The 43109-nt window shown below is 42.4% G+C and carries 43 protein-coding genes and 2 pseudogenes; 8 read left to right on the forward strand and 37 right to left on the reverse strand.

Going from position 1 to position 43109, the window contains the following annotated elements:
- Positions 1-28: 28 nt before the first annotated feature.
- Entirely contained in the window at positions 29-682 is a 654-nt protein-coding gene (locus SST111_RS02005; protein WP_257211349.1) for a hypothetical protein, read from the reverse strand.
- Positions 682-1131, reverse strand: a pseudogene (gene folE, locus SST111_RS02010) (GTP cyclohydrolase I FolE); the annotation flags it as partial. The gene SST111_RS02005 and the pseudogene folE, both read right to left, overlap by 1 nt.
- Before the next feature lie 166 nt (positions 1132-1297).
- On the opposite strand from folE, the gene SST111_RS02015 reads away from it, so the two are divergent.
- Positions 1298-1780, forward strand: a complete 483-nt coding sequence (locus SST111_RS02015) for an NUDIX hydrolase (protein WP_099809839.1) — start codon at positions 1298-1300, stop codon at positions 1778-1780.
- 311 nt (positions 1781-2091) lie between these two features.
- Here SST111_RS02015 and SST111_RS02025 read toward each other — a convergent pair whose 3' ends face one another.
- On the reverse strand, positions 2092-2769 hold the full coding sequence (locus SST111_RS02025) for a DUF4956 domain-containing protein (protein ID WP_099809840.1): 678 nt from the start codon (positions 2767-2769) through the stop codon (positions 2092-2094).
- The gene (locus SST111_RS02030) at positions 2756-3499 is read right to left on the reverse strand and encodes a polyphosphate polymerase domain-containing protein (RefSeq protein ID WP_099809841.1); all 744 of its coding nucleotides are present in this window, start codon (positions 3497-3499) and stop codon (positions 2756-2758) included. Before SST111_RS02030 ends, SST111_RS02025 begins: the two co-directional genes overlap by 14 nt.
- A 194-nt stretch (positions 3500-3693) precedes the next feature.
- Here SST111_RS02030 and SST111_RS02035 point away from each other — a divergent pair, with 194 nt between their 5' ends.
- Positions 3694-3996, forward strand: coding sequence for a hypothetical protein (locus SST111_RS02035; RefSeq protein ID WP_099809842.1), 303 nt, complete (start codon positions 3694-3696; stop codon positions 3994-3996).
- A gap of 20 nt (positions 3997-4016) precedes the next feature.
- Here the strand turns inward: SST111_RS02035 and SST111_RS02040 are convergent.
- The 29 genes and pseudogenes from SST111_RS02040 to ligA form a co-directional block, all read right to left on the reverse strand.
- Positions 4017-4190, reverse strand: a pseudogene (locus tag SST111_RS02040) (DUF2087 domain-containing protein); the annotation flags it as partial.
- A 199-nt stretch (positions 4191-4389) separates the two neighbouring features.
- Positions 4390-6789, reverse strand: coding sequence for a phenylalanine--tRNA ligase subunit beta (pheT, locus tag SST111_RS02045; RefSeq protein ID WP_099809843.1), 2400 nt, complete (start codon positions 6787-6789; stop codon positions 4390-4392).
- A gap of 1 nt (position 6790) precedes the next feature.
- A complete protein-coding gene (locus tag SST111_RS02050) occupies positions 6791-7312 on the reverse strand; it encodes a GNAT family N-acetyltransferase (RefSeq protein ID WP_099809864.1) in 522 nt (173 codons plus the stop codon).
- Between the two features lie 291 nt (positions 7313-7603).
- Positions 7604-8647: a phenylalanine--tRNA ligase subunit alpha gene (pheS, locus tag SST111_RS02055; RefSeq protein WP_099809844.1), complete on the reverse strand. Its 1044-nt coding sequence runs from the start codon at positions 8645-8647 to the stop codon at positions 7604-7606.
- A gap of 292 nt (positions 8648-8939) precedes the next feature.
- Entirely contained in the window at positions 8940-10664 is a 1725-nt protein-coding gene (locus SST111_RS02060; protein ID WP_099809845.1) for a glycoside hydrolase family 3 protein, read from the reverse strand.
- A gap of 10 nt (positions 10665-10674) precedes the next feature.
- Positions 10675-12465, reverse strand: coding sequence for a glycoside hydrolase family 3 protein (locus tag SST111_RS02065; protein WP_099809846.1), 1791 nt, complete (start codon positions 12463-12465; stop codon positions 10675-10677).
- Between the two features lie 46 nt (positions 12466-12511).
- Positions 12512-13312, reverse strand: a complete 801-nt coding sequence (locus SST111_RS02070; protein WP_099809847.1) for an HAD family hydrolase — start codon at positions 13310-13312, stop codon at positions 12512-12514.
- A complete protein-coding gene (locus SST111_RS02075; RefSeq protein ID WP_099809848.1) occupies positions 13312-14151 on the reverse strand; it encodes an SDR family oxidoreductase in 840 nt (279 codons plus the stop codon). The genes SST111_RS02070 and SST111_RS02075 overlap by 1 nt, the downstream gene beginning before the upstream one ends.
- 1 nt (position 14152) lies before the next feature.
- A complete protein-coding gene (locus tag SST111_RS02080; RefSeq protein WP_029188531.1) occupies positions 14153-15253 on the reverse strand; it encodes a mannonate dehydratase in 1101 nt (366 codons plus the stop codon).
- Positions 15254-15266: 13 nt separating this feature from the next.
- A complete protein-coding gene (uxaC, locus tag SST111_RS02085; RefSeq protein ID WP_099809849.1) occupies positions 15267-16667 on the reverse strand; it encodes a glucuronate isomerase in 1401 nt (466 codons plus the stop codon).
- Between the two features lies 1 nt (position 16668).
- Positions 16669-17289: a bifunctional 4-hydroxy-2-oxoglutarate aldolase/2-dehydro-3-deoxy-phosphogluconate aldolase gene (locus SST111_RS02090; protein ID WP_099809850.1), complete on the reverse strand. Its 621-nt coding sequence runs from the start codon at positions 17287-17289 to the stop codon at positions 16669-16671.
- A gap of 122 nt (positions 17290-17411) precedes the next feature.
- A complete protein-coding gene (locus tag SST111_RS02095; RefSeq protein ID WP_099778707.1) occupies positions 17412-18128 on the reverse strand; it encodes a FadR/GntR family transcriptional regulator in 717 nt (238 codons plus the stop codon).
- A gap of 45 nt (positions 18129-18173) precedes the next feature.
- Positions 18174-19973, reverse strand: coding sequence for a beta-glucuronidase (gene uidA / locus SST111_RS02100; protein ID WP_099809851.1), 1800 nt, complete (start codon positions 19971-19973; stop codon positions 18174-18176).
- Positions 19974-19988: 15 nt separating this feature from the next.
- Positions 19989-21017, reverse strand: coding sequence for a sugar kinase (locus SST111_RS02105; RefSeq protein ID WP_099778705.1), 1029 nt, complete (start codon positions 21015-21017; stop codon positions 19989-19991).
- A gap of 62 nt (positions 21018-21079) precedes the next feature.
- Entirely contained in the window at positions 21080-22630 is a 1551-nt protein-coding gene (locus SST111_RS02110) for an MFS transporter (RefSeq protein WP_099809852.1), read from the reverse strand.
- A gap of 186 nt (positions 22631-22816) precedes the next feature.
- Positions 22817-23656: a DNA/RNA non-specific endonuclease gene (locus SST111_RS02115; RefSeq protein WP_099809853.1), complete on the reverse strand. Its 840-nt coding sequence runs from the start codon at positions 23654-23656 to the stop codon at positions 22817-22819.
- A gap of 29 nt (positions 23657-23685) precedes the next feature.
- The gene (locus SST111_RS02120; protein WP_012775177.1) at positions 23686-23877 is read right to left on the reverse strand and encodes a DNA-directed RNA polymerase subunit beta; all 192 of its coding nucleotides are present in this window, start codon (positions 23875-23877) and stop codon (positions 23686-23688) included.
- A complete protein-coding gene (gene murA, locus SST111_RS02125; RefSeq protein ID WP_029172381.1) occupies positions 23870-25153 on the reverse strand; it encodes a UDP-N-acetylglucosamine 1-carboxyvinyltransferase in 1284 nt (427 codons plus the stop codon). Before murA ends, SST111_RS02120 begins: the two co-directional genes overlap by 8 nt.
- 23 nt (positions 25154-25176) lie before the next feature.
- On the reverse strand, positions 25177-25401 hold the full coding sequence (locus tag SST111_RS02130; protein ID WP_012775178.1) for a DUF1146 family protein: 225 nt from the start codon (positions 25399-25401) through the stop codon (positions 25177-25179).
- Between the two features lie 59 nt (positions 25402-25460).
- Entirely contained in the window at positions 25461-25877 is a 417-nt protein-coding gene (locus tag SST111_RS02135; RefSeq protein WP_002936007.1) for a F0F1 ATP synthase subunit epsilon, read from the reverse strand.
- Positions 25878-25886: 9 nt separating this feature from the next.
- Complete coding sequence (atpD, locus tag SST111_RS02140; RefSeq protein ID WP_024377276.1) at positions 25887-27293, reverse strand: F0F1 ATP synthase subunit beta; 1407 nt, start codon at positions 27291-27293, stop codon at positions 25887-25889.
- A 19-nt stretch (positions 27294-27312) separates the two neighbouring features.
- Positions 27313-28191: a F0F1 ATP synthase subunit gamma gene (locus tag SST111_RS02145; protein WP_002936012.1), complete on the reverse strand. Its 879-nt coding sequence runs from the start codon at positions 28189-28191 to the stop codon at positions 27313-27315.
- 11 nt (positions 28192-28202) lie between these two features.
- A complete protein-coding gene (gene atpA / locus SST111_RS02150; protein ID WP_044761584.1) occupies positions 28203-29723 on the reverse strand; it encodes a F0F1 ATP synthase subunit alpha in 1521 nt (506 codons plus the stop codon).
- Positions 29724-29726: 3 nt separating this feature from the next.
- Entirely contained in the window at positions 29727-30260 is a 534-nt protein-coding gene (locus tag SST111_RS02155; RefSeq protein ID WP_099809854.1) for a F0F1 ATP synthase subunit delta, read from the reverse strand.
- Positions 30261-30767, reverse strand: coding sequence for a F0F1 ATP synthase subunit B (gene atpF / locus SST111_RS02160; RefSeq protein WP_024407434.1), 507 nt, complete (start codon positions 30765-30767; stop codon positions 30261-30263).
- A 17-nt stretch (positions 30768-30784) separates the two neighbouring features.
- A complete protein-coding gene (gene atpB, locus SST111_RS02165; protein ID WP_099809855.1) occupies positions 30785-31501 on the reverse strand; it encodes a F0F1 ATP synthase subunit A in 717 nt (238 codons plus the stop codon).
- A gap of 36 nt (positions 31502-31537) precedes the next feature.
- The gene (locus tag SST111_RS02170; RefSeq protein ID WP_002936021.1) at positions 31538-31738 is read right to left on the reverse strand and encodes a F0F1 ATP synthase subunit C; all 201 of its coding nucleotides are present in this window, start codon (positions 31736-31738) and stop codon (positions 31538-31540) included.
- Between the two features lie 136 nt (positions 31739-31874).
- Positions 31875-32918: a diacylglycerol kinase family lipid kinase gene (locus SST111_RS02175; protein ID WP_099809856.1), complete on the reverse strand. Its 1044-nt coding sequence runs from the start codon at positions 32916-32918 to the stop codon at positions 31875-31877.
- A 10-nt stretch (positions 32919-32928) separates the two neighbouring features.
- Positions 32929-34887: an NAD-dependent DNA ligase LigA gene (ligA, locus tag SST111_RS02180; RefSeq protein ID WP_099809857.1), complete on the reverse strand. Its 1959-nt coding sequence runs from the start codon at positions 34885-34887 to the stop codon at positions 32929-32931.
- Between the two features lie 122 nt (positions 34888-35009).
- Here ligA and SST111_RS12140 point away from each other — a divergent pair, with 122 nt between their 5' ends.
- From SST111_RS12140 to SST111_RS02200, 5 genes are all read left to right on the forward strand, one after another.
- Complete coding sequence (locus SST111_RS12140) at positions 35010-35156, forward strand: SPJ_0845 family protein (RefSeq protein WP_180274014.1); 147 nt, start codon at positions 35010-35012, stop codon at positions 35154-35156.
- A gap of 1 nt (position 35157) precedes the next feature.
- Positions 35158-36063, forward strand: coding sequence for a permease (locus SST111_RS02185; protein ID WP_044774178.1), 906 nt, complete (start codon positions 35158-35160; stop codon positions 36061-36063).
- Positions 36060-36875 carry a TIGR03943 family putative permease subunit gene (locus tag SST111_RS02190; RefSeq protein ID WP_099809858.1) on the forward strand — a complete coding sequence of 272 codons (816 nt, stop codon included), beginning with the start codon at positions 36060-36062 and terminating at the stop codon, positions 36873-36875. The genes SST111_RS02185 and SST111_RS02190 overlap by 4 nt, the downstream gene beginning before the upstream one ends.
- A 78-nt stretch (positions 36876-36953) precedes the next feature.
- Complete coding sequence (gene zwf, locus SST111_RS02195) at positions 36954-38441, forward strand: glucose-6-phosphate dehydrogenase (protein WP_099809859.1); 1488 nt, start codon at positions 36954-36956, stop codon at positions 38439-38441.
- Positions 38442-38484: 43 nt separating this feature from the next.
- Positions 38485-39159 carry a DNA alkylation repair protein gene (locus tag SST111_RS02200; protein ID WP_099809865.1) on the forward strand — a complete coding sequence of 225 codons (675 nt, stop codon included), beginning with the start codon at positions 38485-38487 and terminating at the stop codon, positions 39157-39159.
- A 101-nt stretch (positions 39160-39260) separates the two neighbouring features.
- Here the strand turns inward: SST111_RS02200 and SST111_RS02205 are convergent, their stop codons facing one another.
- A complete protein-coding gene (locus SST111_RS02205) occupies positions 39261-40211 on the reverse strand; it encodes an alpha/beta hydrolase (RefSeq protein WP_099809860.1) in 951 nt (316 codons plus the stop codon).
- Positions 40208-40336 (reverse strand): hypothetical protein, encoded by a 129-nt coding sequence (locus tag SST111_RS12355; RefSeq protein WP_257211351.1) that lies wholly within the window; start codon positions 40334-40336, stop codon positions 40208-40210. The genes SST111_RS02205 and SST111_RS12355 overlap by 4 nt, the downstream gene beginning before the upstream one ends.
- Before the next feature lie 115 nt (positions 40337-40451).
- On the opposite strand from SST111_RS12355, the gene SST111_RS02210 reads away from it, so the two are divergent.
- Positions 40452-40916 carry a TetR/AcrR family transcriptional regulator gene (locus SST111_RS02210; RefSeq protein WP_099809861.1) on the forward strand — a complete coding sequence of 155 codons (465 nt, stop codon included), beginning with the start codon at positions 40452-40454 and terminating at the stop codon, positions 40914-40916.
- Positions 40917-40943: 27 nt separating this feature from the next.
- On the opposite strand, the gene ftsY is transcribed toward SST111_RS02210, so the two are convergent.
- Positions 40944-42209 (reverse strand): signal recognition particle-docking protein FtsY, encoded by a 1266-nt coding sequence (gene ftsY / locus SST111_RS02215; RefSeq protein ID WP_099809862.1) that lies wholly within the window; start codon positions 42207-42209, stop codon positions 40944-40946.
- A gap of 1 nt (position 42210) precedes the next feature.
- Positions 42211-43023, reverse strand: a complete 813-nt coding sequence (locus tag SST111_RS02220; RefSeq protein WP_099809863.1) for a Cof-type HAD-IIB family hydrolase — start codon at positions 43021-43023, stop codon at positions 42211-42213.
- Positions 43024-43109 lie beyond the last annotated feature (86 nt).

Genomic DNA, 43109 nt, shown 5'->3' on the forward strand with positions numbered 1-43109 from the left:
TCTTTAGGCGCTGGCTGGTGATGTGGGCTTATAGCCCTTGTTCAAACCACCCGTTTGACGGGTGGTCATGATTTGGCAGATATGGATAAAAAATCAAAGCTGATAGAAGAATAGAGACCAACAAACCGATTGCTAGGACATTCGGAGTTTTACTCATTAGGAAAATCGTCCCAATAAGACTGAATAGAGGCAAGACTGATAAAAATAGATTTGGTGTCTTATCAGCTACCACTACAACAGTTTCATCCTCTTCTTCTGTATACGTCTCTCCATTTGCTAGACTTTTCTTGAGGCAGTAGGCCATGTAGAGCAAACCAAATACTAATAACGTCAAGCTGGCTGCCAAACTGATAACGAGTGCCGCGGTCAAGCTAGTTCCCAAAACTTTTGTCGGAATGACATTCTGGATGGAAGGTACCCCAGGAAGAGTTGGCATCGTATAGGTACCTGCTCCCAGAAAGACAGGAATCGGAAAAAGTGCCCAGTTGATATTCAACTCTTTAAAGAGGGGGCGTGAAAGGGGAAGCAAGGTAAAAATAACTACAAAAATACTCACACCACCATAGGTCAGAATGGAAGCAATCAAAGTAATGGCTAACAAACCCTTATAGGGACTATCCTTTCCCATTACTTTCAAAATGCTATTGGCAATCGTCTGCGTAGCTCCACTCGCTTCCATCACATATGCTCTGCTTCGACCATGACAAAAACGCCTTCTGGTTCTCTGGTTCAAGGGCATCTTGAAGTGCATGAGCAACTTGATGAGTTAAACGCTCCTGCAATTGAGGGCGACGACTTGCCACCTCCACTGCACGCGCCAATTTGCTAAGACCTGTCACCCGCCCCTTACTCGGAATATAGGCTACATGGGCAATGCCATAAAAGGGTACCAAATGGTGTTCACACATAGAATGAAAAGGAATATCCTTGACCAAGACCACTTCCTCATGTCCCTCTGAAAAAACAGCTGTAAATTGGTCTTTTGGGTCCTCTTCTAAGCCGTTAAACATCTCAAGATACATCTTAGCGACCCGTTTAGGCGTATCTAAGGAGCCCTTCACGATTCGGGTCCTCACCCAATAATTCCAATAATTGATAAATGGTTTGTTCGATTTGTTCTTGTTTTGACATAATGCATCCTAAATAGTTTGATGTTCTTATTATACCCTAAAAACTGTATTCAGAAAAGGGCTTTCAACATGCTAATCCCAAAACTGTCCCCTACCAGAGCACCAAGCAGGTGTCCCTACTCCCACCTTTGTGGTATAATAGGATAAATCAACTACAAGGAGCCTCTATGACCAAGAAACCTGTCCAACTCGCTACGATTTGTTACATTGATAATGGTAAGGAATTTCTTCTCCTTCATCGAAACAAAAAAGAAAATGACGTCCATCAAGGTAAATGGATTGGAGTTGGTGGCAAACTGGAACCTGGTGAAACACCGCAGGCTTGCGCTATTCGAGAAGTCTTTGAGGAAACTGGGCTTACTGTAACGAAGCATGCTCTAAAAGGAGTGATAACCTTCCCAGACTTTACTCCAAACACAGACTGGTACACCTATGTCTTTAAGATTACCGGTTTTGAAGGAAGTCTTATTGATTGCAACGAAGGCGATTTAGAATGGGTTCCTTATGACCAAGTGCCCTCCAAACCAACCTGGGAAGGGGACAGACACTTTCAAGAATGGCTATTAGAGGACAAACCATTTTTTTCCGCTTGTTTCCGCTATGACGGGGACAAACTGCTTGATTATAGCGTTGAGTTTTATGAAGAATAAGCTAATAAAAAACGAAAAAGGCTGGGCAAAAAGTCCAGCACCGCTTCTCAACGTTAGTGTCAATATCTCAGCGCAGTGGTTGATTGGCAGATTTGTTCGTGTTTTACACTCCAAATCTGACCATTACGACTGTTGCGAACAAAGTTCGCTCTATTTCCAACCTCAAAAGGTTCACTGAACCTTTTGAGCTATGCGGGGGTGGGAGTGAAACAGTCTGGGGATAGACTGTTTCAGCTCAACAATTGGAAATAAGGACTTGTTGACGAACTCTTCTATGAATGGTCGAGTTCTTTCCCACTCCCTCTTTGATATTACAAATACTTCTTCTTCGGCATTTGCTTGTTCAATACGACATCCAAAGGACCGGCTGATAATACTGTGTCTACCAAACGTTTATCTGTAATCTTCTTATCAAGAAGAACTTGATATTCTAAGATCAATGCTTCTTTTTTCTTCTTGTATTTGAGGGAAATCAAGTCGGCTTGCTTACAAGATTTACCAAATTGATTTTCAAAAAATTGATCGTAGTCAAAGTCCATTGGTACTGTTACCAAGAGATGTCGACGATTTTGATTGACTTGAGTAAAGCTGATATTTTCAAAAATCAAGATACAAGCAGATAGGATGACCGTCATAAAGACAGCCAAACCTAGGAAGCCCATCCCTGTCGCTAGACCGATAGCCATCGCTAAGAGGACTGCAAGCATTTCCTTCGAAGAACCTGCCGCTGAACGGAATTTAATAAGACTGAAAGTCCCTGCTACCGCAACACCTGCTCCTAAATTTCCATTTACCAATGCTATGATTACTGCAATCAATGCCGGCATTAGACTTAGTGTGATGACAAATTCCTTTGTATAATTGGATTTATATTTATAAACAGCTGCTAAGAGCACCCCCATAGACAGACTGGCTGCAAAGACCATCGCCATCTGTGTTAAGGTGATACTGCTATTGGCAGTTGAAAAGACACTGTTAAACAGCTTCATGTTGACTTACTTCCTCTCCAGTGATGTTGTGGGCAAGCTTATAGGCATTGCCATACTTTGAAAATGATTGTTTTTCGATCTGGTATTTTTCGAGTAGGGCTACCAACCAGTCTGGTCGTTCTTCTGGAACTTTTACTTCCATGATGACTTTTGTTGGATCCAAAAGGTCCTTACCAAATTTACCTTCCATTGCATCTACATCGTAATCTCGATAAAGTAAGTTCTTATCAATTGTGAGACGAACCTTTTTGTCTTCGATTCCTTTGTAGGATACACGATCGTAGTATATATACATTTTAGGCTTAATAGTCCCGTAGCGTTCTCTCAATTGCTCAAGTTCTGATGTAACTTTATCGTCTTTAATTGTAGAATCAATCACTCCATTTTCGATATAGTTTGTTACAGAAACAGGGTTTGAAGTTAAACGGTATTTATAGCCAATTTTATTTTCTTTTTTCTTGATTTCAAGAAAAGCTTGACTTGATTCAGAAGGTTTAGAATCGTAGACACGCATCCGAATTTTTTCTCGACCATTCTTCTTAGCAATGGAATCTTGAATCATATCGAACTCTTCATTGTCGAAATAAATATTCGTAATGGTTGAAGTTGCAAACTCATCTGAAACCATATATTTCTGCAAATCTTTTTCTAGCAAGGCAAAAGTTTCTTTATCAACGATATATTTAGTCTCTTTACGCTTAAACTGTTTTTGTACGATTCTAGTTTTCATGTTTTTCCCTCTTTATCTAAAAACTTCTAAGCAAATATCTGCCTCGATGATAATACTTAGTTTACAGAATAACCTTTAAACGAAACTGAAAATAAAATTAAACAAAACTTAAACTACAATAAAGTTGAAATTCTTTTGTCACATTCTAATCTATGCTACAATAGTCCTATCAATAGTAAGGCAAGGAGAACCCCATGTACGAATTTGTCCTAGAATACGGCTCTTTCCCCATAAAACTCATCGACGGTTTTGTCAACAATCACTCAGAAATCCCTGATTTTCTCAAAGAAGACGAAGAAATGATTGCCCGCTTGAATGAGATTAACGAACTCTTCCACCAACTTTTCTTAACCATCGAATGCAAGTTTGACTACATCGGCAAGCAATTCCCTGACAAGATTGAACAACTAAGAACACTCTATCACCCCCTGGCAGACGATTTACTAGCCAAGTATGGCAACCAGATAGAGTTGAAGATTGAACCCTTTATTTTGTAAGACAAAAGAGATGACCGCAATCATCTCTTTTCTTCTATTCTGTATTCCAAACCATATTGGTCGCGCGACAAGTAGCCGTAGTCCACCAGGTAGCGTCTCAATATAGCATAATCATCATAGACTTCAGCTAGAAAGGCATTAACCTCTTTTTCGGTGAATGTTGAGCCTTTCTTAGCTAACTCTTCTTGTAAATAGATAGCCCCCTCCACTTCTCAAGACTTGTGTCAACATCTCAGCGCAGTGGTTGATTGGCAGTTTTGTTCGTGCTACGCACTCCAAATCTGACCTAATCAACTGTGCGGGGGCGGGACGACGAACTCCCTTACTTCTCTGAGTTCTGTCCCGCTCCCAAAAATCCTAGCCCACAGGCTAGGATTTCATAATATTTACAAATTAACGAATCTCAGCACCAAGTGTTTCGAGCGACTTACTGATTTTCTCCATGTACTTAGCCACTTCCTCATCCGTCAAGCTATCCGCTGGATTCTGGAAGGTCAGGTTATAAGCCATCGATTTCTTACCAGCCTCAATATTGCTGCCAGCATAGACATCAAAGAGGGTCACCTTGGTCAAGCGTTTGACGCCCGCACCAGCAATGGCATCCAGGACATCCTGATGTTTAACATCACTGCTCAAGAGCAGGGCAATATCACGGCTAACCGCTGGGAATTTAGAGATTTCGGTAAATGGCTGAGCAGGCTGGAGAGCTTCTTCAATCGCATCCAGATTGATTTCAGCCACATAAGTCTCAGGAATACCGTAGTCCTTAGCCGTTTGAGGATGTACCTGACCGACAAAGCCGATCACAGCCCCATTCAAATGAATTTCAGCTGTCCGACCTGGGTGCAAGGCAGCAATCTCACTTGTGGCTACAAAGTCAACTGCCAACTTGTAGTGACCAAAGATAGCTTCCAAGATACCTTTAGCATGGAAGAAATCAACTGGTACAGCTGGTGTCTGGAAGTCTTTCTCAGCCACCAAACCAGTCAAGACAAGGGCAAATTTATTGATTTCTTGCGGCAGGTCTTCTTTTGGATTGCCAGACTGTTCAAAGATTTTTCCTATTTCGTAAAGAGCCAAATTCTTATTCTTACGAGCCACGTTGTAGGCAACTGTGTCTAACATACCAGACACCATATTCTGACGAAGGGCAGAGCGATCAACGGTCATTGGCCACATGAGTTCGGTCACAGTGGTTGGACGAGCCGCAAACTCCACAGCCTTTTCAGGCGTTGTCAAGGCGTAAGAAATGATTTCTGTCAGACCTGCACCTTCAGCCAGGCTACGAACTTGGCGACGGATGTTCTGGGTCAGGGTCAACTCGCCTGCTGTTCCATCCTCTCTCGGAAGAGTGGTCGGCAGATTATTGTAACCATAAATACGAGCGATTTCCTCTACCAAGTCTGCTGGAATGCGAATGTCCCAACGGCGACGTGGTACTGCGACTGTAAACTGACTTGCATCGCCAGTTGTTTCCATACCTAAACGACGGAAAATGTCTGCGATTTGGGCATAGTCGAGGTTGGTCCCGAGCGAGCGGTTAACGTAATCAATAGTCGCTGTGACTGGGACGTCCGAAGTGTCCACGCTGCCCGCAGAAACGATGCCAGACAAGACCTGACCGCCAGCCAGCTCCGCAATCATAGCAGCGGCTGTGTCCATAGCTTCCGTCAAGGTCGCTACGTTGATGCCTTTTTCAAAGCGAGATGAGGACTCAGAGCGAAGATTGAGGCGACCTGAGGTCTTGCGGATAGACTTGCCGTCAAAGAGGGCCGCTTCCAGCACGACGGTCTTAGAGCTATTGTCAATCTCTGTGTTGGCACCACCCATGACACCACCGAGAGCAACCGCCTTGTCCCCAACGGAAATGACGATGTCATCAGCAATCAAGTCACGTTCTTCGCCGTCAAGGGTTACCAAGTTCTCACCCTCTTTTGCCTGACGAGCCACGATTTTCTTGCCATCAAACTTGGCAAAGTCAAAGGCATGCATTGGCTGACCGAAGTAGAGCAAGATGTAGTTGGTGATGTCCACCACATTGTTGAGCGGGCGAATACCTGCGTTCATAAGCAGGTTTTGCAACCACTGTGGGCTCGGTGCGATGGTCACATTTTCAATAACACGGGCCGTGTAGGCAGTCACCTTGTCTGACTCAATGGCCACTTCAATCACTTCGCTGGCTTTCTTGTCGCTTTCTTCCAAGACAACAGGCTTGAAGTTGACCTTGCTGTCATAGATAGCAGCCACTTCGTGAGCCACACCACGCATAGAGAGGGCGTCGGCACGGTTTGGCGTGATGGACAGCTCGATAATCTCATCGTCAAGGTCTAAGTATGAAAAGACTGGCTCACCCACGACCGCATCTTCCGGCAAATGGTAGATTCCATCCGCATAGACCTTTGGCACAACTGAGTCGGACACGCCGATTTCGCTCAATGAGCAGAGCATACCCAAGGACTCAACGCCACGGATTTTACCTTTCTTGATCTTGTAGTTGCCAGCGATACGCGCACCTGGCAGAGCGACGATCACCTTGATACCTGGCTTGACATTTGGAGCACCGCAAACGATTTGCGTGATTTCCTCGCCCACATTGACCTGACAGATATTGAGATGAGTATCTGGAATGGACTCAGCAGACACAACCTGACCAACAACCAACTTAGAAAGGCCAGCACTCTTTTGCTCAACCCCTTCTACTTCAATCCCTGTTGTTGACATTTTTTCAGACAAGTCATGGCTTGTCGCATCAAAATCAACCAGTTCTTTTAACCATTTGTAACTTACTAACATATTATCCTTTCTGGTGCAAAGGCCGTTTCAGTAGCCAATCCACATCAATCTTATCACCGACCGCAAATTCATGCTGGCCAAATTTTTCAAATCCGTATTTTGCATAGAATTTCTGAGCCTTGTAATTATGTTCCCAGACTCCCAGCCAGACCCAGTCACAACTTGACTGCTCTGCTTTTTCCAAAGCAAATTCAAACAAGACCTTCCCAAGACCGCGACCTTGAAAAGCCTGCAAGAGATAGATACGCTGGATTTCAAAGGCATTTTCCAACTCCTGCTCCGTCTGGGCAGAACCTTGGTTGAGCTTAAGATAACCAGCTATCTGATTATCTACTCTTAGAAAATAGTGCTGGCAATTGGGGTCCGACAACTCACTAGTCAAGACCTCCAAGGAATAAGACTCCTCAAAGAATGCCTCCAGTTCCTTCGGGTCATTATCGTGAGCGAAGGTCTCTGCAAAGGTCTGCTTGGCCAGCTCCTGCAATACGGAAACCTCTTCTAAACGTATAGGATCAATCTGCATCTCAATGCCTTTCATTTCTAACCGGGTTAAGTAAGCTGCTAAAGCAGCTACCGCTTCTCTCAATCAACAATCTACTAACTTTATCGAATTACGACGGATTTCAAGCAAAACGATATTTTTATCTAGAAATCCTAGTAAGGTAGCTAGGAAAGTCGCAGAGCAGCGATTCCCACACCTTAAATAGTGCGAGATTACGACGCTCTAAGGTTGAAAACGACATTTTTTCAACTCTAAACCTAGTGATGTGAGACCTATTTCTAGATACTTTCAGTATCAGAAACAGGTCTCACATCAAAACTGCTCCGAGAATCGTACATCGCCTTGATAGAATCCACGAATATCGTTGATACCGTAACGGAGCATGGCAATACGTTCTTGACCAAGGCCGAAGGCAAATCCAGAGTACTTGTTTGAGTCAATGCCACTCATTTCTAATACTTGCGGGTGGACCATGCCGGCACCAAGGATTTCAATCCAGCCTGTTTTCTTACATACGTTACAGCCGTCACCACCGCACTTGAAGCAGGAAACATCCACCTCAACAGAAGGCTCAGTGAATGGGAAGTATGATGGACGCAGGCGAATCTGACGCTCTTCACCAAACATCTTTTTGATAATCATTTCCAAAGTTCCTTTGAGATCGCCCATGGATACATTTTCACCGACAACCAAGCCTTCAATCTGGTGGAACTGGTGGCTGTGTGTCGCATCGTCCGTATCACGACGGAAAACACGTCCTGGTGAAATCATCTTCAAGGCACCTTTAGAAAAATCATGCTGGTCCATAGTCCGTGCTTGAACAGGCGACGTATGGGTCCGCATAAGGATTTCTTCTGTGATGTAGAAGGTATCTTGCATATCACGGGCTGGATGATCTTTAGGCAAATTCATCCGCTCAAAGTTGTAGTAGTCTTTTTCCACTTCAAATCCGTCAACGATTTGGAAGCCCATGCCCAAGAAAATATCTTCGATTTCCTCAGAAGTTTGGGTCAAGATATGGCGTTTTCCGACCTTGACCTGACGACCTGGCAAGGTCACATCAATGGTTTCTGATGCTAATTGTTGTTGAATTTTCGCTGCCGCAACCTTCTGAGCTGTTTCTTCAAAGGCAGCCGTCAGCACATCACGTACTTCATTGACTTGCTTACCAACGATTGGTTTCATTTCGTTAGATAGGTCTTTCAAGCCTTTCAACAAGTCCGTCAAGGACCCTTTTTTACCCAAAACCGCAACACGCAGGTCCTGTAGTTCTTTTTCGCCTTGATGCTGGATTTCTTTTAACTTTTCAAGTGTCGTTTGGCGCAAATCGGCCAACTGTTGTTCAATGTTTGACATAATTCCTCCAATAAAAAAACGCATGACACCACTCGTATCGGAGCGTTGTCACGCGGTACCATCCGTTTTCATCTGCTAGGCAGACCTTGTTTCTAAGTCCTTGTGTAAGTGAATTCGACCAACTTTCACTGATTGAGCTTGCAGTCACGGCTCAACTCCCTGGGCAGTTTCCATAGGTGTACTAGTCTCACAGACTTCTATTCAATTAAGAATATTCTATCAAAAAGAAGAAAGTTTGGCAAGAAATCTTCCTAGAAAACTCCCTCTATCTAGGATAGAAAAGAGTTTAGTTTTATAGTTTTGCCTGCCATTTATTGGCCCAAACATTCTCATTTGGCACACCAAAGAATGCATCTTTCCCTTCTAATTTATCAAGGAGGGATTCGATAGTATTTTTATTATGATGATAGGCATTGATAGCAGTTTTGACCATGGTAACATCGTGAAGGTGAGTTGTATAGTTTAGTGAAACGAAAATGGTTGGAACTTCATGTACATACCAAGGAACTTCATTGGACATGGCTGTTTTCCACTGGATGCGGTAATTATTCTGCGCTCCATATCCAATGACATTGGCAACCGTTAAAGCTAAATCAACTTCTTCTCGGTATTGCAGCGTTTTTCCTTTGATTCGAGTCGTACCATCATTGACGGTCACTTCATAACCACGCGCTTCCAAGGCAGCTTTAAGGTTATCAACCACTTCGGTACTTGCCGCCATAATCCCTTCTTTTTCACCTTCTAGGTAATACAAACGGATTCTGCGATGGGTTTCTGGACTGATTGGAAGATTTTTCTGTGTATCTTTCAACAGCGTAATTGCTTTATCTGCTGCTTCACGTTGCCAAGCCAAGTGTTCTTCACAGCCGATAATAGCTAATTCATCAGCTGATTTTAGTAAGGTTCCTTCCGCTTGCTTGATATGCAGATTGAGTTTGGCTTTCAGACCTAAAATGCGACGGAGAGCATCATGAAGTCTTTCCTCAGTAATCACTCCCTTGCGATAGCCATTGAGCATAAATTCAAAATCTTCTTCCAAGTTATTGAAGAATAAGAACATATCGCAACCTGCAGCAATGGCTGCTGGTACGTAGTCTTCACGGCGCATCGCTGCTGTCATCCCCAACATGTGGCTGGCATCGGTAATGACCAAGCCATTGAATTCCAGTTTTTCTTTCAATAAATCTTGAATCAATTCAGGAGCCAGTGTTGCAGGTAAAATGTCTTCGTCCTTCAAATTCGGGTTCAATGTTTGTTGATAGTAAGGCAAGGCAATATGACCCGCCATAATCATCTCAACGCCAGCGTCAATATGATGACGATAGACACGACCAAAACTCTTGTCCCATTCTTCTGGAGAGAGCTCATTGACACCGAGGACTAGATGCTGATCACGTTCTTCTGTACCATCTCCTGGGAAATGCTTGATGCATTGAATAACATCTCTTTCAGCAGTCAATCCTTCTAGATAGGCACTGGTATAGGCAATAACATCATCCGCATTTGTGCCGTAGGCTCTGGTATTGACAATCGTATTGCGCCAGTTCTGAACAATGTCCACGCAAGGATCAAAGTTGACATTTACACCTAATGCAGTCTCCTCGCGCGCAGATACGAGACCTGCTAGGTAGGGAATACGAGGATCCCGACTGGCTTCCGATTGAGCACCTGAGGAAATATAGGTTCCGCCTTTCACAGCCCCATCTCCACCTGAGTCACAGTTCGCTGCAACCAAGAGAGGTACTTTTGAATAGCTTTGCAACTCGTTAATCAGTCCTTGTACCTGTTCTGGACTGCCATTCATATAACGAGCACCACCTATGTGGTATCGGTTTATCAATTCCTGATTACTCAGATTATTTCCACTAAAGGCATCTCCTCCAAAGAAGAATAGATTGACAAACAATTGACCGATTTTTTCTTCATCAGTCAGATGAGCCAAGGTATTTTCTACCCAAGCAATCTGCTCATCATTCAAACAATAGGGTTTCTTCCGCAAATCAACCAATCTAGGCATTATTTCCTCCTTATTTTCCTCGCCAAATACGTGTATCTAGCAAACCACAGTAGGCATCAACAGGCGATACTCCTGTAAAGTCTGACTCTCCTGCTAGTTTAGCAACCAAGGCTTCTAAAGTGACAGGCAAGCCATCGTAAGCATTGATATAAGTTGCAACCTGTGGCATATCTGCAAGTGCAAATGGGTGCTGAACAGAGACAACAATGGTTGGAATTTCGTGAACATAGAAAGGCTGGTCTGGCGTTCCCTTGGCAGCTGGCCAAATAATCCGCTGAGTTGTCCCTCCTGAGTTGACATCGACTAAATTGATAATCAAATCGTAGTGTTCTGTGATTTCGGCAATAGGACGTTTGGAAGCATAGACATTTGCAATCGCTGCTGGTCTTTCTTCTTCTGGCAATTTGGCAATCCGTGCTTCTGTATTTTCCCAGATAGATACTTGGTGACCTCGAGCTTCTAATAGTTCTTTCAGCGTATCGGCTGCTCTCTTCTTGCCAGCATTGATCATGGCACCAAAACCACCCTTATAGCCATCTACTTCTACCAACAAAATACGTTTGTAGCGTTCTGGATTGACAGGGAAAATTCCTTCTTGTTTGGCTTTTACCAAGGTAATCGCCTTATCAGCTACTTCGTTGGCAAGCTGTTTTGCCTCGTCTCTACCAATCAAAGCCAGCGCTTCTTCTTTTGGCAACATGATTTCCTGACGACGACCTTCAAACAAGTGAAGACCGAGTTTAGCTTTCAAGCCCAAGGTACGACGAAGGGCATCATGGAGGCGTTCCTCAGAAAGCAGACCATTTTCCAATCCTTCTTTCATCCATTGCAAATCTTCTTCTGGATCATTGAAGAAAAGGAACAGATCACATCCTGCCTCAATAGCTGTAGGCAATAGCTCACGACGTGGCATAGAGGCAGTCATACCGATCATGTGACTGGCATCCGTTACAATGGCACCATTGTAACCTAACTCTCCACGAAGCAATTCATCCAAGAGGGTTTTATTCAGCGAAGCTGGCAACATGTCATCCAATTCACGTTCTGGATGCATTTCTTTCTCAACATTTGGCAAATGAATGTGTCCCGCCATAATACCTGGAAGACCTGCGTCAGCCATCTCACCGTAAATCCGTCCAAATGTTTCCATCCATTCAGACTTGGTCATGGGATTCGAAGCAAAAGAGAGATGATGGTCACGTTCATCAATACCATCGCCTGGGAAATGCTTAGCAAACGGCACAATGCCGTGTTCCATAATGCCACGCATGTATTCTTTAGATAATTCAATGACTTGGTCTACGTTAGCTCCCCAAGTTCGGTTTGCAATGATTGGATTGCGCCAATTACGGCTTAGGTCCATAATTGGTGCAAAGGAGGCATTGCATCCTACCGCAGCTGCTTCAAGTCCTGCAACTTTCCCCATTTCATAAGCATAGCGGGGATCGGCTGTCGCAGCAATCTTGATTTCATCCCCAATTTTCGTTCCATCCGTAACAGCGCCATTCCCACCAGATTCGGTATTAGCTGCAATCAAAAGGGGAATCTTAGACTTGGTCTGCAAAATATAGTTTTGCTCCCAAATATCTGCAGCTGGTCCAGGATTGTAGCGAACAGCAGCAATCTTATAATCATTTAGGACTCCTGTTAGATATTCTTCTGTTCGCTGACTACCCATGTTGACAAAGAGATGACCGATTTTTTCATCCAAGGTCATCTGAGCAATGGTTTCTTCAATCCAAGAAATAGCCTCTTCGTCAAGGTTGTAAGGTTTCTTCCGTAAATCTACTAAATGTGTCATATTTGCCTCCAAAAAAGCTAGAGGACATAGCGCCTCTAGCCCTTCTCTAGTCGTCTAAATTATTCCAAAATGCCTGTGTCAATTCTGTTTCTTTCTCACCTGTGAATACTTGATGAGCAAATTCATCTGCAATCGTTTCTGTCAAATCTGTCCAAGATTGCATCTCTCGTCCTACTAAAATAGGATAGAAATGGACACCGTTCAATTCCGCCGCCTTCAAATCACCAGGCGAGTCACCAATCATCATAATCTTATCAGGACAATACCCTTCCTCTATTAACAGTTTGATGACATCTTCTTTCTTACCACGGTCTTGACAGTACAATTCTGTAACATAGTCCATCAAACCTTGGTCTGTCCACTCTTCTTCTACTGCTTCCTTATTAGCAGAAGAAACCACGTAGACTTTTCCTAACTGGCTCAATTTTTCCAAGCCCTTGTGAACGCCGATGAAGGCTAAAACAGGACCGCTATACTGTTTAATGGCTTGATTGACTTGAGTGGACCATTTTAAGGCTAATTCCAAGTCTTTTGACGACTGCTCCTCTATCAATCTTTCCAGAGAAGCATTTGACAAAGAATCCGTTGTAGCAACCCAATTTTTCAAGTTGTCTATACCAGTCACACCTGCAAATTCTAGGCCTTTAACTAAGCCTACAAGACGGTTAATGCCACGTTCTCGCGAGTAGAGATTGACTCGATTCCATTCAGCTAAAAACGATTCTTTATCTTTGACATCAAAAACATCTGCAGCCAAGGGGCCGAAAAAAAGTTTATGTTTGTAGGTCATGGTGTCCATGGCGCAGCCATCAGAGTCCACACAAAATACGTATTCCATCTTCATCATTAGACTCCTGAATAGGCTGAGAAGCCACCGTCAATCGGTAAAACAACACCGTTGACAAAACTTGACAAATTCTCATCCGCCAAGAAGAAGACTCCTCCGACCAACTCTTCGGCTTCACCAAAGCGTCCCATCGGTGTATTGGTCAAAATCTTGTTGGCACGTGCGGTCGGTTGACCTGACTCGTCAAATAGCAAGCCACGGTTTTGGTTGGTTACCAAAAATCCTGGAGCAATCGCATTACAGCGGATACCAACTTTTGAAAAATGGACTGCTAACCATTGGGTAAAATTACTAATGGCAGCCTTGGCACCTGAATAGGCTGGAATTTTTGTCAAAGGAGTAAAGGCGTTCATGCTGGAAATATTGATAATATTTGCTCCCGAGCGACCAATCATATCCTGTGCAAAAACCTGTGTTGGCAATAAGGTTCCCAAATAGTTCAAATTGAACACAAAGTTGATACCTGCTTCATCCAAGTCGAAGAAAGTTTTGGTATCAGCTGGCAATCCAATCTCATGGAATTCATTGTCCGTTGTCGCTTTGGGATTATTGCCTCCAGCACCATTGATTAATATATCTACAGGACCAAAATCTGCTAGGACTTGCTGGCGAACTTCTTCCAAATTCTCCTTAGAAAGAACGTTAGATTTATAGGCTTTCGCAACGCCTCCTGTTGCTGCAATCTCATCAACGAAGACCTGAGCCGCAGCCTCATTCAAGTCCAAAAGCGCAACCTTTGCACCTGCCTTAGCAAATTCTTTTGCTAAATAGCCACAAAGAACGCCTCCTGCACCTGTAATAACAACAACCTTATCCTTAAACTCAATAACACGTGACATATTAGCTCTCCTTATTTCCAACTGTTTTGACTGTAATTCCAAAATCTGGTGTCTTGCCTGCTGCTCGCATATTGGCTTCATAGAGACCGTTAAAGTAGGTTGCCCCAAGGGCTCGGTCATACAGACCATAACCAGGTGTCTTGGTCTGGTCTCCCCAGATACGACGACCGTGGTCTGGACGCAAGGCACCAGTCCAGTCATAGTCTACCAATAATTTAACAACAGCGTTCATGTCGATGTCACCAGCCTGTGACAAATGTGCAGTTTCTTGGAAGCCCCAAGCACCTGCTGTCACATTGCGCGTATGCATAAAATTGATGCGATTGCGTTTGAGAGCATATTCTGTCATGGCAAGGACATCATTTTTCGGATCAGAAGCATAGGATCCGACACACATGGTAATTCCATTGTGCTCTGAATCATAGAGATTCAAAAATCGTTCAACGGCTTCTTGACCTGTGATGATTCGCGGTAAACCAAAGATTCCGTAGGGCGGATCATCAGGATGAATGGCCATTTTGACGCCAGCCTCCTCAGCCGTTGGCATAATCGCTTTGATAAAATACTCCAAATTCGCCCATAAATCTTCTTCGGAAATATTCTGACGATAATTTTCGATAATAGCCTTCATTTCTTCCTTGGAATAGGATGAATCCCAACCTGGTAAGTTCAAATCATCCGCCACAGGATCAACACCTGCTAAATCAGATTTAAGGAAAGCTAAAGAGGTCGATCCATCTGGAAGTGGGTGATGCAAGTCTGAACGGGTCCAGTCAAACACAGGCATGAAATTGTAGCATACAACTGGAATACCTGCAGCCCCGACATTACGGATGGAAGTTTTATAGTTTTCGATTAACGCATCACGATTTGGCTTCCCTTGTTTGATGTCTTCATGGACAGGAATGGATTCAATAACAGTAATTTCAAGTCCTGCCTCTTCTACCATTTTTTTCAGCTCTAGAATATTTTCAAGGGGCCAAGCTTGACCAACTGGCACATCATAGACAGCAGTCACAATCCCCTGCATACCAGGAATCGCCTTAATCTCTTCAAGTGTCACAGGATCCTTTTTCCCATACCATCGAAATGACATTTTCATGATTTACTCTCCTTTATTGTTCAAAAAATTCTTTGGCATTGTAATAGGATATGGCTTCTACAAACCGCCCTAAACGATTGTAATCTTCAGGCACTTCTTCATCAACAATCCATTGGCCGACATAAGTCGCTAAAATGCGTCTGAAATAATCATGCCGTTGATAAGATAAAAAGCTACGCGAATCGGTCAACATACCAACAAAATTAGCAAGCATACCCTGTTCTGCATAAGCATTCATCTGGTCAATCATACCCAACTTGGTGTCATTGAACCACCAACCAGCACCAAATTGTAGCTGGCTACGAAGCCCTTCCTCATTGGACTGGAAATTCGCCAGAGTATTGGCTAGAGCAATGTTGTAACTTGGATTGAGATTGTACCAAATCATTTTTGGAAGGGCATTTTCCTTGACCAAGTTATCTAACAAACGATTCAAATTCACAGTCAGATATGTCTGGTCTCCAATCGAATCCGCGCCTACATCTGCTCCAAGCTTTTCAAACAGTCCTGTATGGTTGTTCCGTAAGGCACCAAAGTGAACTTGTGTCACAAAGCCATGTTTCTTGTACAGTCGGCACAATTCTCTAAAGATAGCAGTCTGCCATTTATTGATACTGGATTGGCCAGCCTCTTTACCTGCAAGTCTTGCTAGTAAAATATCATCAAGCTCTTCAAGGCTTGCTTCTTCGTATGAAATAGCCGTAAAACTGATGTCACTTGCTCGGCAACCGTGTTGAGCAAAATAGGAAACGCGCTGACCAAGTGCCTCTACAAAACTTGCAAAGTCTCTTACTGCTACCCCTGTTACTTCTTCCAAGCGTTTAATAAATGAATTGAAATTTCGATGTTCTATAAAGGCTTCATCTGGACGGAAAGTTGGTGCTACTACAGTATCTATAGTCGTGTCCTCTGCCAAACGCTTATGCCACTCTAGTGTATCTAGTGGATGGTCAGTTGTTCCAATAAAGGTCACCCTAGCATCCGCAATCAGTTTCCGTGGACTAACTTGATGTTCTTGCAAATAGGTATTGAGCTGATGATAGAGTCGCTCCGCATTTTCTTCTGTCAACAATTCATCAATACCAAAAACTTGTTGCAATTCCAAATGACTCCAATGATAGAGAGGATTTCCGAAAGCCTGTTCCAAGGTTCTTGCCCAAGCCTTAAACTTATCTAGTTTACTTGCTGAACCTGTAATTTCTTCTTCTGAAATACCATTAGCCCGCATCAAACGCCACTTATAATGGTCACCCCCCAGCCATAGATCAACAACATCTTCATAAACCTTATCTTCAAAAATTTCCTTAGGATCCAAGTGGCAATGGAAATCATAGATAGGAAGCTCTGCTATTTTCCCGTAAAGCTCCTTAGCAGGCTCATTTTTTAGCATAAAGTTTTTATCATTAAAACTCATTTCATACCTCCAAAGCTGCAACAAAACTGCGAGCCATCGTCGTTACACTTTCATAGCCTTCAGCCTGCACTCGACTTGCCAGAGCTGAACCGACTCCAACAGCACAAGCGCCTGCCTTTTTCCAATCTGCAACATTTTCAACTGACACTCCGCCTGAAGGCATCAAATCTACGTCAGGAATAGGACCGTGAATATCCTTGATAAATCCAGGCCCCAACACGCCACCAGGGAAAAGCTTGATAATAGGACATCCCGCCTGACTAGCTGTGACAATCTCTGTTGCAGTTGCACAGCCTGGGAAGTAGAATACTTCAGCATCTTGCGCCAAGTCTTGAATTTCTTGATCAAAATGAGGACTAACCAGGAAACTAGCACCAGCGTCAATTGCCTCTTGTGCCAACTTAAGATTCATTACTGTTCCCGCCCCGATGACTACAGAAGAATCATCTGAGAACTCTTCCTGTAATTCTTTAATAACTGTCGCTGCATTTGGAGTCGAAAATGTAATTTCAATATTTCGAATACCTCCCAAAATCGCATGGCGAGCGATTTCTTTTGCATCTTCTTCATCTTTTCCGCGAATTACTGCGAAAAAGTAATTTTCTTTTAATTGCTTTAACATCTTGACCTCCAATTAGAAAGCGTTGTCATTTATAGCTATAGTATACAATTCGTCAGATGATTTGTCAAGAAAAAAGAAAAAAATACCCAGAAGAATTCTTCCGGGCTGTCTATTTCATATTTCTATTTATGATTATTGAGACCATGCAAGGTCATATCTTTATCGAACCATTCGCTTAAAACAACCTGTCTTACTGATATAATATGTGCTAACATGCTATCATATGCTGCAACAGGGTGACGTTGTTTGATAGCCATTAAGATATTCCTATGGGCCTGTAAACTATCCGATTTCATCTGACGATTTGAATAATTTTCATTGATCAGATGAATAGATTGATTAATGACGGGCATGAGACTTGTCATAGCCAGATTCCCACTCATCTCAGCTAACATACAGTGGAATTGTACATCCAATTCCAGATGCTTCGAATCTCCAGCAGCTACTGCTTCTTCAATAGCAAGGACAATTTCTTCTAGTCGAGCAATATCTTCATCTGAAGCAAACTGTGCAACACGCTCCGCAATTCTCGGTTCAAGCAAATACCGCACTTCAAACAAATCTGTCGTCAACTTCACACGGTCTCTGACCAAAGAAAAACCTAAAGGATCCTCAGATACTCCTTTTTTGGAACTGATGTAAGTTCCTGACCCTTGGCGTACCTCCAGAATATTTCGAGTAGCCAAACTCCGAACAGCTTCACGAACAGTCGAACGGCCAACTTCTAAATCTTGGGCCAATTCATACTCATTTGGAAGCTTGTCACCAACTTCATATCCTCTTTCCAAAATCAATTCCAATAAGCGTTCCGATGCTTTTTCTACCAAGGGTTTCGCCATGTGCTTGGTCCTCCAATACAACTTTCTATTTGCTACTATTATAGCTCATTTCCTCTTATAATGGTAGTTTGGAATGGCAGTCCAACGTTTCTTAATTTCTCTTACAATTTGCTTGGGTTGTCGATTTCTCGAGAACAATCCTTTGTGATTTCCTTGAATGCGAATGAGACCAACCGTGGTTTCAAAATCAGCAAAATTCCAGACCTGCTCACCAACCAAATTAGGAATAGAATCAAAGACTCGATGGTTCATCTCATAGTAATCCACTTGAAATTCCTCTGTATAAGGAATATTCCACATCGAATGCAAGCCTGGAAGAGTATCTGCACCATATTCCGTAATCAAAATCGGCTTGTCAGGATAAAGTTTTTGCCAAGTCTCCAACTCTTGACGGAGCCCTTTCTCTGCCGCCTTCAACTCACCATGAGCAACATACCAACCATAATAACGATTGAGACAGACAACATCGACCAAATCCATAACCTCATCCTTATCAGGCGTTGCTGTCATAATATTGACCAAGGTCACAGGACGCTTAGAAGGATCTCTGTCCCTCATGCGCTGAATCAGAGGTTCAAAGTAAGCACGTGCTCCCTTTTCATGCCCTGCCGGTTCATTGGCAACAACCCACATCACTACGGATGGATGATTTTTGTCACGTGCTATCAATTCATCAATCACCAATTCATGAGCATCCTTGGTTTGCATAACTTCCCAGGTGCTTTTTACCTCTTCAGAATCCCCTGTCAAATTCAAGGATGCATTGAAAAGCTGGAATAGGCCAACTGCTGGCACTTCATCAAGGACGACAATTCCCAAACGATCTGCCAGACGCATCATTTCTTCTGAATAAGGATAATGAGATGTCCTAAAGGAATTTGCTCCAATATCTTTAAGCAAATTCAAATCCATCAGATTGGCTGCTTCATTGAACCCACGACCGTTGATGAAAGTATCTTCATGTTTCCCAAATCCCTTGAAATAGAACGGTTTTCCGTTGATAAAAAACTGCCCATTTTCAACCGCAACACTACGAATGCCGAATTGTTCTGAGTAGGTATCGAGTAAGTTTTCTCCGTCAACTAATTCAACTTTAGCAGTATAGAGATAGGCATCTAAGACTTCCCAAAGACGTGGATGTTCAATGACCATTTGTCTATTTTCAATAAGACCTACTTCCTGTCCCTCTTGATCTAGAATAGACATACGGATGGAATCGTACTGCCCAACTGTCTTCACATCAACATTCACTACCGCCTGAGTCAAATCTTGATTTAGCTCCGTCCGAATAACAATATCCTCAATCCTATTTTTTGGACGTTTATAGAGATGAACCGTCCGCTGAATACCAGCATAGTTGAAAAAGTCAAAATTTTCCTTGACGGTCTTCACAATTTGACCATTCTCATCCACTTCTTCACTATAATTCCCTACTGGGAGGGTTGTGTAATTCAACTCATTATTGGCACAAACTGTCAAACGGAATTGATCAGCGTCGTATAAGTTTGAGGGAATCAAGCATTCAAAAGGTGTGAAACCACCCTTGTGCTCCCCGATTAACTGACCATCTGCATAAACTTTTGCCTGATGTGTCACCGAACCAAAGCGTACAACTAACTCTTCATCATCAGCTACTACTGGAAGAGCTACCATCAGTTCATACCAATTATCTCCGACAAAACGACGTTTGTCCTTATCAACAACAAGATCATTAAAAGAACTTGGTACAACCATTACATCATCTGTATCTAACAGAGTATGAACATCATTGTTCCCTTGCTTAAATTTCCATATTCCATTTAAGGAATAGACTGAACGTGTTTTTGTTTGTATTGGATACAACATACTTTTTCCTTCTTTCTATCGTTTTATTTCACGTGACCCTTTTTTCAATAGCAAATCAATATCTGATTGACTGATGACATTAATGTCCCCTTCAATGGTATGTTTGAATTGAAAACTAGCCATACCTAAGTCGAGTATTTCCCGTGGCGTTTTTTCCTGCAAATAGCCAAAAATAATTCCTGCTGTAAAGGCATCTCCTGTACCAACACGGTCCAAAACTTGAATGGATTCTTTTTCCGTTGCATAAAGCATACCGTCTTGATACAAGTATGCCTTCAGCAAATATTCATTATTGTAGGTCATTTCCCTCTGGGTAAAAGCAAGACCCTGCAAAGAATAGTTCTCTGCTAAACTTTTAACAACCTTCAACAAAGTATCCTTATCTTCATAAGGACGCTTCAACCCCAATTCATCCTTCACATCTTTACCAGATTCATTGAAGAGTTGAATAGGCTCTAGACCAAAGCAAATATCCGCCAACTGCACAAAGGGAGATAGTTTTTCCCTTGCTTCTTCAAAAGAAGACCACAAACTTTCGCGATAATTCAAGTCAAAGGAAACCTTTACACCCTGCTCCTTTGCCATCTCCATTAAGCGAAAGGCCAGTCGATAAATATCTGGATTCAAAGCGACCGTTATACCACTGACATGAAACCAATCGACACCGTCAAACATGCCTTCCAAATCATAATCTTCTTCCTTGGATAAGCTAAAGGCAGAATAATCACGGTCGTAGGTCACCTGACTAGGCCTGAGCGAAAAACCTTTTTGGTAGTAATAAAGTCCAAGCCTTCCTTTTTTTCGAATCAGATGCTTCTGTCCAATCTGCCGTGCAAAAAGAAAGTGTTCTGCCATCTTTCCCACTTCATTTTCAGGAAGTGCCGTCACCAACTCAACTGAATGCCCCAGCTGTGCTAAACTGGCCAAGACATTCAACTCTGAGCCACCAAATTGACAATCTAAACTGGTAGCCTGTGTTAAGGTCTGATAATGAGGAGGAGATAGCCGTAATAAAACTTCTCCAAACGCTAATATTTTTTTCATACCGCCTCCTAGATGAAAGACCCAGCTGGAATCCTCCAACTAGGTCAGTTTTTCGATATTAGTTACTCATCGTACTGGTCAACCTTATATTGAGTTACATCAACATAATCCATATCAGATAATGGAACATTTTTCGCGATTGCACGCACTCGCTCCTCATCTTTTGCTGCTTTCATAACATGGATTTTCTCTTGAATACGAGCCATTTCTTCACGGTCTAGTTTGTAGAATTTCATCAAGAACAAGGATAGACTCAAAACTACTACTGGAATCACTGTCAATAGGACAATCAACGCCATTCTCAAATCTGTAGAGAATGCTGTTTCAACGGTTGGGTACTCTTTGCCAAAACCAATACCTGCTAATACAAAACCAACCACCATCGGAGCAAATGAAGAAGCAAACGAGTCAGTCAATGAGAAGATAGTCCCAATCATACCTGACAAGTAACGACCAGATACTGATGTTTCATAGTCTGTAATATCTGCCCCCATTGTCAATACTAAGCCAGATGGAGCAGTAGATGCATAGCGTGCTACAATATAGACAACAAAGAATCCGATTGTATAGAGATTCCAATTCGTTAAATCTAACATTCCAGGTTCAGCAGAAAGAAGCATAACAGCAAGAATAATCAAACCTGTAATTCCCAGCTGAAGGGCCGTTACATATGCAAAACGTAAACCTTTACGACGAGCCAATTGCGCAGCACCAACTGTTACAAGAATACCTGGCAAAATCAAAAGCATAGACATTTTTCCAGAAAGAGCATAGTCACCGAAGATAATACCATACAACATAACCCCGATAACGGAATCTCCAAACAGTTGAGCAACAAATTTTACAAAGGCTGCAGAGATTGAAAGAACCTGCAAAGGTTTGTTTCCTTTGATAACTTTCCAGTAGTCTTTCAACTTCGTTTCTTGTGTCTTCTCACCAAGACCAAAGTATTTCTTATTGTCTTTCTCCCAAATACCGATAATAGCAAGAATACCCAGAACAGCTGAAATTACTACTACACCGAGGAACAATTCTTGGAAGAAACTTGGAGTGAAACCACCATGTTTCGGAACCAATGTCCCTGACACAACAACCTGACTACCAGTCATCAATACAGTTGTGGCAATACCATCAACAATATTAAAGATTGGACGTTGCTTTGGATCATTGGTAAGCGCAACTTGTCCTGCTTTTGTAATAGTCTGTTGCAATGAATAACCAATTTTATGGATAATCAAAACAAGGATGAATAGAGGAAGACGGAGGTTTTCACTCACACCGCTTAAGCCCAACATCATAAAGAGAGAAGCTGCTGTAATGATATTTCCCAAAACCAAGATAGGACGATATTTACCAAACTTAGTATCCGTTTTATCAATGATAACTCCGATTGTAGGATCGATGAAACCATCAAAGATACGAATATAGCCCATGAGTTGACTAACAAACAGGGCTGCCAGACCAAGCACGCCTGTCGATAAATAAGTCACGAAAGTAAAGGCAACCAAGTAAATATTCGTCGATGAATTGTTCATCGCAAATAATATAATTTGCCATAACTTGGCTTTGTTATAAGTAACGTCTTCGACACGTTGCTCAACATGTTTTTCCATTGGAAATTCCTCCTAAATGTTTTCTACGACAAAGTCGTAAGCGTTTTCTTTAACTATATTCTAATATTCATCAGATGATTTGTCAACTGTTTTTGTAAGTTTTTTTAATAATACGCAAAAAAAGACGATTTTCCATGAAAATCGTCTGATATATTTGATTTAGCGAGGGAGAATTCATCTGACTATTTATTGATTCACTAAAATTTCCCCACTATGATAATTAATACTTAGCCCACTCTGCACGTTTGGAACGAACACATTGAACTCTAGGCTACCATCTGCTGCTTTTGCCTCTAGATGACTTCCGACTGGAACCAAATCATCCTCATCAGCATACACCAAGGTCACGCGGTAACGAACACGTTTGTTCTTATCCAAAGCTTTACGAACTTGACTCTCAAAATAGTTTTGCCCCGTCGAATCCTCAGCCCTTGCCTGATTGGACCAAGCTGTTTGAACTGCAATATTCTTAGGATTGCTGGTTGAAGCATCAAAGCCTTTTAAACCGCCAATCAAGGCATAGCCCAGCAGATGCCCCCTATCAATCGCATGATCATAGGATCCATCCAAATCCTGTACCTGATGCCAGCCAGGCGGAGTCCATGAAGTCGAACCATTTCCTGTTTCTTCACGACTCTTATACTGTCGCGTTGATTTGGCTAAAAGGGCATTTGCCACTGTTGGAACCGTTTCTCCCTGCACAGTCTTTGTCTTATTATCCGCATAGGGCTTGCTAGAGACTGAAGCATCTAAATCAGTCTTATTTCCGTTGATGATAAAAGCACCCGCTCCATTCCAGTCAATTGAATGTCCAAGCTGTTTCTTTACATCCTCAGTCAATACCGAACTAGCCAGTTCCTGACTAGGTGTGCTCTCGCTTGCCTTAGACTGATTGACATAATAGGAATAATTAGCAACATTACTGCTCTTGTTATCACTTAAAAGATAACCACCCGCTACTACAACAATCGTAGCCAATAAGCTGAGCAGACTCATCGCTTGTTTTCTTACATTTTTCTTCGCCATTTTCTCTCCATCAAAAAAGCAGGTCCAGCCTACTTTCCTGTAAATTTACCGATTAGTTCTTGCCACTTAGCTGGTGACAACACCGCAAATACATTGTCTCCATCTCCTATGACACCGTAACCAACCATTAATCCTAAAATAAACACTAAAATAGCAATCAACAAAACAACTGCTACTAAGATTAAATTTTTACCAACATAGCTAAGATTATCCTTATCCATTTTCATCTTCTCCACTCACACGTTCAATCGTTGCACCTAAAGCAGCTAATTTCTCATGAAAACGATAATAACCTCGATCTAAGTGCGTTAATTTACCTACAATCGTCTCACCTTCAGCAACCAAACCAGCCAGAATCAAAGCGGCACTTGCTCGTAAATCAGTAGACATAACCTGAGCACCTTGCAGAGCTTGTCCTCCCGTGATAATAGCTGTATCTCGTAAAATTTCCGAATGCAAATCCATCCGACGCATTTCTTCCAAATGCTGGAAACGATTCTCAAATACCGTTTCAATCATGGTAGATTCACCCTTTGCAACTGCCATTAGAGCTGTAAATTGAGCCTGCATATCCGTTGGGAAGCCTGGGTGGGGCAAAGTTTTTACTGTTACAGGTTTAAGCTTATCCACTTGCGAACGAACTCGAATCCCTTCAGCTTCTTCCGTCACCTCAACTCCCATTTCCAACATCTTAGAAATGAGTGGACGGTTGTGCTCCCAGACAGCATCCTTGACCAAGACATCGCCACCAGTCATTGCCGCTGCCACCATAAAGGTACCCGCTTCGATACGATCTTGCACCACTTGATGTTCTGCGCCAGTCAATTCTTCTACACCAGTAATCGTGATCGTCTCTGTACCTGCTCCCTTAACTTTGGCCCCCATTTTGTTTAGGAAAATAGCCAAGTCAACAATTTCAGGTTCTCGCGCTGCATTTTCCAATACCGTTGTACCCTGCGCCAGAGTTGCAGCCATCATCAAATTTTGCGTTGCCCCAACACTTGGGAAATCAAGATAGATATGAGCTCCCTGCAAGTTCTCTGCACTCGCTTCAATATAACCCGCACGTTGCTTAATTTTAGCCCCCATAGCTTGCAAACCTTTTAAGTGCAAATCTATTGGACGACTACCGATTGTACAACCACCCGGCATGGATACCTTTGCATAACCATTTCGAGCCAAAATCGGACCAAGAATAACAATAGAGGCGCGCATTTGACTCACATACTTATAAGGAGTTTCGCTACCAAGTTTACCTGTTGCGTCAATATCGATAGTCTTTGTTTCCTCGTCAAATTTCACACGAACTCCCAGACCACGTACAACATTATTCATTGTATAGACATCTGACAAAATAGGCACTTGAGTTAATTTGGTTTGCCCTTGACTTGCTAGAACTGTTGCTGCCAATAAAGGCAGAACGGCATTCTTCGCCCCCTCAATCTCAACCTGTCCTTTCAAACCGTTTTTACTACCTGTAACAATAATTGTATCCATTTCTTATCCTTTTCTTACTTAAATCACATATTTGCAAAAGAGCGTCCCATCATCAACAATTCTAAAAAGAAAGTCGAGACCAAGTATCCCAGTGCTATTGCCAGAAAGAGAATCAGCAAATTGATTTTACGCTGATTGTCCCCAGTCACCTTCAACCACCGTGACCAATCAACTGTTGTAACCAAGAGATGATGAGCCAGATAGATAAACAATATATGACTAAAAAACTGTAAAATTGAAATTACCATGTTTCCATTATACCATGAAATTAAAAAATGGAACTGAACCAAGTTCAATCCCATATAGATTAATGTTTCCCAACACGAATACGATTTATCGCACGTTGGAGGGCGACTGTTGCACGCATCTCCATATCAATATTACGAGCAGTCTGTGCTTCTTCCAATTCACGTTCCGCGCGCAATTTGGCACGTTCTGCACGACTAATATCAATATCCCGTTCCCGCTCAGCGGAATCAGAAATGACCGTAATAATATCCTTGTTGACTTCAATGATTCCACCATTGACCGCAATCCAGTCTACATGGTTTTCATCATCAACACGACGCACTTTCATTTCACCGATTTCCAAAACTGCAATCAGTTCTTCATGTCCAGAATAGACACCCATCTCACCATCAACCGTTTTGACCAAAACAAATGCTGCATGATGGTCATATTTGATACCGTCTGGTGTTACGATTTGTACAGTCATTTGTCCCATAAGCCACCTCTAGAATTTCATTTTAGCAGCTTTAGCGACCACATCCTCAATTGAACCAACATTTCGGAAGGCATCTTCTGGTAGATGGTCGTGTTTGCCGTCCAAGATTTCCTTAAAGCCTTTCACCGTTTCAGCTACTGGCACATAAGAACCTGGCATACCTGTAAATTGCTCCGCAACGTTGAAGTTTTGAGAGAGGAAGAATTGGATACGACGAGCGCGACCAACCAAGGTCTTCTCTTCATCTGACAATTCATCCATACCGAGAATGGCAATAATATCTTGCAATTCTTGGTAACGTTGAAGGACACGTTTTACTTCCATAGCTACTGCATAGTGCTCCTCACCAACGATTTGTGGAGCAAGTGCACGTGATGACGAAGCCAATGGATCCACCGCAGGGTAGATACCCAGCTGCGTCAACTTACGTTCCAAGTTAGTTGTTGAATCCAAGTGAGCGAAAGCTGTCGCTGGAGCTGGGTCTGTATAGTCATCCGCAGGTACGTAAATAGCCTGAATAGATGTAACAGAACCCTTCTTGGTTGAGGTAATACGCTCCTGCAATTGTCCCATCTCAGTTGCAAGTGTTGGCTGATAACCAACGGCTGATGGCATACGACCCAAGAGGGCAGACACTTCTGAACCAGCCTGCGTGAAACGGAAGATATTATCGATGAACAGAAGAACATCCTGCCCTTCCACATCACGGAAGTATTCCGCAATGGTCAAACCAGTCAGGGCAACCCGCATACGGGCTCCTGGTGGCTCATTCATCTGACCAAATACCATGGCCGTTTTTTCAATTACTCCTGACTCTTTCATTTCCCAATACAAGTCGTTCCCCTCACGGGTACGCTCGCCAACTCCGGTAAATACAGAGATACCACCGTGTTCTTGGGCAATATTGTGAATCAATTCTTGGATAAGGACGGTTTTACCAACACCGGCACCACCGAAGAGACCAACCTTACCACCTTTTAGATAAGGTGCTAGGAGGTCGATAACCTTAATCCCTGTTTCCAAAATTTCGCTTGAAGTAGATAATTCGTCAAAAGCCGGCGCTTTCTTATGGATAGGCTCACGTTCAAAATCTGTCGGAAAAGACTCTTCAAGGTCAATGGTATCTCCCAACACATTGAAGACACGACCCAGCGTTTCTTTACCGACTGGAACAGAGATGGGACGACCTGTATCGAGAACTTCCATCCCACGTGTCAATCCATCCGTTGATTCCATGGCAATGGTCCGTACAACGCCATCACCAAGTTCCAAAGCCACTTCAAGCACGACTTTTTGTTTGGAATCATCATTTTTATATACAACGAGTGCGTTGTTAATCTCAGGAAGTTTATCTTCTGCTGCAAACGCAACGTCTACAACTGGTCCGACAACCTGAGTAATTTTGCCTGAACTCATTCTATTTCCTCTATTTCTATTACTCAAGGGCTGAGGCACCTGCTACAATCTCAGTAATTTCCTGAGTGATAGCTGCCTGACGAGCCCTATTGTATTGAATTGTCAAATCGTTAATGACATTCTTAGCATTATCCGTTGCTGTCTGCATGGCTGTCATACCTGCTGCATTTTCAGCAGTTTTGGCATCCAAAATCGCTCCATAAATAGTTGATTCTGCATATTGAGTCAAGAGTTGTTCCAAAATAACCTCACGGTTTGGTTCCAACTCAAAGGTAGCTGTATAACCATCTGCTTCATTGTGGTCCAAATCTTCTACAGGAAGCATCTGTTGTACACGCACCTGACTGGTCAAACTATTGACATGGTGGTTATAACAAACATACAACTCATCAAAGAGTTCATTCTTGTACATCTCAACAGACTTAGAAATGATTTTTTGAACCTCTTCAAAACTTGGATTGTCTGCTAAACCACGCAATTCAAAGACAGGATTGATACCACGCGCACGGAAGAAATCAGCTCCCATACTACCAATGGCAATAATCTCGTACTCATCTTTTGAATCATGGTCCTGTTCAATCATCCCCATCACAGCCTTCAAGATACTGGAATTATATGAACCTTTTAGTCCACTGTCAGATGTAATGACAATATAACCCGATTTTTGAACTGGACGGCGAATCAGCATTGGATTACTCGTATCTGATGCCATCAATTCTCCACGCAAGAGATCCGTTGTAATCTGACGAACCTTACTAGCATAGATTTGAAACGATTGCGCTAATTGCTCCGATTTGGCTAGTTTAGAAGCCGAAACCATCTGCATGGCACCGGTGATTTGACTGGTTTTCTTAGTTGATGCAATTTTTGACTTGATTTCATTGAGAGAACCTGCCATTATTCACTCCTTTACTTAAAGACAGACTGGTCTTTGAAAGCTTGGATAGCAGCATTCAACTCATCTGTATCAGGAAGATCTTTTGTTGTACGAATAACATCCAAAAGATTATCATAATGCAAATCAAAATAGGCATACAACTCTTCTTCAAATGCCAAGATATCATCAATCGGCACTGAGTCAAGATAACCATTTGTCAATGCATATAAAATCAAAACCTGTTTTTCAACTGGAAGTGGCTTATGCAATGGCTGTTTCAACACTTCCACAGTTCGACGACCGCGGTTGAGTTTAGCCTGAGTTGCCGCATCCAAATCTGAACCAAATTGCGTGAAAGCTTCTAATTCACGATAGGAAGCCAAGTCGATACGAAGGGTACCAGCAACCTTTTTCATGGCCTTGATTTGAGCCGAACCACCTACACGAGATACAGAAGAACCCGCATCAATGGCTGGACGGATACCAGAGTTGAACAAATCGTCCTTCAAGAAGATTTGTCCATCCGTAATCGAAATCACGTTGGTCGCGATGTAGGCTGAAATATCACCTGCCTGTGTTTCGATAAATGGCAGAGCTGTAATCGAGCCTCCACCCAACTCATCTGAAACCTTAGCTGAACGCTCAAGAAGACGACTATGCAAGTAGAAAACATCCCCCGGATAAGCCTCACGACCTGGAGGACGACGAAGCAAGAGGGACAATTCACGGTAAGCAACTGCTTGTTTTGACAAATCATCGTAAACAATCAAGACGTGTTTGCCTTCATACATGAACTCTTCTGCCATTGCAACACCAGCATAAGGAGCCAAGAAAAGCAATGGAGACGGTTGTGAAGCAGATGCAGTTACTACGATTGTGTAATCCAAAGCACCATATTGACGAAGCGTTTCAACCTGAGTACGAACAGTTGACTCTTTCTGACCGATAGCCACATAGATACAAATCATGTCTTGGCCTTTTTGGTTGAGAATAGCATCAATAGCTACAGATGTCTTCCCTGTCTGACGGTCACCAATAATCAATTCACGCTGACCACGACCAATCGGAACCAAGGCGTCAATCGCCTTAAGACCAGTTTGAAGCGGTTCATTAACCGACTTACGTTGCATAACACCTGGTGCTGGATATTCAATCGGACGAGTCTTACTAGTACGAATTTCACCAAGACCATCCACAGGTTGACCGAGTGGGTTGATGACACGACCAATCAAAGCCGAACCAACTGGTACTTCCATAATTTTACCAGTACGACGAACAACTGACCCTTCACGAATATCGGTAAATTGTCCGAGAATGATGATACCAACATCGTTGGTTTCTAAGTTTTGTGCCATACCAATGGTGCCATTTTCAAATACCAAAAGCTCTCCACTCATGGCATTGTCAAGACCTTGCGCACGGGCGATACCGTCACCGATATAGGTTACGACACCAGTCTCTGTGTAGTCAAAGTCAGGCTGAAAGCCTTCAATTTGTTGTTTTAGTAAAGCGCTAATTTCTTGTGCATTAATCAAAAGAACACCACTTTCTATTTTCTAAAGTTTTTTTCTAACGTCCTTCAACTGTGTCCGAACGCTTGCATCGATTACCTTATGGTTAACCGTTACAATAAAACCACCGAGGAGACTTTGATCAAGTTCTTCCGTGATATTGCGTACACGCAAGGAAAATCGTTGTTCCACCAAGTGACGGAGACGCTCTTTTTGAGCTTCTGTCAATGGATATACTGAAGCCACATGGGCTTCAAATTCATTTTTAAATTTACTGATTTGTAGTTGAACTCGTTCAAGTGTTTCAAGCAGCAAATCTGCATGACCATCACGAATAATATCCTCAATCAAATCGTTGATTTGCCAGAAACTTGATTGACGAACAGTCCTTACAAATGCAGCCTTTTCTTCTCTTGATACCGTAGCAGACAACAAGAGACGATTGAGCTTACTATCATGGATAATAGAAATCAATTCAGAAATTTGGTCATACATATCCCAAATTTCAGCATTATCACTAACTTTTTCAACAAATGATAGAGCATATTTTTGCACGATGGCATTTTCTCTAGCGTTCATCTATTTGTCTCCTAGTTTGTCCAAATAACGGTCAATCAAGTTACTATGAGCTTGTTGGTCCAAATCTTCCAAAATAATTTTGCTTGCAAGATCAACTGCCAATTCAGCAACTTGAACACGCAAGTTTTCTTGTGCTTCACGTTTTTCTGCTTCAATTTCCAATTGAGCTTTTTGCTTCAATCCTTGAATTTCAACATCTGCTTGCTCAAGAATACGTTTTTTCTCTAGTTTTGCGCGTTCAACCGCGTCTTGAATAATCTTTTGACTTTCAATACGTCCCTGTACCAACTCATCTTCACGTTGTTGAACAAGGTTCGCTGCTGCTGTTAGTTTTTCTTCTGCAGCATCAATATCGTTCGCAATCTTATTGGCACGTTCTTCAAAAATACCTGTAATTTTATCCCATGCAAAAACACGAATAAGAATAATAAGTATTGCAAATGAGGCTGTTACCAAGATAAAGTTTCCAAGAATGGTACTAGATTGCATTGTAATAGTTGTTGCCATAGTTGTCTTTCCCTTTCCTATTCACTCTCACCACTAATTTTTTTATTTAAGTACATAGATACCAACATGATAAATACATATCCCTGCAAGCATGAAATGAATACAGAAAATGCTGTCCAAACAACATTTAGAGCAAAGGCAATTGGATATGCAAGTGCACTTTGTTGAGATAATTGTAGAAGAAGAGAGACAAGCACTTCACCAGCATAAATGTTACCGTACAGACGAAGAGCAAGCGACACAAGGTTAGTCACTTCTTCCAAAATGTTCATTGGAGCCATAGCCCAGGGTGTCACAAAAGATTTGAGGTACGCCTTGAAACCACGACGACGAATACCTTCAACATGACAAAATACTGTTGCAATTGTTGCCAAACCGAAATCGTAAGCCATATTGGCCGTTGGAGAAGTCCACAAATTATGTCCTTCTGCTGTTTCCAATTTGGTCATCAAACCTAGATTATTGGCAACCAAAAGAAAAGTAAAGACTGTAAAGAAGAACAAGGAATACCGCTTTGCTTCCGCATCGCCAAGATTCCCTTTTGTAAAATTGATGGTCAATTCGTAAACGTACTCCAAAACATTCTGTTTTCCTTTAGGCTTGAGCTCCATCTGACGACTAGCCCAAAAAACAAGTAAGAAAATAATGGAAATGGTAATGACAGAAACCAATACCATGGTCAGGTCAAAGGTTACGGGACCAAGGGTAAGGGTTGGACTTAAATGTTCTTCCAATGGAGGTTCCCCCCTTTTCTATTTCTCTATTTTCTACTATTTCAAGACAAATGTCATAGCCAAGGTTACGAAGAAAGTTCCCTCGATAAAGGCAACACCCAAAAATACACCAGCCATCAATTTACTTTGCATTTCTGGTTGACGTGCAGTCGAACTAAGGTATGAAGCCACCAACAGTCCCTCACCGATACTTACACCAAGACAGGCCAATCCAAGGGCCAATGCGCCTAAACTCATAACGAATTCTCCTTTTAAAATTTAATACCATGTAAGGATACTCCTAAAACATCTATTTGTCAAGAAAATACTGCCATTGTAAGCGTTTAATTCATTTTTACAAAATAAAAAGAAAAGACTGTTTCATCTTTTCTTCCTATTTAATAGATTCATCAATATGGTCTGTTTCTTCAATGAATCGTTTGGCCATATCTTCTCGATTCATCTGATCAGTATCAAGAGTGATTGCATGGTCAGAAACCAGATCTGTATCTGCGAAAAACTCTATATGGTTTGATAGGTTGTACAGACTTACAGGTGCTTCCCCACCAAACTCTCCATCTAGATTGAGCAGTAGACGGTTATCTGGGTTCAGATTTTCGATGGATAGGCTCTTGGTTTTTATGTATTCAACTAGATCACTATCAATGTGTTTGCCACCGTCTAAGACTTGACGAATCAGATGCAGAATTTCAAATAAATTCCCTGTTTTAACCATCAATAAGGTAAAATTACCATCATCTAACTTAGCATCTGGAACGATCTGTTCAAAACCTCCAATTGAATTGGTTAAGGCAACAAAAATCATTGAAACCGAGCCTTCAAACACCCCCTCATCATGCTCTACACGAACAGGTGTAAATTGTACTTGTGGCAGGAGTTCTGCTCCTTTTACCACATAGGCCAAATAGCCAAACATGGTCTTAAGTTGACTTGGAACACTGTAGGTCAATTCTGTCAGTGTTCCTGCTGCAGCAATGTTGATAAAATAATGTTCTTGATGAAAACCATTTTTTTGATTTTTGGCTAAACCAATATCCATTAAAATAGCCTGCTGCTTACCAATAACCTTAGCTGCTTCTACAGGATTTCCCCTGGGCACTTTTAAGGCACGCGCATAGTCATTGGTGGTGCCAGTCGGTATGATGGCCATCTGCGGACGTTTTTCAAGCGGAGCAATTCCATTGACGACTTCATTGATCGTTCCATCTCCACCTGCTGCTATAACCAGGTCAAAACCTGCTAAGGCCGCTCGTCTGGCTTCATTTTTAGCCGAATCCTTTTCAGGCGTCGTTTGAAAGGCAGAAGTTTCGTAGCCGAATCCTTCTAAAATATCCAACACTTCTGCCACATTTTTCTTCATGATTTCCTGACCAGAGGTCGGATTATATATTAGTCTAGCACGTTTTCTTTCTTCCATCGTTTTACCTTTACAAACTCTCTAACCAAGCCTCATCTTTTATTTCAATACCTAGCTCCTGTGCTTTGGTCAATTTACTGCCTGCATCTGTTCCGGCAACCACAAGATTAGTTTTTTTAGAAACAGATCCCGCTACATTTGCCCCTAAAGCTTCTAATTTGGCTTTGGCTTCGTTTCGTTTCATTCGCTCCAATTTACCAGTCAGTACAACTGTCATACCCGATAGCGCAGCATTTTCATCTACTACTTGTCCGAGATAGGTTAAGTTTACCTTAGCTTCCTTAAGTTCGGCTAAAAGTTGTTGCGCACCCTCACTAGCAAAAAAAGTTGTCAAAGACTTAGCAATAACCTGACCAAGACCTTCTAGCGAAGCAATTGCTTCTTGATCAGCAGATGCTAGAGTTTCTAAATCACCAAATTTTTCTACTAAAATCTTACTTGCCTTACTACCTACATGGCGAATACCTAGTCCAAACAGGAGGCGTTCTGCTGAGTTGCTCTTAGAAGTTTGAATGGCTTGATAGAGCTTGTCAGCTGATTTTTCTTTGAAACCTTCCAAGGTCAATAGGTCATCAACAGTCAATTTATAAATATCAGCAACATCGTGTACCAAGCCTGCTCCAAAGAGTTTTTCAACGATTGAAGACCCTAGCCCTGCGATGTTCATGGCATCCCGACTTGCAAAATGTTCCAGCTTACTCATCAGCTGGCTAGGACAAATAGGGTTTATACAGCGGAGGGCAACTTCGTCCTCATAGTGTTGTAGGTCGCTCTGACAAGACGGACACTGACTTGGAACAGGCATGACTTCTTGATCTTTTCGATACTTGTCCACCACTTTCAGAACTGCTGGAATAATATCTCCTGCCTTATAAACAATGACCGTATCGCCAATACGAATATCTTTTTCGGCGATATAATCTACGTTATGCAAAGTTGCTCGACTGACAGTCGTTCCTGCCAGTTGAACAGGACTAAGGTTGGCAGTTGGTGTCACAACACCTGTTCGGCCAACAGTCCAATCAACCGACAAGATTTCTGCTTCTTTTTCCTCAGCTGGAAACTTGTAAGCTACTGCCCATCGTGGCGCTTTTACTGTAAATCCTAGTTCTTCTTGTATAGCTAGGTCATTGACCTTAATCACGATACCGTCGATTTCATAGGGCAAATCTTCTCGCCGCTCTGCCATTTTTTCAATAAAAGCCCAAACTTCATCCATGCTATCGGCCAACTGGTAGTCGTGGTTGGTCACAAATCCCAGAGCATCCAGTTTCTCCAGTACTTGTGACTGACTAGTCGCTTCAGATGGACTAGCCTCTTGGTAGAGGAAGGTAGCGAGACCACGCTGGGCCACCACTCCCGTATCAAGCTGGCGGAGGGTCCCTGCTGCTGCATTACGCGGATTAGCAAATTCAGCTTCACCAGCCTCCTGACGCTGTTTGTTAACACGGTCAAAAGAAGCCTTTGGCATATAACACTCACCTCGGACAGTGATGTCCACAGCTTCGGGTAGGGTCAAAGGAATATCAGCCACTCGTTTGAGATTTTCTGTGATATTTTCACCGACACTACCGTCACCACGTGTAGCACCCACGACTAGATTGCCCGCTTCATAGGTCAGGGAAATAGATAGACCATCAATCTTCAATTCACAGATATAAGTTGCTTGAGGAAATTCCTTGCGAACTCGCTGGTCAAAAGCTTCTAATTCTTCACGCGAAAAGGCATCCTGCAAACTAAAAAGAGGATAAACATGATTATATTTTTCAAATCCGTCTAGCACCTTTCCCCCGACCCGATGGGTAGGACTATCTGGTAAAATCAGTTCTGGATGAGCCGTTTCTAGCTCTACTAATTCACGATAAAGCGTATCATATTCTGCATCTGATACGCTAGGTTGGTCTAATTGATAATACTCTTTAGCGTATTGATTGAGCACGCTAACTAATTCTGATATTCTTGTTTTCATAAGAATATTATATCATGATTTGAGGGTGCGAACTATATTTGCGCTTCAATAAAAACAGATTCCTTTAGATAATTTTTAGTAAAAAATGTATAATGTGTATATAAAATTTTTGGAGGTGCCCCATGGCTGTAGCTTATAAACGACAAGATGATTTAGAAAAGATGCTGGAAGAATTTGCTTCATTTGAAAAATTGGAAGAAATTGAGTATCCAGATCCAAAATCAAAAGAACATTCCGAGAAAAACAACTTGAATCAGGATAAAAAATAATATGCTTGGTCTTGATCAATTACCTACCTCCGTCCTACAGGCGGGGGCTATTTTCCTGTCCATCATGATTGAAGCCTTGCCCTTTGTCTTGATTGGAGCTATTATTTCAGGTTTTATCGATGTGTTTATAACACCAGATAAGGTTCGTAAACTCTTACCCAAAAACAAGTTTCTTGCCATTCTATTTGGAACCTTTATCGGCTTCATTTTTCCGTCTTGCGAATGTGGTATTGTCCCTATTGTCAATCGGCTATTAGAGAAAAAAGTGCCGAGTTACACTGCTGTTCCCTTTTTAGTAACGGCGCCTGTCATTAATCCTATCGTCCTTTTTGCAACCTTTACCGCTTTTGGCAATTCCCTACTTTTCGCCCTCTATAGAGCCCTAGGAGCCATCATTGTATCCCTAGTATTGGGAATCATTCTTGGTTTTTTCGTAAAAGGACCAATTCTTAAAGGAAGCAAGTTTGACCATCACCAGCATGATTATTCAGATAAAACCAGTTGGCAAAAAGTTGGCTTCGCACTTATTCATGCCATTGATGAATTTTTTGATACGGGACGTTACCTAGTCTTTGGTTGTCTATTTGCCAGTCTCGTACAAGTCTATATTCCAACTGCTGTCCTGACTACCATTGGTCACAGTCCATTAACAGCTATTTTACTGATGATGTTGCTGGCCTTTCTTCTTTCCCTATGTTCTGAAGCCGATGCCTTTATTGGTGCATCACTACTATCCAGCTTCGGATTCGCCCCAGTAATGGCTTTCTTAGTTATCGGACCCATGGTGGATGTTAAAAACTTGCTCATGATGAAACATTATTTCAAGGGAAAATTTATAGCCGGTTTTATCATTACTATCACTCTCGTTATTTTGGGATATAGTCTGATACTTGGAGGTGTAGTATGATTCGTTTTTTAATTCTTGCTGGCTATTTTGAGATGACCATGTATCTTTATGTCTCTGGAAAATTAGACCAATACATCAATTTGCACTATAGCTATCTAGCCTATCTATCCATGGTTTTATCTTTCATACTTGCCATCGTACAATTGTATGTCTGGGTAAAAGAAATTCGAGTACATAGCCATTTAAAAAGCAAAATTGCCAAACTATCAAGCATTGGACTATTGCTCATTCCTCTTGCTATAGCCTGGCTCTTTCCTACGGTCAGCCTGGATTCAACAACTGTTGCTGCCAAGGGCTATCATTTCCCACTAGCAGCAGAAAACGATGCTAGTACACAAAACCAAGAAGGGACGACTGTTCAGTATCTCAAGCCTGATACTTCTATTTATTTTACGAAATCTGCCTATAAAAACCAGATGCGTGAAATTGCTGATAGATACTTGACTGAAGAAACCATTGTTGTTACTAATGAAAACTATATGGAAGTGATGGAAGCAATCTACGACTATCCTACGGAATTTTCAGGAAAAACGATTGAAATCATTGGATTTGTCTACAATGACCCTGACAATAGCCAGCAATTTTTCCTTTTCCGCTTTGGTATTATTCACTGCATTGCTGATTCTGGGGTATATGGCTTACTCTCTACGGGGGCTACCACAGAATTTCCTAACAATACTTGGGTAAAAGCCAGAGGAACAGTCAAGGTTTCCTACCACACATCGTTGAAACAAAATCTCCCAACACTTGAATTACAATCGATGGTTCAGATTGAGCAGCCAGATTCCCCGTACGTCTACCGTGTTTTCTAATAATCCCAACTCAAAAAGTGAATTTTCTGACAATTTGTGGTATACTATTAATGATATTCAACAGATAGGAATGAAATTATGTCATCACATGTATTGTTTACAATTTTTGGTGCCAGTGGCGACCTTGCCAAACGCAAACTTTATCCATCCCTTTTCCGTCTGTATAAGGCAGGACATATCCGAGAAAATTTTGCTGTTATTGGAACAGCCCGCAGACCTTGGACCAAGGAATTTTTTGAGCAGACTGTCATCGAATCACTGGGTGATTTGCCTGACACACCACGTCAGGCCCATGAGTTTGCAAGTCATTTCTACTACCAAAGCCATGATGTCAATGACACAGAACATTATGTAGCTCTTCGTAAATTGCAGGACGACTTGTGTGAAAAATATGATACCCAGCACAACAAGGTCTTCTTCCTCTCTATGGCACCTGAATTTTTCGGAACCATTGCCAAACACCTCAAATCTGAGCAAATCGTTGATGGACAAGGTTTTGAACGCTTGATTATTGAAAAACCTTTCGGAACTAGCCTTGCAACCGCAAGCAAACTCAACGATGAATTGGCGGCTGCTTTCAATGAAGATCAAATCTACCGTATCGACCATTACCTAGGCAAGGAAATGGTGCAAAATATCTTTGCGGTTCGCTTTGCCAATATTATCTTTGAGCATATCTGGAATCGTGATTTTATTGACAATATTCAGATTACGTTTGCCGAATCGATTGGCGTTGAAGATCGTGGGGGCTACTACGACCATTCTGGCGCCTTAAAAGACATGGTGCAAAACCATGCCCTTCAAGTTCTTTCCCTTCTAGCAATGGATAAGCCAGCCAGCTTCAAAGAGGAAGATGTCCGTGCTGAGAAGATCAAGGTCTTCCAACACCTTCGTCAGCCTTCTGATGAGGACCTCAAACGCAACTTCATCCGTGGTCAATATGCAGCAGGTTCCATCGACGGAAAAGACTACGTTAGCTACTTGGATGAACCAAATATTGCCGAAGGTTCTCAGACAGAAACCTTTGCAGGAGGGGTCTTCTTCGTTGATACTGACCGTTTCCGTGATGTACCTTTCTTCTTCCGTACAGGTAAACGCCTGACAGAAAAGGGCACACGCGTGACCATCACCTTCAAGCATGCAGAAGATATTTTTGGTCAACCTTCTGAGGCCAATGTCTTGACCATCTTCATCCAACCAACCGAAGGCTTTATGCTCTCTATCAACGGTAAGGAAGTTGGTTCCCACTTTGCTTTAACTCCTGCCAAACTCAACTTCCGCCACAATGCAACTGCCCTTGGAAATTCACCTGAAGCCTACGAAAAACTATTTTTCGATGTCCTAAATGGTGATTCTACTAACTTTAGCCATTGGGAAGAAGTGAAAGCAAGCTGGAGCTTGATTGACCGCATTGTTGATTTGTGGGCAAGCAACCAAGTTCCGCTCCACACCTATCCAGCTGGAACTATGGGACCTGAGGCAGCCTTTGATTTGCTAGAAAGCTACGGTTGCAAGTGGGTCTGGACGCCAGATGTTTGGTATCGTGAACGTGGTTTGTTGAAATAAAAATATGAAAACTGGAGCAATCCAGTTTTTTTCGGAGACATTTATGACTGAATTAAACACCATTCTCACCCAACTTGAAGCAGCCAGCCATGCTGGCACCCTCAAGCGTTATGAAAAAATTGGCGAAACTAAGCCCTACTACGGCGTTCCGATGGGAGCTATTTCTGGTATCGCCAAGGCCTATAAAAATCGACTGGACTTGTTTGCTCCACTCTGGCAAACAGGTGTCCTCGAGGCACAATATTTAGCTATTCAAATTGCCAAAACAAAACCTGACCAGCTGACTTCTGCCGCTTTAGAGGCTTGCCTCAATGAACAAGTTTCGGTCAACGTCCTCGATAAGCTGGCTTCCATCATTCTTAGCAAACGCAAGGATAGCAAAGACTGGGAGGAATACTTACTCATCCAAGACCAAGCAATTTTTCAGCGACTTGGTTGGTTCCTTCGTGCCAAATACTTTGCTGGAAAAACAGCAACAAATCAAGAAATTGAAGAAACGCTAACCTACATTAACGAGCATTTGCAAACCGCAGCCCCCCTTGTCCAATGGACCATGAACCAGTGCTTGGTGGAGATTGCCGTTGCTTACCCCGACTATCTAGAACAAGGCCTTGCAATCGGTCGGCAGTTAGCTGTCTATGTGGACATGAAAGTTCCAAAAGGCTGTACTTCTGCCTACGCACCAGACTGGATTGAGGCTTTATTGAGGAGGAAATAATCGTGGTATTGTGAATAGTGGCATTTACTCACTGTTGCATACAGATAGAAAAAGTCGCTAGTTCTTGTTGAACTAACGACTTTTATACTTCTCTCTTTTGACTAATCAACCGGCATATATTTTGCGAGGTATTCTTCCACCAGCATCATATACTCTTTATAGACAGCATCGTCATTCTGTAAACCGTGACCCGAATGCTCGGCTGTAAGAAATTGATAGTCAACTCCTTTTTCTTTCAAGGTTTCTTCCAATCGGATTGCTGCTTTATAAGGCTGGACCTTATCCTCCTTGCCATAAAAAACTACACTTGGTACAGTTTCTTCCGTCACCCAATAAACTGCAGAAATTTGGTTGACAATATCCTTGTAGCTACCATCTGCAATCATTTCCTCTGTAATTTCTTGACCAGACATGGAACTGGTAAGCCCTGCAGCAGCCTCAAGATTAGTATCCGCTCCGTAGATGCCCCAATCCTCCATGTAAAAACTAGAAGGTCCAACAGCTCCAAAAGTCAATACTACTGGAACAGGAGCTTCTTTGGCATCTCGATAAGCATAAATCATTGCCAAGGCATGTCCTGCCGAGCCTCCTGCAACTGTCATTTTATCAATGGAGTAACCTTCTTTTTTAGCCGCCTCAATCACATATGGAATACTCTCCTTGATTTCTTGAGCTTGTGATGTTACACTGGCACCATTTGTTTCGGTTGCCAAGGTATAGTTGATGCCAGCTGCTACATAGCCCTTAGAAGCAAGCCATTGCAACATCTGCTGGTCGTCTTTTTTATCGCCACTCGTAAATCCACCCGCATGGAGATAGACAACCAGTCCATAAGATTTTTTACTAGTATCAGCAGGCAAATAAAGGTCAAACTTCTGTGCTTCTTCCTCTCCGTAGGACAAATCAGTCACCATTCTCCCCACCTGGTCAGACCATTCCACCGTATATTCTTTAGCCCAAGCAGGTTTCAAAAAGTTTTTTGAAGCCACACCCGCAAGAAGAGCTATCACAAATACCAGAATTCCGAAGCCCACAAACTTTCTCCTTCTCATAAAAAATTACCTCCCCAAAGTGTTCCACCTAAGAGTAGGTTAAGAAAAATACGGACCAACAAGCGACCAATTAAAAATCCAACAACTGCGATAATCCCTAAGATAAGCCAACGTTTGATTGTCATTTTTACTCCTTGACATTTCAATTTATTTCATTTAAGATGTAACAAGTGTAACATAGTCTATTTTCTAAGTCAATACCACAGGACCACCATGTAACAAAAGGAGGGAGTTTGTAACATGACTGCACAAGATTATATCCAAGAAGCCTTACTGCAACTCATTCAACAAAAGGAGTATGAAAAAATCACCATAACTGACATTGCAAAACGGGCTGGGGTAACCCGAATTAGCTTCTATCGAAATTTTGACAGCAAGGATGCTATATTGGAGCTAGCCTTGAAATCTGCATTCCAAGCCTATCAAACAGAGCATGGAACCGACCTATCCTTCTCGGCACTGTTTGCCTTTTTCCAGCAGAACAAGAGCCTGATTGACTGCCTCTACAAGAGCGAAAAGGAAATTTTTATCGCCCAGCTTCTAACAGACAAGCAAAGCCTTTCTACATTACCGACTGAGGTTGCCTATTCCTATGCCTTTGTCGGCTATTCTATTCTAGGAGCCTGCACTGCTTGGTACCAACGGGGCATGGTGGACACTCCAGAAGAAATTACAAAGATTATGGACCAACACAAAAGTAGCTAACTGTCACAGTTAACTACTTTTTTCATTCTATACCAATCCCTCCAAGAGCCCACGCATGAACTCTTCGGATTTGAATTCTCCGATGTCATCGATTTTCTCACCGAAACCAATCAGCTTGACTGGAATATCCAGTTCCTGACGGATAGCGAGGACGACACCACCTTTTGCTGTACCGTCCAGTTTGGTCAAGACAAGACCTGTCAATGGGGTAATTTTAGCAAATTCCTTGGCTTGACTAAGGGCGTTTTGACCTGTGGAGGCATCAAGTGCTAAGAGGGTTTCATGCGGTGCATCAGGTAGAGTCCGTTTAATAATGCGACCGATTTTTTCCAGCTCTGCCATGAGGTTGTCTTTATTCTGCAAACGACCTGCTGTGTCAATCATGAGAATATCTACGCCTTCTGCCACGGCACGTTTTACCCCGTCAAATACCACACTGGCTGGGTCTGACTTTTCTGGACCTGTGACCACTGGCACATCGACTCGGTGACCCCACTCGACCAGTTGGGCTACCGCACCCGCACGGAAGGTGTCCGCTGCGACCAACATGACCTTCTTACCAGCCTGCTTGTACTTGTAGGCCAACTTACCGATAGAGGTCGTCTTCCCAACGCCGTTGACACCGACAAAGAGCATGACTGTCAAATCATCTTGAAAATTGATTTGCTCACTGAATTGACCATCTTTTTCGTAAATATCCACCAATTTTTCGATGATAACCCGACGGAGTTCATCTGTCTTCTTAGCTTTCTGTAGCTTAGCTTCATAGCGGAGCTCCTCTGTCAGAGTAGAAGCAACTTGCACACCTACGTCTGACAAAATCAGCATTTCTTCCAACTCTTCGAAAAATTCTTCATCAACCGAACGGAAATTGGCAAAGAATTCATTGAGCCTTGCCCCAAAGCCTGTACGGGTCTTTTTCAAGGTCCGCTGGTACTTGTCCTGCTCACTTTCTTGCTCGACTGGAGCAACTTCCTCAACAGGCTCTTCCTTGACCTTGGTTTGAATAGCAGGGTCAAAGCCTTGTTCCTGCGCTTCCTTCACTCGAGCCGCAGCGGCTTCTTTAGCTGCATAATATTGAGCCATCATGTCTAAGGTCCGTTGTTTCTGAGCTTCTTGCTCGGCAGTCAAGTCAGTAGGTGTTGGACTGTCCTGTTCGTGACTAGCTGGCTCTGTTTCAGATATTTCAACGTCCTCGCCAGTAACCAACTGTTCTACTTCAATTTCTTCAACAACTTCTTCTCTAGGCTCTTCTTGAGCCTTTTGTCCAAATAATCGATCAAATAATCCCATATTAGTCCTCATTCAATACATAGTGCTCGATGGCCCAAGCAATGCCATCTTCATCATTGGTTTTTGGCAAAACAAGGTTGGCCGCAGACTTGATTTCATCAGTCGCATTCGCCATGGCAACACCCAAGCCAGCCCATTCAATCATCGAAAGATCATTTCCTTCATCACCACAAGCCATAACTTCTGACTTGTCAATCCCCAGATGTCCAATCAACTTGGCCAAACCATTTGCCTTGTGAACACCTTTTGGACTCCATTCGAGCAAGATATCACGCGATTTGAAAATCTCGAAACGCTCGTGAAGTTCCGCAGGAATTTTTGGAATTTGTCCATCCAAAAAGTCTGCTGCCACAGCTGAAACTGCCTTATTGTAGACAAAATCTTCTGGCATTTCCTCATCGCTTGCCACAATTTTATTAAGCAATGGATTACAAGTTAGATAAAGTGATTCATGGGCTGATGGTAGAGAATAGACATCACCACCATAGAGAACATCCAGAGGCAGGTCTAAATCATTTGTCACACGACGGATGGTGCGCACATCTTCAATGGTGAAGCCAACCTTATCCAAAACCCGACCTGTATTTTCCTGGACTAGACCACCGTTAAATGTAATCGAATATTGATTCTCCCCTAGCAGATCTAGTTCTTCTAGAAAAGTACCGATAGCTTGTAAAGGACGCCCTGTTGTCAGAACTACATAAACTCCACGCTCACGCGCTGCCTGCAAGGCCTTTTTATTTGCTTCTGAAATCCGTTTGTCCGATGTCAGAAGTGTTCCATCTAAATCCAATGCAATCAACTTAATTGCCATTTACTTCCTCCTCTCGTAAAATAAGTTTATGGGGATTTTTCAATCCCAAATTTTTAATGAGTGTAATAATGTTAACTTGACTATTG

The sequence above is a fragment of the Streptococcus suis YS161 genome (assembly GCF_002760245.1).
In the GTDB taxonomy this organism is placed as follows: Bacteria; Bacillota; Bacilli; order Lactobacillales; family Streptococcaceae; genus Streptococcus; species Streptococcus suis_I.

Excerpts from the sequence above, each read along its gene's own strand:
- SST111_RS02015 (WP_099809839.1), top strand. The coding sequence starts at position 1,298 with ATGACCAAGAAACCTGTCCAACTCGCTACGATTTGTTACATTGATAAT.
- SST111_RS02025 (WP_099809840.1), bottom strand. The coding sequence starts at position 2,769 with ATGAAGCTGTTTAACAGTGTCTTTTCAACTGCCAATAGCAGTATCACC.
- SST111_RS02030 (WP_099809841.1), bottom strand. The coding sequence starts at position 3,499 with ATGAAAACTAGAATCGTACAAAAACAGTTTAAGCGTAAAGAGACTAAA.
- SST111_RS02035 (WP_099809842.1), top strand. The coding sequence starts at position 3,694 with ATGTACGAATTTGTCCTAGAATACGGCTCTTTCCCCATAAAACTCATC.
- pheT (WP_099809843.1), bottom strand. The coding sequence starts at position 6,789 with ATGTTAGTAAGTTACAAATGGTTAAAAGAACTGGTTGATTTTGATGCG.
- SST111_RS02050 (WP_099809864.1), bottom strand. The coding sequence starts at position 7,312 with ATGCAGATTGATCCTATACGTTTAGAAGAGGTTTCCGTATTGCAGGAG.
- pheS (WP_099809844.1), bottom strand. The coding sequence starts at position 8,647 with ATGTCAAACATTGAACAACAGTTGGCCGATTTGCGCCAAACGACACTT.
- SST111_RS02060 (WP_099809845.1), bottom strand. The coding sequence starts at position 10,664 with ATGCCTAGATTGGTTGATTTGCGGAAGAAACCCTATTGTTTGAATGAT.
- SST111_RS02065 (WP_099809846.1), bottom strand. The coding sequence starts at position 12,465 with ATGACACATTTAGTAGATTTACGGAAGAAACCTTACAACCTTGACGAA.
- SST111_RS02070 (WP_099809847.1), bottom strand. The coding sequence starts at position 13,312 with ATGATGAAGATGGAATACGTATTTTGTGTGGACTCTGATGGCTGCGCC.
- SST111_RS02075 (WP_099809848.1), bottom strand. The coding sequence starts at position 14,151 with ATGTCACGTGTTATTGAGTTTAAGGATAAGGTTGTTGTTATTACAGGT.
- SST111_RS02080 (WP_029188531.1), bottom strand. The coding sequence starts at position 15,253 with ATGAAAATGTCATTTCGATGGTATGGGAAAAAGGATCCTGTGACACTT.
- uxaC (WP_099809849.1), bottom strand. The coding sequence starts at position 16,667 with ATGAGTTTTAATGATAAAAACTTTATGCTAAAAAATGAGCCTGCTAAG.
- SST111_RS02090 (WP_099809850.1), bottom strand. The coding sequence starts at position 17,289 with ATGTTAAAGCAATTAAAAGAAAATTACTTTTTCGCAGTAATTCGCGGA.
- SST111_RS02095 (WP_099778707.1), bottom strand. The coding sequence starts at position 18,128 with ATGGCGAAACCCTTGGTAGAAAAAGCATCGGAACGCTTATTGGAATTG.
- uidA (WP_099809851.1), bottom strand. The coding sequence starts at position 19,973 with ATGTTGTATCCAATACAAACAAAAACACGTTCAGTCTATTCCTTAAAT.
- SST111_RS02105 (WP_099778705.1), bottom strand. The coding sequence starts at position 21,017 with ATGAAAAAAATATTAGCGTTTGGAGAAGTTTTATTACGGCTATCTCCT.
- SST111_RS02110 (WP_099809852.1), bottom strand. The coding sequence starts at position 22,630 with ATGGAAAAACATGTTGAGCAACGTGTCGAAGACGTTACTTATAACAAA.
- SST111_RS02115 (WP_099809853.1), bottom strand. The coding sequence starts at position 23,656 with ATGGCGAAGAAAAATGTAAGAAAACAAGCGATGAGTCTGCTCAGCTTA.
- SST111_RS02120 (WP_012775177.1), bottom strand. The coding sequence starts at position 23,877 with ATGGATAAGGATAATCTTAGCTATGTTGGTAAAAATTTAATCTTAGTA.
- murA (WP_029172381.1), bottom strand. The coding sequence starts at position 25,153 with ATGGATACAATTATTGTTACAGGTAGTAAAAACGGTTTGAAAGGACAG.
- SST111_RS02130 (WP_012775178.1), bottom strand. The coding sequence starts at position 25,401 with ATGGTAATTTCAATTTTACAGTTTTTTAGTCATATATTGTTTATCTAT.
- SST111_RS02135 (WP_002936007.1), bottom strand. The coding sequence starts at position 25,877 with ATGGGACAAATGACTGTACAAATCGTAACACCAGACGGTATCAAATAT.
- atpD (WP_024377276.1), bottom strand. The coding sequence starts at position 27,293 with ATGAGTTCAGGCAAAATTACTCAGGTTGTCGGACCAGTTGTAGACGTT.
- SST111_RS02145 (WP_002936012.1), bottom strand. The coding sequence starts at position 28,191 with ATGGCAGGTTCTCTCAATGAAATCAAGTCAAAAATTGCATCAACTAAG.
- SST111_RS02155 (WP_099809854.1), bottom strand. The coding sequence starts at position 30,260 with ATGAACGCTAGAGAAAATGCCATCGTGCAAAAATATGCTCTATCATTT.
- atpF (WP_024407434.1), bottom strand. The coding sequence starts at position 30,767 with ATGGCAACAACTATTACAATGCAATCTAGTACCATTCTTGGAAACTTT.
- SST111_RS02170 (WP_002936021.1), bottom strand. The coding sequence starts at position 31,738 with ATGAGTTTAGGCGCATTGGCCCTTGGATTGGCCTGTCTTGGTGTAAGT.
- SST111_RS02175 (WP_099809856.1), bottom strand. The coding sequence starts at position 32,918 with ATGGAAGAAAGAAAACGTGCTAGACTAATATATAATCCGACCTCTGGT.
- ligA (WP_099809857.1), bottom strand. The coding sequence starts at position 34,887 with ATGAAAACAAGAATATCAGAATTAGTTAGCGTGCTCAATCAATACGCT.
- SST111_RS12140 (WP_180274014.1), top strand. The coding sequence starts at position 35,010 with ATGGCTGTAGCTTATAAACGACAAGATGATTTAGAAAAGATGCTGGAA.
- SST111_RS02185 (WP_044774178.1), top strand. The coding sequence starts at position 35,158 with ATGCTTGGTCTTGATCAATTACCTACCTCCGTCCTACAGGCGGGGGCT.
- SST111_RS02190 (WP_099809858.1), top strand. The coding sequence starts at position 36,060 with ATGATTCGTTTTTTAATTCTTGCTGGCTATTTTGAGATGACCATGTAT.
- zwf (WP_099809859.1), top strand. The coding sequence starts at position 36,954 with ATGTCATCACATGTATTGTTTACAATTTTTGGTGCCAGTGGCGACCTT.
- SST111_RS02200 (WP_099809865.1), top strand. The coding sequence starts at position 38,485 with ATGACTGAATTAAACACCATTCTCACCCAACTTGAAGCAGCCAGCCAT.
- SST111_RS02205 (WP_099809860.1), bottom strand. The coding sequence starts at position 40,211 with ATGAGAAGGAGAAAGTTTGTGGGCTTCGGAATTCTGGTATTTGTGATA.
- SST111_RS12355 (WP_257211351.1), bottom strand. The coding sequence starts at position 40,336 with ATGACAATCAAACGTTGGCTTATCTTAGGGATTATCGCAGTTGTTGGA.
- SST111_RS02210 (WP_099809861.1), top strand. The coding sequence starts at position 40,452 with ATGACTGCACAAGATTATATCCAAGAAGCCTTACTGCAACTCATTCAA.
- ftsY (WP_099809862.1), bottom strand. The coding sequence starts at position 42,209 with ATGGGATTATTTGATCGATTATTTGGACAAAAGGCTCAAGAAGAGCCT.
- SST111_RS02220 (WP_099809863.1), bottom strand. The coding sequence starts at position 43,023 with ATGGCAATTAAGTTGATTGCATTGGATTTAGATGGAACACTTCTGACA.